This is a genomic window from Burkholderia cepacia, assembly GCF_001718835.1.
Taxonomy (GTDB): domain Bacteria; phylum Pseudomonadota; class Gammaproteobacteria; order Burkholderiales; family Burkholderiaceae; genus Burkholderia; species Burkholderia cepacia_F.
This window is the reverse complement of the sequence record NZ_CP013442.1, coordinates 57,672-115,342: the sequence shown is the minus strand read 5'-3', so window position 1 is coordinate 115,342 and position 57,671 is coordinate 57,672. Positions and strand designations below refer to the sequence as shown.

Here is a 57,671-nt window from a genome sequence, read left to right as displayed (position 1 = left end):
TGCTGCGCTGGCATCACCCGCGCGCCGGCTGGATTTCGCCGGGCCGCTTCATTCCGGTGGCCGAGCGCGGCGGCCTGATCGACCGGCTCGGCCGCTTCGTGCTCGACCATGCTTGCCGGGAGGCGGCGCGCTGGCCGGACGGCGCGCGCGTCGCCGTCAACGTGTCGGCGGCGCAACTCGGCCACGGCACGATCGTGCCGGCCTTCGCGGCGGCACTGGCCGGCGCGGGCCTCTCGCCCGACCGTCTGGAAATCGAGGTGACGGAAACCGCGCTGCTGCATGACGAGGGCAAGGCCATCGCGGACCTGCGCGCGCTGCGATCGATGGGCGTGCGCGTCGCCCTCGACGATTTCGGCACGGGCTTCTCGTCGCTCGCGCATCTGCGCGCGTTTCCGTTCGACAAGATCAAGATCGACGGCAGCTTCGTGCGCGATGCGATCTCGCGACCGGACTGCGCGGCCGTCGTGCGCGCGGTGGCCGATCTCGGCAAGCGTCTCGGCGTGACGACCGTCGCGGAAGGCGTCGAGACGGAGGAGCAGCTGGCGTGCATCACGGATGCCGGCTGCCGCGAGGTGCAGGGCTTCCTGATCGGCAAGCCCGCGCCGGGCGAGCACGATGCGCCGGCCATCCGCTGGATCGAGCGCGCCGCGCTGGCCGCGAAGAAGCGGGCCTGACCGGCGACGAAACGGCCGGAGTACTGAATGACTGCTGCGGATCGGCGGCGCATGCCCCGCACAGTGCGATAACTGACAGTTTCTCGCTGCGGGGCTCCGTCGGTTTCGCGATGGCGCTCGCGAACCAGGCGACGCTGATTCGCGCGATCGCCGCCTACGGCTACGACGCGCAGTGCGAGCGTCACCTGCCGCGGCTGATGGCGGGCGAGATCGGCGCCACCGCGATCTCCGAGAAAGGCACCGGCACCGAGGTGCGCGCGCTCGAGACACGCTTCGCGCGCGACGGCGACAGCCGCGGGTATCGGCTCGACGGCCACAAGTACAACATCAGTCGCGCGCCCGACGCCAGGCTGATGATGATCGTCGCGTCGTCCCACGTCGACGGCAAGCCGGCCACCTCACTCGTGCTGATCGATCCCGAGCGCCCCGGCGTGCGGCGCAGCCCGCCGCAGGCGACGCTCGGCGTCGCGGACCTGCCGATCGGCGACATCACGCTCGCCGGCGTGCGGGTGGCCGACGACGAGCTGCACGACGCGCGCGAAGCGCTGTACCGAGCTTGCGCCCACCGCCGGATCGATACGTCGGGCCGGTCCGTCGATCAATCGCTGGCGGCGGCGCTCGACGCGCTGGCGGCCGGATGATGGCCTCCCCTTGATTTCCGTGCGTTTTTCCGAGGCAAGGTGATCCAGCTGCGACAAGGCGTAGCGGTTGGCCCATAAAATCAGCGCGCGGTCCTGCGAATTCATGCCACGCCGGATCACCCATCTTCGTGCGTGTCCGGACACGCCCACCGACGGCGCAGCCAGTGATCCACCGACAGCACGCCGGCTCCACGGCACAGCAGCACGAGCAGCATGGCGGCCCATTGGATGTGCGTCGGCCAAGCCTGCGGATAGACGAAAATCTCGATCACGGACGTCATGGCGAGCAGCACGCATGCCGCCAGCCGCGTGCCCAATCCCAGCACGAGCAAGACGGGCATGCCCAGCTCGATCGACACGGTCAGATAGGCTGCAATCTCCGGGGGCAGCACGGGTACCCGGTATTCGTCGCGAAACAGCTCGAGCGCCGCGTCCCAGTTTGCAAGCTTGGCCATTGCCGAATTCCAGAAGATCGTCGCGACCGCAACCCTGAGTGGAATCGCGAGTAGCCAATACGGCACCTGCTCGAGCCACTGCACGACGCGCAACACGCGGGCGAGCACGGACGACGCATGGAGATCCGCTCGGGTCAGGTGACGCATGACGATGATCCTCCGTGATACGGCCAGTTGTCCGACGCCGGTACGGCCTCGACACAGCATCCGTGCGCGAGCAGCATGGCCACGAGTGCGTAGCCGTCCGCGTGCGTCGCATGAGACAGCGCGTCGCGCATCGGTTCGCCGGCAAAGAGCGCGGTCGCGATGCGGTACTCGCCGCGGCCCAGGCGGATCACGTCGACGCCTTCGGTCACGCGCTGCACGAGCAAATGAACCGGTTCGTCGTCCAGACGAATCGCCGGCATCGCCAGGGTGTCCTGCTCGAGGACGGCGCGCCAGATCTTGTCGACCGGAAAATCGCTGTGCACGAGCCGCACTGCGGGATGCGGCAAGAGCCGCAGCGTACCGAGCGTGCGGTCGTCGAGCGACGCAAGGCGGGCAACGTCGCGTACCGGCGCGTCCGGAGCATGCAGCACGGCATTGACCTGCCATTCGAGGCGCGCGACGTCGATCAAGTAAGGGATCGACGCGATGTCAGGAAGCTGCGCGAGAAACGCCGGAAACGCCGCGCCATATTCGTCCAGCCACGCACTTTGCGGCGGCGACGCCTCGATGAAGCGCCGGGCCGCCCCTTCGAAGCATTCCGCGCCGACCAGACGTTCCAGTGCCGGAAACGCGAGGCGCAGCGCGTTGACGAGGACGCTCGTCGCCGTGTTGCGATAGATCGCGAGGCGCGCGTGCGGCGACAGCCCGTCGGGCGCGATCCAGGCCGCTGCGTCATCCGCGACGCCGAGCAGGCTGAGTCGAACAGCCTGCTGCAGCTCAGCGAGCGTCGGCGAGCGCGGATTCATGTCGAATTGCCTCCAGCATCGAGTCGGCGCGCGCCGCTTCCTGCAGCAGGGTTTCGAGCGGCGGGACGTCGGTGTCCCATTCGATCAGCGTCGGCGCCGCGCCGAAGCGGCGCAGGGCGTCGTGGTACAGCGACCAGACTTCCGCGGCGACGCGCGAACCGTGATCATCGATGCGCAGCGTTCGACCGTTCTCGAGTTGTCGGACACTGTGGCCGGCCAGATGAATCTCACCGATTGCCGCCGCCGGCAACGCAGCGAGATAGGTCTGGGGATCCCAGCCGTGATTGCAGGCGCTGACATAGATATTGTTGACGTCGCAGAGCAGGCCGCAGCCGGTGCGTCGCACCATTTCCGACAGGAATTCCCACTCGGGAATGGTCGATTGGACGTAGCGCAGGTAGGTGGACGGGTTTTCGATCAGAATGCGCCGTCCGAGCGCGGCCTGGACCTGGTCGACATGCCGGCATACCACGGCGAGCGCTTCGTCGGTCATCGGCAACGGCAGCAGGTCCGCAAGATAGGTTCCGCCGACGGCACTCCACGACAGATGCTCGGAAACCAGAGCGGGCTCGAAACGCCGCACCGCCGCCCGCACGCGTGCCAGATGCGTCGCATCGAGCCCGTCCGCGCTGCCGAGGGACAGGCCCACGCCATGCAGCGACAGCGGGTAGTCGCGGCGGATGGCGTCCAGGTATTGCAGCGCCACTCCGCCCTCCATGTAGTTCTCCGTGTGCACCTCGAACCATGCGACAGCCGGCCGTTGGTCGAGCACGATCCGATGGTGCCGAAAACGCAGGCCGACGCCTGCCCGCGCCGGAGCCGGGCGCGGCGTCACGCGGAGCAACGGCGCGGACACGTTCATCGCGAGCGCGCCCTCAACCGGCCTTGAGCTTGCCGCCCGCGATCTTGCCGCAGTCGCCGGCCGGCAGCAACACGAACGACTTCGAATCACGGGCCTGCGTCGCCTGGCCGGCGCACGAATGCGCCCCCTCGGCGCAATCGTTCTTGGCCACCGCGTTCACGCCGTAGCATTTTTCGAGATGGTTTTGTGCCATCCTCGACATGTTGTCCTTCACGACCTGCGGCATATTGCTCATATCCTTCATGCCTTGTGCCGGTGCCGGGAGGGCTTGCATGGCAAGCGCCAGCCCGACGGCGGCGGACAGCGAGGAAATGGCTGAAGCGGACTGGTTCATGGTGTCTTCTCCTGGGATGGAGATCGCCGATGCGCGACCATGTCGGAAAATTCGCTGCGTTACGACCAAAGGTTACGCAGTGCGCTGGAATTTTTTCTGCACTGGGCCTTGCAGCGGGATCGATCGGATATGACTGACGAGAAAGGCCATCAGGAAAGCCGCATCCATCTGGTCCGGCCGGCGTCGGAACCGGAGCGCGGCACCGGCGGGCATGCAGCGACTCGGGAGGACGGTTCGCCCGACTGGTCGATGTTGATGGCGTGCGCGCAGATCGGGGACCGGGCCGCCTACCGGCGCTTGCTCGAGAGCGTCGCCCCGTACCTGAGGCGGCTGGTCGCCCGCCACGGCGTGCATCCCGATGCCGTCGAAGACGTGGTTCAGGACATTCTCGCAACCGTGCACCAGGTGCGTCATACGTACGCGCCCGAGCGGCCGTTCGGGCCCTGGCTGGTGTCGATCGCGAGCCGCCGCATCGTCGACGCGTTGCGCCGCCAGGGACGCGCGGCATCGCGCGAGCTGCCGTTCGATCCCGACCATGAAACCTTGCCGGGACCTGGAGCGAATCTTATGGAAGACGCGGCAGATGCGCGGGTGCTGCGCGACGCGATTGCCCAGTTGCCCCCCGGCCAGCGCGACGCGATCCAGCTGCTGAAACTCGAGGAGATGTCGTTGAAGGAGGCGGCAGTGGCGAGCGGCATGACCGTTGGCGCATTGAAGGTCGCCGTTCATCGCGGGCTCAAGGCGTTGCGCAGGTTGCTGGAAAAGCAGGAGAACGATCGATGAGGCGCTCGACATCCGAACTGATCGAATCGTTGGTGGCCGACAGCGCGCCCGTCCGTCCGCTGCGCCGACCGCTCTGGCGGGCGGCTGGATGGCTGACGTTTGCGGTATTGCTGCTCGTGTGCATCGCGACCGCTCACGGCTTGCGGCCGGACTTGCCGCTCAAGTTGCATGAGAGCGCATACGTCACAGCCATCGTGGCGGCCATTGTGACGGCTGTCCTCGCCGTCGTCGCCGCATTCATCACCAGCGTACCCGGCCGCTCGCTACGCTGGTTGCTGCTGCCGCTTCCGGCCTTGCTCGCCTGGATCTCCACGATCGGCTATGGGTGCCTGACGAACTGGGTCCAGATTGGCCCGGACGGCCTGTCGCCGGGCGAAACCGCCCGCTGCGTCGCGACGCTCGTGCTCACCGGCGTGCCGCTTTCGTCGACGTTGCTGATCATGCTGCGCCACGTTGCACGCCTCGCCCCCATGCCGGCAGCGATGGCCGGAAGCGTCGCCGTGTCGGCAATGACGGCGGTGGCGCTGTCGCTGTTCCATCCGGTCGATGCCACGGTGATGATTCTCGCCTGGAATATCGGCTTGACCGCCGTCCTGTTGATCGGCAGCGCTTGGTACGGCCCGCGACTTTTCCATTGGATCGCGTCATTTTCCTGACCATTTCGGCTTCGCTTCGATTTCGCTGCGGCTTAGGGCCTGTTCACGCTAATAACGGGCTTGCGCTGGCCGCCAGAAGGGCCGAGCGGTCGCCCCCTCAAAACAATCGTCAATGAAATCGGTCGCTTCCTGACTGAGCTCGACGCGATGCCCGATGCGGAGAACGGTTCGCCATTGGGACTCATCGGCCGGCCGTCCGCGCGCGTGACGGTGACGGCGAATGCGGGCGCGGCGAGCGCGACGCGCCGATCGTCGCAACGATCGACCGGCGCGAGCGGGCCGCGGCGGCGCGCGGCCCCTTCCAACCGCTTACTGCACGTGGAACTTCGGCGACGTCGAGACCGTGCCGCCCACCGTGCAATCCGGCGTCAGCGTGGCGTTGTTGAACGTCAGCGACGAGTTCGGATCGCTCCACGTCGTGACGACCTTGCTCGGCCCACAGGTGCCGAGCAGCGTGACGTTCACCTTAACGTTGTTGATCGACAGTTGCGTCGTGCTGTCGGCCTGCCCCGTCCACGGCGACGTGCTCGACGCGCTGCCCGAGATGAGCCCGCACGTGCCGCCGCCCGTGAACTGCGTCGACGTGATCGACACGATGCCGGTCGACGTGATCGTGCCGTTGAACGTCGCGTTGCAGTTCGCGCTGATCCCGCCCTTGCTGAGGCCCGTGATGCCCGATGCGGAGAACGGTTCGCCGTTCGGGTTCATCGGCTGGCCGTCGGCCCGCGAAACGGTGACTGCGAAAGCAGGCGCGGCGAGCGCGGATGACAATGCAAGCGCAGCAACTGCAGAAACGGCTTTGCGAATCTTCATGGTACTGGCCTCACTTGACGAATGGCGGCGAGCCGCCGAATGTACGGCGCGCGGGCCTGGCCGGCCCTTGCGCCGCGGGAATCCGGCACGGCGCCCGACGGGCGCCGTGCCGGATCAGAACTTGTAGGAAATCCCGACGAACGTGATCAGCGGATCCGCCTTCAACCGTGTGCGCGTGGTGGCGAGCGTCGAACCGTCGGCCGCCTTGATGGTCGTCGTCGCGTACGTCTTCAGCGGCATGTACGTCAGCGTCGCCGTCAGCCCCCAGTGCTTGTCGATCGCGTAGCTCGCGCCGACGTTGTAGACCGGCGTGAACGACGACGACGCCTTGCCCTCGACCGACGTCGGCCCCGGCTTGCCGGCGCCCGCCGCGAGCACGCTCCCGAGGTTTTCGTTGATGTCCTTCGCGAAGTTGCCGTTCAGTTCGATGTTGCTGAACCAGCTGTAGGCCACGCCGATCCCGACGAACGGCCTGAAGCGCGCGTTCGACGCGTTGAAGTAGTACTGCAGGATGATCGTCGGGCTCCACTGCCTTGCGTTCTTCACGGCCGGCTGGTTCGCGGCCTTGCCGAGATCGACGTTGCCGAGCGAGCCGCTCGGGCCGAACGGCCGGATCTCTCCGTGCCCGGTCAGCGTGAACTCGGGCGGCACGCCGAGCACCGACGTCACCGCGATATGGTCGGTGACGAAGTGCGTGAGCGTCAGGCCGACCGTATCGGCGTTGTTGACGGTCAGGCTCGTGCCGGGCGACGTGAACGACCCGGGCAGGCGCAGCGGCCCGTTGATCGGCGAATCCACGACGTGGGTGGTCAGCGGGCCGCCCGAGCCTTGCGGCATGATGTGCAGCCAGCCCAGCGTCGCGACGTTGTCGCCCGCCTGCTGCGCGAGCGCGAGCGCCGGAACTGCCGCGGCGACGCCGGCGAAAAACAGCTTCTTCATGGGATCTCCTCGCATGTTGCGTCCGCCGGCGTCACTGCACGAATGCGCCGACCGTGAAGTACGGATTGCTCGTGTCGTTCATGTCGAGGAACCCGAACACGCCGCCGGTGAACACGAACTTGCCGGTCGCCGGCCCCGACGCCGCATCCGCATGCACGGTCGTGACGACACCCGGCACCTTCTGCGTGAAATCGAGGTTCAGCGCGCGCGTGAGCGCGGCCTGCGACGCGTTGAACGGATCGAGCAGCGTGGCCTGCGCGCCGACGAGCGCGGTCGCGCGGTAGTTGAACGCGCTGTCGACGCCCGTGTACTCGCCGTTCTGCGAGCCTTGCGTGATCGCCGTCTGCGGGCTCAGGAACGAGATGCCCGATTCGTCGTCCGCGCTCGGCGAGCCCTGCGTGAGGTCCGCATTCGCCGCACCGGTGCGGATGAAGATCGGCACGAGCTGGTTGCGCAGCTTGCCGACGATCAGGATCCCCTTGCCGGCCTTCGCCGGATCGACCGCCGCGAGCGTCGGCGGAATCTGCGGCAGGTAGTTGAGCGACTGGAACGCCGGCGCATCCGGGCGCAGCGTGAACGGCTGGTTCACGGTCGCGCTCGACGCGAGCGGCTGCCCGCCGTTCTTCTTGCCGAAGTTGTCGGTCTCGACGTAGCTGCCGTCCGCGTTGATCGTCACCTGCTGGTCGAGCGCCACCGGCTGGAAGCTTTGCGACGGCACCTGGTGATAGCCGAGCTGGTTGTACTTGCCGGCGATCTTCGTCAGGTCGGTTTCCAGCGACGAGAAACTGATGAACGGGTAATACGGGAACGTCGTCTTCGGGATCTTGCCGACGCCGATCACGCCGTCGAACTGGATCGTCGCGCCGGGGATCGCGCCGCCCAGCACGCCTTCGCCGAGGAACAGCCGCGCGGGGCGGCTCGGGTCGAGGCTCGCGTTCTGCATCCGGAACGTGCACTGGTTCAGCTTCACCGTCGGCAGGCCCGTCTCGTCGGCCAGCGTGCCGGTCATCACGTTGTACGGCGCGACGGCGCGCGTCGGCTGAACGGTGCCGGTCGTGGTCGGCACCGGCGACGCGAGATAGGTCATCCGGTACGTCATCTTCGTCGTGTCGAGCTGCACCTTCACGAGTTCGCCCGACCCCGACCCGCCGATGAACACCGTGTTGTAGTCGATCGTCTGCGGGCAGAGGCGCACGACGGGCGCCGGCGGCGGATCGGCGTCGCCGCCGCATGCCGCGAGCACCGGCGCGCATGCGGCGGCGGCCATCCAATGGGAGATTTTCATAGGAATCCTGTTTATGTGGACGAAGGCGGCGTTGCGCGCCGCCTTGCCTGCCGGATGATTACTGGACGAACGCGCCGACCGTGAAGAACGGGTTGACCTGGCTGTTGTTGACGACCATCGCGTAGACGTTGCCGATCTTCACCGCCCAGCCGGTGTCGCCCTTGCTGATGATCGCCACGTTGCCGCTCGCGCCCTTCGCGTTGAAGTCCTGCGTGGCCGTGACCTTGATCTTGCCGGGCGTCGCCTGTGTGTAGTCGAGCCCGAACTGCGAGGTCACCGACGACGTCTGCGGATCGATGAACGCCGCGGTACCGCCCTGGAACAGCGTGGACGTATAGTTCGCCGCGATCGACGAGATCGCGCTGCCGTCCGAGCAATTGCCGGCGCCCGGTTCGAAGAAGGTGCCGTTGTAGATGCCGGGCAGGTCCGGGTGCGGCGCGTTGTGGTCGAACGCGGGCCCGTCCTGCGCGGGTGCGCCCGTCACGCCGTTGTAGGTGACGACACCGCACGCGGCGGCGCTCGTCGCGCCGATGAAGCCGCCCTGCATCGCGTTCGCCGGCATGGCCGTCGCGGGCGCCAGCACCGAGATGCCTACCTCCGGGTCCGCGACCGCGCCGGCCGGATTGCCGGGCGGCGAATACGAGTAGCCGACACGAATCACGACCGGCACCAGCACGCCGTTCAGCTTGCCGACGATCATGATGCCCTTCGCCTGCGACGGCGTGATGAACACGATCGTCTGCGACTGGCCCGCGATCGGGTAAGGCTGCCCCGTCTGCGGCAGGCTGACGAACACGTTGTCGGGCGAACCGTCCGCATTCGTGCGCAGCGTCCACGGCATGCCGGTGGTCTGGCACGAGTAGTCGCTATCCGGCGTGATCGTGCAGGACCCGTCCGCGTTGAACGTCTGGTTCCAGTTGACCACGTCGGGCTGCCAGCCTTGCGGCTGCGTGCTCTGGAACGAGCTGCCGGTCGGCTGAAGATGGATGCCGAGCTCGTTGTAGTTGCCCGCGACCTTCGTGAAGTCGGTTTCCGTTTCGATGAAACCAATGAACGGATAAAAATCGAACGTACGTGACGGCACGATGCCGAGCGTCACGCCCGGAAAGAGCTCGATGCCGGAGAACGCGATCGTCGCCCCCGGAATCCCGCCGCCCACCACGCCGTTGCCGACGAACAGCATCGGCGGATCCGCGCGGTTGATCGTCACCGAATACGCGCCGTCGCTCGTCGCGCCGCTGTCGAGCACGAACGCACAGCGGTTCTGCTCGGCGGTCGGGAGCGTGGTCGGATGATGGAACGCGCCGCTGATCGTCAGGCCCGCGCGCGTGTTGTTGACCTGCCCTGCCGATGTCGGCACCGACGATTCGATGAACTGCATCTGGTAGGTCATCTTCGTCGTATCGAACTTCACCTTCACGTACTCGCCGCTGCCTGCGCCCCCCGTGTACGTCGTCGTGTAGTCGAGCGCATCCGGGCACAGCTTCGTGACGACGGGCGGCTGCGTCGCGGGCCCGCTCGGCGGGCAACTGCTGCCCGAGCACTGCGGCACGTTGATCGGCCCCGGATCGTCGCCGCCGCCGCAACCGGCGACGAACGGCGCGGCCAGCATCGCGCAGGACAACAAGGCAGACAGCCCAGGCTTGAAACGCATCAGCCCCTCCTAATGATGAACGTGTGTCTCGTCGGCGCGGGCTCTCGGCCCGTCGCCATTGATGCCGGCCGCCGTCGACCGGGCGACGGGTCGGCGGCTGCCGGATGGCGCCCCGGCCGCCAACGGCCGTGAGCGTGCATGCGCGGCCCTCGCGCGCCGGCCGTGCGGCGGCGCGCGAAAGCGGAAATCGTGGCGGTGGAATGCGGCCGGCTAGAAACCGGCTGCGCGGGATGGCGGTGCGTTGCGTGCGCGGCCCTGTCGGGCGATCCGCGCGGAATGATGTTGCGTCGTCTGCCCCCAGCCTCGGTGTCTCATCTCGGTCTCCGTCGGTTCGCGGGGCTCGTGACGGCGCCGCGTTGTTTGCGTGAAACTATGATCCGACGAATGCGGTATGTAAATTGATACCGAATTCCAAACATTGCATCGTGCGAGAGACTGCCGGCACAAAGGGCGTTCACGATTTTTCAAACGACATACAAATGTGTATCGAGCCACCGGCAGATGTGCGTTTCCGTCGTCATGGGTGATGCGACGCGCGAACATACTCCACCGTTCGCCCCCGCATGACTTTGCATTTGATGGCAATTTCGAACATGATCCGCCGGACTGTGCATACGAACGGTTTTTCATCGAAACCCGCTGAGTCACGAAAAAACCGTTCGGGCGCACAGTTTTCAAGAATTCTGGAGCCAATCCAGTCAAAACTCGTCAATCACACAGTTTCGGCTTGCTTTTCGCGATATAGGTGCAATACTGTGTGATCGTACAGTTTCTTCTTTTTGCCGCGACGAAACGCACCGGCGCCGCGCCATCGGCCGGCCCGCCGTTTCCGTCGCTGGAGTCCGTCGACATGCGTTACACGATCGAGCACGCGTCCGACCTCGGCGGTGTGATCCGCGCCGCCCGGAAGGTGCAGAACCTGCGCCAGGACGATGCCGCCGGCAGCGTCGGCGTCAGCGAGTCGTTCATGGTCAAGGCCGAGCGCGGCGCGGACACCGTCCAGTGGGGCAAGGTGTTCCAGATCCTGCAGGGGCTCGGCGTGCGGGTCGTCGTCGACATTCCCGACGCGAACGACGAGCTCCTCCGAAACCAGTCGGCCAGGGCGAACCATCGCGCGAGCATCAGGGAACGGCGCGCCGCCGAGCGGCTGCTGCTGCGCGCCGATGCCGCTTCACTGCCCGATTCCATCGACGCGGCGCGCCTGCTGAAAGCCGCCAGGATGCTCGTCGCCGACGCGGAAACCGCGGCGGAATCCGCCGCATCGGCCGCGCGCGCGACGCGCGCATCGCAACCGCCCGTGCCGAACGCCGCGTCCCGCGCGCTGGACGTCGCCCGTCGCCTGCTGGCCGACGCGGACGCCCACGCGCACGCGCCCCGCCCGCCGCGCGGCAATCCGGCCGAACCAGGGGACGGGCAATGACCGGGCGCACCCTCGTCGCGTCGATCGACGGCCAGCGCATCGGCACGCTGCACGAGCACCAGAACCTGTGGGCGTTCGAGTATGCGCGTTCGTGGCTCGACCATCCCGCCCGCTTCGCGCTGAGCCCGCACCTGCCGCTGCAGGCGGACGTGCTGCGCGATGGCGCGACCACGCGCCCGGTGCAGTGGTATTTCGACAACCTGCTGCCCGAGGAAACCGTGCGCGCGCTGCTCGCGAGCGACGCGGGGCTGCCCGACATCGCCGACGCGTTTGCGTTGCTCGCGCACTACGGCCGCGAATCGGCCGGCTCGGTGACGCTGCGCGCGCACGACGATCACGCGGACCCGGACACGCGGCTGCGGCCGCTCGGCGACGCGGAGCTCGACGCGCGCATCCGCGCGCTGCCGACGGTCCCGCTCACGCATGACGCGCCGAAGAAAATGTCGCTCGCGGGCGCGCAGCACAAGCTTCCGGTCGTGCTGCGCGACGGGCAATTGTTCGAGCCGAGCGGGCAGGCGGTCTCGACCCACATCCTCAAGCCGAATCACCCGCACGCGCACGACTACCCGCATTCGGTCGTCAACGAATGGTTCGTGATGACGCTCGCGCGCCGCGTCGGCCTCGACGTGCCCGACATCGAGCGCCGCTACGTGCCGGCGCCCGTGTACGTGATCCGCCGCTTCGATCGCGACGTGACGGACGGCGCGGTCGAGCGGCGTCACGCGATCGACGGCTGCCAGGTGCTCAACCTGGCCGCGACGATGAAATACACGGGCTGGTCGCTCGACGCGCTCGCGGCGCTGGCGAACGCCTGCCGCGCGCCCGCGCCGGCGCGGCTGCGAATCTTTCGCTGGCTCGTGTTCTGCATCGTGGTCGGCAACGGCGATTCGCACCTGAAGAACCTGAGCTTCCTCGTTGCCGACAGCGGCCTCGCGCTGTCGCCGCACTACGATCTGCTGTGCGACGGCGTGTACGAAACCGCGACCTACAGCCCCAGGAGCCGCTGGCCGGACCTCGCCGAATTCACGCGGCCGGTCGCCGGCGTGCGGCGCTACGCGGACTTCACGCGCGACGTGCTCGAGCAGGCCGGCGCGGCGCTCGGGCTGACGCGCGCGACCGCGCTGCGCCACGTCGACGCGCTGCTGCAGCACATTCCCGCCGAGGCCGACGCGCTGCTGCGCGAAGTGGCCCGGGACAACGACGCGATGATCGCGGCGCGCCCCGAACTGACGGCGACGCTCGGCGGCGAAGTCCATCTGTTGCGCGCGATCCGCCATATCGTCATTCATGAGATGGTCGGGCGGTTGCGAAGCCGCTGACCTGCACCAACGACCAGCGCAATGCACACCTCCCCCCGCCCGCCCATCGTCGAGCAACTCGTCGCACGGCTCACCGCCGCGCCGGACCATCCGCGCTTCGTCGGCGCGCCGCTCGATCCGTCCGGTCTCGACGCGCATGCGCTCGGCGCGGTCTGGCCCGCGCTGCGCCACGCCGAGCGTGCGTGTCATGCCTACGACGATCCGCGCGCCGAATGCCTGCGCTGGCTGCACCGGCAGATCGATGCGCTCGACCTCGCGCCGCAGCTCGACGAACCCGCCGCGCTCGAGCTGTTCCGCGGCGTGCGCGCCGGCGAATGGGCGCATGCGCTGCAGGACCTGCCGTATCTCGCGCAAGCGCCTTCGCCCGCGCTGCAGGCGGAGCTGGCCCGCATCCTGAGCGCGTCGCCCGACGGCGAATGGCGCAGCACGCTGTCCTACGGGCTGGTTGCGCTGGAGCACTTCGCGGGCCGGCGCGGCCGCACGCCGTTGCGGGACCAGGTCGTCGCGTTCCACCAGGACTCGCCGTTGCGCGTGCGCGAGTGCGACGTCCTCGCCGAACTGGGGCCGGCCGCGCTGCTCGCGCTCGCCGGCACCCATGACGGCTATTTCGCGCCGAAGCGCCTGTGGTTCGATCTCGACGATCCGGCCGTCACGCTCGCGGACGAGATCGCCTACGTCGAGTTCGCGCGCGACACGCTGACGCAAGCGGCCCGGCGCGTCGCCGACATCCAGGGCGGGCAGCTTCCCTATGCCGCCGATCGTGCGTTCACGACCGACGACGCGCAGGTCGTCGCCCGGGCCGCCCGCGTGGCCGCCTATCGCGACGAAGCGTGGCTGCGCCCGCTGATCGGGCCGCTATTGACCGGCGTGTGCGTCGCGCCGACGGCCGCGAAGACCGCGCCGTCCCAGTCGCTCGCGATCGCGCTCGGCCACGCGGTCGAGACGATCCCGACCCCCGAGGGCGTGCGTGCGCTGCGCGACGCGCTGGCGGTCGTCCGGCACGCCGGCGTGCAGAAGAAGCTGGCACGCAACCTGAAGCCGGCCGAGCGCGCGCTCGGCGAGCGGCCGCACACCGCGCTGCGCATGACGCTCGACGCAAAGCCCGACAAGAAGCAGCTCGCGATGCTCGCGACCTGCATGGAAGCCGGCTTCTGGCAGGCGACGTCGCTCGCCCCGGCCGAGTGGCGGCAACGGCTGGTGGATGCGCCGGCGGGCGCGGCGTTCTCGACGCGGATGATCTGGCAGGCGTTCGGGCCGGACGGCCGGCGCCGGTCGTTCATGCCGGACGCGGCGCACGGCGCGCTCGTGCTGCGCGACGCGGCCGGCGAGCCGTGCGAGATCGACCCGCACGGCTCGATCCGTCTGTGGCATCCGCTGGCGGCCGACGCCGACGAGCGTGCCGCGTGGCAGCGCGCCGTGGTCGCGCGCAGGATTCGCCAGCCCGTGCGGCAGGCGTTCCGCGAGTTCTACGCGCCGGCCGCCGACGAAGCAACGACCGGCGAAGCCGCGCTGTTCGAAGGCCACGTGCTGTCGAGCCGGCAGCTGGTCGGCGTCGCGCGTCGCGAAGGCTGGTCGATCCGCGCGTACGACGACGGGCTCGTGCGCGAATTCGGCGACGTGCGCGCGACCTTCTTCGTCGCCGCGCAGCTGTTTCCCGGCGCGGACGGCCTCGGCACGTCAGGTCTCCTGACTTTCGAACGCAAGCGCGAGCGGCGCTGGGCAAGCGCGCCGCTCGACGAGCTGGACCCGATCGTGTTCTCGGAAGTCGCGCGCGCGGTCGATCTGCTCGTCAGCGTCGCGAGCTTCGCGCTGGACGACGCCGCGGATCACGCGAGCGCGACAGCCGCCGACGCCCATCGGCTGCGTGTCGAGCAAGGCGTGCGCGAGCATCGCCTGTACCGGCTGCTGGACATGCCGCTCGGTGCGATGGCGCGGCATCGCCGGCACGTGCTGTCGCTCGTGTTCGCCGAGCAGGTCGAACAGGGCCGGCTGTCGATCGACGAGCGCCACGTGCGCGTCGGCGATCATGCGGTGCATTGCGCGACGGCCCGCGTGACCCGCCACGGCGAACCCGTCGACGTGCCGTTCGAAACCCCGGCCGCTCCGCTGCGCGCGGTGCCGTGGCTGCCTTACGACGAAGCGCTGCTGCAGCGGATCGTCGACGTCGTCGCGAGCCTGCTGCTGAAGTAACGTGGCATCGGGGCCGCTTGCGTGTCAAACCTGAAACGTTTCTTACGTTTTGCAGATGCCTCGCTGACAGCTCGCAGAAAGAATCCCCGGAGTATCAACGATTTGAAAGCGTTGGCACGCTTGTGGCTTGCATTCGCCGTACAAGCCGCGCGTCGCGCTGTCGCGATCGCGTCGCAGCGTGCCGCTCCCCCCTTCGCGGCCAGCGTTGCGGCGCCGCCGCAGCGCGACGCCCCCGGCTTGTGCAGGAGCGCCATGCCTGATCGTCCCGGACGAAGCTTGTTGCGTACTTCACTCCGTCGAAAGCAACTCGCAGCCGCGCGCCTTCGTTCGTGCCAACCCACACGGATACCCATGGTCTTGTCCCGCCGGTTCCCCTCGCGCTCGCGCACCTGACGGCGCTCGACGTGCCAACCGGCGGCCAAGTCCCGATCGAACGCCATGTGCGTGACGTGTTCGACGCGACCCAGGCGCTGATCGCGTCGCTCGCCACGGTGCGGACTCGGATAAGGCTTGCGGGTTTTCATCCCGGCATCTTGTCTTATCAGCGGCAAAGTTCACGACACCCTCTAAACGCGGGGAGCAGGTCAAGACCGCCGAAATGCGCCAAGGTCGACATCCTTGTTTCAGAAATGGCGACGACTTCATTTTTTTGTTAATTCAGTTGTTCATTTCGCATTTTTATACAATAAATTGGTCGGCGCGCACACTCCATATGAAGAAGCGAATTTCTTATTTTTTAAAAATAAATAGTCGACCCTGAACAATTCGTTTCGGCGCGCGGATGAGGTCAGGCTGCCGACGGCACAGCGGTTTTGAAGCCAAGCAAAGCGACGAGAATCAGCGCGTAAAAAAGCCGCAGCTTGCGCAGGATCATCCGCAGGTTGTGACCGGCGCCGCACAACACCGCATGGATCGCATCGCCCAGAGCACCCTTGAGCCAATTCCGATCAAGCTTGCCGTCGGCCTTCATATGCCCGATGGCTGGCTCGATCGCGCTGCGTCGCCGGATCATCGCGCGCAGGCTGCGCGTGATGCCACGTCGCAAACCCGGGTGATAGACCTTCACCCCTTCGACGGCGACGCCCTTGTAGCCGCGGTCAACGACGGCGATCTCCGGTTGAACGTCGCTCAGGATCGCCGCCTGCTCCAACGCTTCGGCCAGCGTGTGCCCATCGTACGGATTGCCCGGCATCGAGCGCGCGCCCACGACCAAGCCTTCCTTATGCGTCGTCGTGATCGACACCTTTACGCCGAATTCGTACGGCTTGCGCGCTTTGCCCTTGGCCAGGCACTCGACTTCCGGCGCATGCAGTGCGTACAGCTTGTTCTTGTCCTTTGGCTTCTGCGACAGAATCCGCTTCGTGCGACCGATCAAGTCTTCCAGCGCGACGCGACTTTGCTGAGCGACGCAGTCGAGCTGCCGCTCGACGTCACGCATCACGCGCCCGACACGCGAACGCAACGTCCGCAGCGCTTTCTTCATCCGCTTGTACTGCTTCGCATGCGCATAGCGGCCGATCTGGCTTTCCAGGCGCGGCGCTTCGCGGTTGTAGTTCTGCCGCAGCTTCAGCCCGTGCCGGGCGGCGGCCTTCACCAGATGCTCCCGACAGCGTTCGAGCAGGCGCGAATCGGTGGGATGCGCAATGGCCTTTTCCATCACCGTCGTATCAACAATCACGCGCTTCAAACTCGCGCTCTTGATGACGTTCGCCCGTTTCGCCGCTTCGATCGTCTCCGCCAGCAGTTCCTCAACGCCGGCTTCGCCCAACCGCTTGCGCCAGCGCGTCAGGCTCGACGGATCCACCGGCAGCTTCGTCTGCAAGTACGTCTCGCCGGTGAACACCTGCCAATACGGATTCTCGAGCCATTGCCAGACCACGTCTTCGTCCGACAGGTCGAAGGCGTGCTGCAAGTACAGCAACCCCGCAATCAGGCGCGGCGAAGTCGCCGGCCGGCCTCTACTCGAAACGAAGCTCACGCTCATCGCCGTGCTCAACCGATCCCAGTCGATCAGATCGGCCAACCGCACCAGCGGATGCTTCAAGTTGATCTGCTCGCGCAGCGGTTGGCGAAAGAAATCTCCCTCCGGCACTGGCGTCTTCGGACCCATCCGTACCTCGTCGAAATTTGCAGGAAACTCGCACCAATATGCCTGTGCCTTGCAAATCCCACAACACCGTTTCGCACTCACACCCTTACTGCACATGCCTCGCAGGATTGTTCAGGGCCGACTAAATAGTTTGTAAAAAAATGTTTCTCCGATATTTGCCGGGATTGAGTATTTCTCTGGATCAATTGGGATTGATATGAATTTTTGCGAGGTGCGCCATCGTGAACACTGCTATGGTGTATCGCAGAAGTTACGTGCACGGTATGGCAAGCCTCGGGAAGCTGACGTTGTCTGAGCATCTCGATGCGCTAATGGCAATTGCCGCATCGGCAAGCCAATCTGTTCGATTGACCTTGCCTTTCCGGTGTCATTTGTCGTGACGAGTCATACACGTTATGACGCGTTACCGGACGATTTGCGCGTTCAGCTCGATCAGGCGGCACTATCCCTTCAGGTTTCAAATCCTATGAGAACCGTGTCATGAGCAACCCGATCAAGAATATCGTCATCGTGGGCGGCGGCACCGCGGGCTGGATGGCCGCTTCGTACCTCGTCCGTGCGCTCCAGCAGCACACGAGCATTACGCTCGTCGAATCCGCGGCGATCCCCCGGATCGGCGTGGGCGAGGCGACCATCCCGAGTTTGCAGAAGGTGTTCTTCGACTTCCTCGGGATACCTGAGCGGGAGTGGATGCCGCAGGTGAACGGCGCGTTCAAGGCCGCCATCAAGTTCGTGAACTGGCGGAAATCACCCGAGCGCTCGCGCGACGATCACTTCTACCATTTGTTCGGCACCGTGCCGAACTGCGACGGCGTGCCGCTTACCCACTACTGGCTGCGCAAGCGCGAACAGGGCTTCCAGCAGCCGATGGAGTACGCGTGCTACCCGCAGCCCGGGGCGCTCGACGCCAAGCTCGCACCGTGCCTGTCCGATGGCACCCGCCAGATGTCCCACGCGTGGCACTTCGACGCGCACCTGGTAGCCGACTTCCTGAAGCGCTGGGCCATCGAGCGCGGGGTGAAACAGGTGATCGACGAGGTCGAGCAGGTTCACCTGAACGAACGCGGCTACATCGCCAGCCTGTCCACCAAGGAAGGGCGCACGCTGGAGGCGGACCTGTTCATCGACTGCTCCGGCATGCGGGGGCTCCTGATCAACCAGGCGCTGAAAGAGCCCTTCATCGACATGTCCGACTACCTGCTGTGCGACAGCGCGGTCGCCAGTGCCGTGCCCAACGACGACGCGCGCGTGGGGGTCGAGCCGTACACCTCGGCGATCGCCATGAATTCGGGGTGGACCTGGAAGATTCCGATGCTGGGCCGGTTCGGCAGCGGCTACGTCTTCTCGAGCAAGTTCACGTCGCGCGACCAGGCCACCGCCGATTTCCTCGACCTGTGGGGCCTGTCGGACAAGCAGCCGCTCAACCAGATCAAGTTCCGGGTCGGGCGCAACGGGCGGGCGTGGGTCAACAACTGTGTCGCGATCGGGCTGTCTTCGTGCTTCCTGGAGCCGCTGGAATCGACGGGAATCTACTTCATCTACGCGGCGCTTTACCAGCTCGTGAAGCACTTCCCCGATACCGCGTTCGACCCGCGGCTGGCGGACGCATTCAACGCCGAGATCGTCCACATGTTCGACGACTGCCGGGATTTCGTCCAGGCGCACTATTTCACCGCGTCGCGCGACGACACGCCGTTCTGGCTCGCGAACCGGCACGACCTGCGCCTCTCGGACGCCATCAAGGAGAAGGTGCAGCGCTACAAGGCAGGACTGCCGCTGACCACCACGTCGTTCGACGATTCCACGTACTACGAAACGTTCGACTACGAATTCAGGAACTTCTGGCTGAACGGAAACTACTACTGCATCTTTGCCGGCTTGGGGCTACTGCCCGACCGGTCGCTGCCGCTCTTGCGGCACCGGCCGGAGTCGATCGACAAGGCCGAGGCGATGTTCGCCCGCATCCGGCGCGAGGCCGAGCGTCTGCGCACGAGCCTGCCGACGAACTACGACTATCTGCGGTCGCTGCGTGACGGCGTCGCGGGGCTGTCTCGCAGCCGGCCCGGGTCGACGCTCGCGGCGCCGGAAGTCCTGTAGTGGAGCGCACCCTCGACCGGGCATTCGCATTCGCGGCCACGCATGCCGCGGTGGCGGCCTGCGATCCGCTGCGGGCGCGGGCCCTCGTTCTGCAACTGCCGGGCCTGAACCGTCAAAAGGACGTGCCCGGCATCGTTGGCCTGTTGCGCGCGTTTCTCCCGGTGCGCGGCATGCCTGCCGGCTGGGGCTTCGTCGAAGCCGCCGCCGCGATGCGGGACATCGGGTTCTTCCTGGGCTCGCTCAAGCGGCACGGCCACGAGCCCGTGGACGCGGTGCCCGGGCTCGAGCCGGTGCTGCTCGACCTGGCGCGCGCGACCGGCATGCCGCCGCGCGAGACGCTGCTGCACGTGACGGTCTGGAACCCGGCGGCGGCCGACGTGCAGCGGAGCTACACCGGGCTGCGGGACGAAGCGCACCTGCTCGAGAGCGTGCGCGTCTCGATGGCGGCCCTCGAGGCGGCCATCGGGATGACCGTCGAGCTGTACGACGTGCCCCTGCGGTCGCCGTCGTTCGCCGAAGGGTGCGACGAGCTGGCGGACTATCTCCACAAGATGGTCGAATCGATCGTCTACGCCTACCGCTATATCTCGGTGCAGGTCTTCTACGACGAGCTTCGACCGTACTACGAACCGATTCGGGTCGGGGGCCTGAGCTACCTCGGCCCCGGTGCCGTGGAAATGCCCCTCTTCGTGCTGGAGCACGTGCTGTGGGGTTCGCAATCGGACCACCACGGTTATCGGGAATTCAAGGAGACGTACCTGCCCTACGTGCTTCCCGCGTTCAGGGCGGTCTACGCGCGGTTCGACGGGGAGCCGGCGCTCGTCGACCGCGTGCTCGGCGAGGTGCCGGCGGCCGGCGCGCGGGGCTGGCCCGTCGGGGCCGGGCTGGCGGCCCTCGACCGGGTCTTCGAGGTCCTGCTGCGCTTTCGCGCGCCTCACGTCAAATTGGCGGAGCGGGCGTACGAAGTCGGGCGAAGCGGCCCCACGATCGGCAGCGGGGGGTACGCGCCCAGCATGCTCGGCGATCTGCTCACGCTCACGCGTGCCGTGCGGTCCCGCCTTCGCGCCGCGCTCGACGAGCCCTGACACCGACACCCGGCGCGTGCGGCCATGTGTTCCATCTCACAAGGAGAGTGTGCCCCCATGACTCAGAAGAGCCCCGCGAACGGGCGCGACAGCAACCACTTCGACGTGGTCATCCTCGGCTCGGGCATGTCCGGCACCCAGATGGGGGCGATCCTGGCCAACCAGCAGTTTCGCGTGCTGATCATCGAGGAGTCGTCGCACCCGCGCTTCACGATCGGCGAATCGTCGATCCCCGAGACGTCCCTGATGAATCGCATCATCGCCGATCGCTACGGCATCCCGGAGCTCGACCGCATCACGTCGTTCTACGCGACGCAGCGTTACGTCGCGTCGAGCACGGGCATCAAGCGCAACTTCGGCTTCGTGTTCCACAAGCCCGGCCAGGAGCACGACCCGAAGGAATTCACGCAGTGCGTGATTCCCGAGCTGCCGTGGGGCCCGGAGAGCCACTATTACCGCCAGGACGTCGACGCCTACCTGTTGCAGGCCGCCATCAAATACGGCTGCACGGTGCGCCAGAGGACGAGCGTGACCGAATACCACGCGGACAAGGACGGCGTCGCGGTGACCACCGCCCAGGGCGAACGGTTCACCGGCCGGTACATGATCGACTGCGGCGGACCGCGCGCGCCGCTCGCGACCCGGTTCAACCTCCGCGAAGAGCCGTGCCGTTTCAAGACGCACTCGCGCAGCATTTACACGCACATGCTCGGGGTCAAGCCGTTCGACGACATCTTCAAGGTCAAGGGGCAGCGCTGGCGTTGGCACGAGGGAACCTTGCATCACATGTTCGCGGGCGGCTGGCTCTGGGTGATTCCATTCAACAACCATCCGCGATCGACCAACAACCTGGTGAGCGTCGGCCTGCAGCTCGACCCGCGTGTCTACCCGAAAACGGACATCCCCGCGCAGCAGGAATTCGACGAATTCCTCGCGCGGTTCCCGAGCATCGGCGCGCAGTTCCGGGACGCCGTGCCGGTGCGCGACTGGGTCAAGACCGACCGCCTGCAATTCTCGTCGCGTGCCTGCGTCGGCGACCGCTACTGCCTGATGCTGCATGCGAACGGGTTCATCGACCCGCTCTTCTCCCGGGGGCTCGAGAACACCGCGGTGACCATCCATGCGCTCGCGGCGCGCCTCATCAAGGCGCTGCGCGACGACGACTTCTCCCCCGAGCGCTTCGAGTACATCGAGCGCCTGCAGCAGAAGCTGCTGGACCACAACGACGACTTCGTCAGCTGCTGCTACACGGCGTTCGCGGATTTCCGCCTGTGGGACGCGTTCCACCGGCTGTGGGCGGTCGGCACGATCCTCGGGCAGTTCCGGCTCGTGCAGGCCCATGCGAGGTTCCGCGCGTCGCGCGACGAAGGCGACCTCGATCACCTCGACAACGACCCTCCGTACCTCGGGTACCTGTGCGCGGACATGGAGGGGTACTACCAGTTGTTCAACGACGCCAAGGCCGAGGTCGAGGCCGTGAGCGCCGGGCGCAAGGAGGCCGGCGAGGCCGCGGCGCGGATTCACGCCCTCATCGACGAACGCGAGTTCGCCAGGCCGATGTTCGGCTTCGGGTACTGCATCACCGGGGCCAGGCCGCAGCTCAACAACTCGAAGTACAGCCTGGTGCCGGCGTTGAAGCTGATGCACTGGACGCAAACCAGCGCGCCGGCCGAGGTGAAACGGTACTTCGACTACAACCCGATGTTCGCGCTGCTCAAGGCGTACATCACGACCCGCATCGGCCTGGCGCTGAAGTAGCCGGCCGACACCGGCAGGAAAACGATGAACGACGTTCAATTCGATCAAGCGGTCGTCACGGAGCATCCGACGGGGGCGTACGACGCGACCACGCGTGTGGCCGCGAGCTGGTACGTCGCGATGCGCTCGGACGACCTCAAGGACAAGCCGACGGCGTTGACGCTCTTCGGCCGTCCGTGCGTCGCGTGGCGCGGCGCGATGGGGCGGGCGGTGGTGATGGATCGTCACTGCGCGCACCTCGGCGCGAACCTGGCCGACGGGCGGGTCAGGGACGGATGCATCCAGTGCCCGTTTCACCACTGGCGGTACGACGAGCAGGGCCGCTGCGTTCACATCCCCGGCCATAGCGAGGCGGTGCGCCAGCTGGAGCCCGTCCCGCGCGGGGCGCGCCAGCCGACGTGGGTCACCGCCGAGCGGTACGGCTACGTGTGGGTCTGGTACGGCTCCCCGCAGCCGCTGCACCCGCTGCCCGACATCGCCGCGGCCGACGTCGACAACGGCGACTTCATGCACCTGCACTTCGCGTTCGAGACGACCACGGCGGTCTTGCGCATCGTCGAGAACTTCTACGACGCGCAGCATGCGACCCCCGTGCACGCACTCCCGATCTCGGCCTTCGAGTTGAAGCTGTTCGACGACTGGCGCCCGTGGCCCGAGGTCGAGCCGCTGGCCCGCGCGGGCGCGTGGTTCGGCGCCGGGATCGACTTCACCGTGAACCGGTATTTCGGGCCCCTCGGCATGCTGTCGCGCGCGCTCGGCCTGAACATGTCGCAGATGAACCTGCACTTCGACGGCTATCCCGGCGGATGCGTGATGACCGTCGCGCTGGACAGCGACTTCAAATACAAGCTGCTCCAGTGCGTGACGCCGGTGAGCGACGGCAAGAACGTCATGCACATGCTCATCTCGATCAAGAAGGTGGGCGGCGTGCTGCGTCGCGCGACCGACTACGTGCTGTTCGGGTTGCAGACCCGGCAGGCCGCGGGGTACGACGTCAGGATCTGGAACGGGATGAAGCCGGACGGCGGCGGTGCGTACAGCCGGTACGACAAGCTCGTGCTCAAGTACCGCGCGTTCTACCGGGGCTGGGTCGACCGCGTCGCCGAGACGGGCGCTCGACCGCACCGCCGCGAGTGAGCGGCGACGCGTGTAGGGTTCCGACATGCCAAGGAGATATCGTGCCCACCCTGGATGTAATGCTGAAGATGTCGTTTTATGTATCGCTCGTGCTGATCGTGCCGGGGCCCACGAATACGCTGCTGCTCTCGGCGGGCCTCAAGGCCGGCATTCGCGATACGTGGCCGCTGGTCGCTTCGGAGGCGGCGGGTTACGTCATTGCGATCTCGATATGGGGCTTCTTCCTGCATGCACTCGCCGCCGGCAACGGCTGGATGTTCACCGGCATCAAGCTGCTCAGTTCCGGATTCATCTTCTACCTTGCCGTGAAGATGTGGACCGAGGGCCCGAAGCTGGATGATCTCGCGCGAGGGCCGGTCAGCCGTCGCGACCTGTTCCTTGCAACGCTGATGAATCCGAAGGCGCTACTGTTCGCCAGCACGCTGTTCCCGCTCGCCGCGTTCCGCTCGGCCAGCCAGTTCGCCATCGCCATCGGCGTGTTCCTCGTGGTCCTGGTGCCGATCGGCGTCGGCTGGTCCAGCCTCGGCGGCCTGCTGACCTCGAATCGCAACTGGGCCGACCGCGCCTCGACGCTGCTGCGCTGCGCGTCGATCGTGCTGCTGATGTTCTCCGGCACGCTCGTGTATTCGGCATTCAATCGTTGACATCCTGATGTGAACACGCGGAAGGTGTTGCCGGCAAAGCGCAGCGCGTCGCCTTCACCGCGCGGCTCTGTTTGCCAAGGAGTCCGTTGAGCGACTTCACCCGGTGGCGGTGGACAAGGGCCGTGCCGGCCAACCATGACATCCGCGGCCGCTTCAGTGCGACAGCCTCGCCTGCCTGAACCGCGTCCCCTTTTTCTACGACATACATCCACGCGGCCGCGTGTTTAACTCTCGCCACAAGCCCGATTCTCTCCAGGTGTAGGTTGCCGACGCATCACCATGGAAACAACGACCGGAACTTCAATGGTGAAAAACGCCGAACCCGCGAATTCCCGCAGCACGATCTCCGGTGGACCGGCAGCAAGCGAGCCGCTCGAGCACCCGTTCGCATGCGCCTGATCTGTTTCCCCTACGCGGGCGGCTCGGCCGCCGCTTATCGCGATCTGCAAGCCTTGTTGCCCGGGATCGAGGTGCGCCGTCATGAGCTTGCCGGCCGAGGCAGCCGCCGCTCCGAGCCTCCCGCGCGAGACATGGCGACGTTGATCGACACGTTGCTGCACGACCTGGGCAGCTGCTTCGATCGTCCCTTCGCCCTGCTCGGACACAGCATGGGCGCGGCTATCGCCGTCGAACTGGCGCTGCGGCTTCCGGCCCACGCGCAGCCGAACCTCCGGCATCTGTTCGTGAGCGGGCGCGCCGCACCGGGCAAAGAGCAGCATCTCCGCCCCCTGCAGGCGCTGGACGACCACGCCTTCGTCGCGGCGCTGCGCGAACTGGGCGGCACGCCGAAGCCGGTGCTGGACAACAGCGAACTGATGGCGCTGCTGATGCCGGTGCTGCGTGCGGATTTCACGATGATCGAAAACTACCGGCCCGTGCCAGGGCGCAGGCTGGCGGTCGACATCACCGCGTTCGCCGGCCGGGCGGACGAACAGGTCCCCGTCGATTCCGTTTCCGGCTGGGGCGCCGCGACGACCGGGAACTTCGATTTTCACGTCATCGAAGGCGATCATTTCTTTCTGAGGAACGAAATGCCGGCGATGGCCAGCATCATCGCGGCGCACTTGCGGCGCGCGGAACACGTCGCCTCGAGTGTGCTGCAAGCATGACGGGCATGGAGAACGCATGGATCCGCCCCGTCGCGGCCCGGGCGTCGCTGCCGGCCGACACTGTGATTGTCGACCTGGAGCACCGCGCGCGCCCTCTCGGCTTCCAAGCCCGAACCGCGGTCCGATCGAACAGGCCCGGAGGCTGCGCGTCACCTGCCTCCGCGCCATACCTGGAGTGCAATTGTGCAACTTGATCGAAAGCGAATCCTCGTAACAGGCGGCGCCGGCTTTCTCGGTTCGCATCTGTGCGAGCGCCTGGTCGAACTCGGTCACGACGTCTTGTGCGTCGACAACTATTTCACCGGCACCAAGCAGAACGTGGCCGCGCTGCTCGGCAACCCGCGCTTCGAGGCGCTGCGCCACGACGTGACGTTTCCGCTTTACGTGGAAGTCGACGAGATCTACAACCTCGCATGCCCCGCGTCGCCCGTCCATTACCAGCGCGATCCCGTGCAGACGACCAAGACCAGCGTGCACGGCGCGATCAACATGCTGGGGCTCGCCAGGCGCACGCACGCGCGCGTGCTGCAAACCTCCACGAGCGAGGTCTACGGCGACCCCGACGTCCATCCGCAGCCGGAGAGTTACCGGGGCAACGTCAACCCGCTCGGGCCGCGGGCCTGCTACGACGAAGGCAAGCGCTGCGCGGAAACGCTGTTCATGGACTATCACCGCCAGCAAAACGTGCGAATCAAGGTGGTGCGCATCTTCAACACGTACGGGCCGCGCATGCATCCCAACGACGGTCGCGTGGTGTCCAACTTCATCGTGCAGGCGCTGCGCGGCGAGGACATCACGCTGTACGGCGACGGCAGCCAGACCCGGGCGTTCTGCTACGTCGACGACATGGTCGAAGGTCTGATCCGGATGATGGCCACGCCCGCCGACGTCACCGGCCCGATCAATCTCGGCAATCCGCATGAGATCGCGGTCAGCGAGCTTGCGCAGATCATCCTGCGCCTGACCGGCTCGAAGTCGCGAATCGTCTTCCACCCGCTGCCGAAAGACGATCCGACGCAACGCTGCCCCGACATCGGCCTCGCACGCGCGCAGCTCGACTGGAAGCCGACGGTCGGGCTCGAAGCGGGGCTGCGGCGGACCATCGACTATTTCCGCTCGACGATGGCGACGTGACTTTGCATCGCACATGTCCCATTTTCCCGTGACAGACGCGACACGGCGTCCATGCTTCAATCTGGCCATACCGGTACACCATTGGCCGACATGAAGCTGCTCTCGTGTGCCACTGTCCATCAATCCGCCTTGCAAGCCGGATCACCGCGCATGGAACAACTCGAGTATCTGAAGCACGTCGAATCGAAGGCCCGAACCTACGCGACTTCTTTCCCCCGGCTGTTTACGCATGCCAAGGGCGTACGCATACGCGACGCCGAGGGTCGGGAATACATCGACTGCCTGTCCAATGCAGGGACGCTCGCGCTCGGGCACAACCACCCGGAAGTCAATGAAGCCGTGATGCGGTTTCTGACCTCCGATCAAATGCAGCAGGCACTCGACCTGGCGACGCCGGCGAAGCACGCGTTCGTCGAACAGCTTTTCTCGCTCCTGCCCAGGAGAATCGCCGAGACCGCCAGGATCCAGTTTTGCAGCCCGAGCGGATCGGACGGCAACGAAGCGGCCGTCAAGCTGGCCAGGCACTATACGGGCCGCTCGACGATCATGGCGTTCCACGGCGCCTACCACGGCATGACGGCCGGCGCGCTCGCCGCATCGGGAAATCTCATGCCCAAATCGGCCGGCGGCAGCGGGCACGGCGTTCATTTCCTGCCTTACCCGTATGCGTTTCGCTGCCCGTTCGGCACCGACGGCTCGGCGACCGATCAGCTCAGCATCAACTACATTCGGACCGTGCTGTCCGATCCCGAGAGCGGGATCACGAAACCGGCGGCGATCATCGTCGAAGTCGTGCAAGGCGAAGGCGGCTGCATCCCTGCTTCCGACGCCTGGCTGATCGAGTTGCGCGAACTGACGCTGCGGCACGAAATCCCGCTGATCGTCGATGAAGTGCAGACCGGCCTCGGCCGAACCGGCGCCCTGTTCGCGATAGAGCATTCCGGCATCCGGCCGGACGTGCTGGTGTTGTCGAAGGCGATCGGCGGCGGCTATCCGATATCGGTGGTGGTCTACGACGAGCGCCTGGACACCTGGCCGCCCGGCTCGCACGCCGGCACCTTCCGGGGCAACCAGATTGCGATGGTGGCCGGCTTGTCGACCATGCGCATCATCGAGCGAGACGGTCTGCCGGCGCACGCGGGCCGGGTCGGCACACTGCTGGTGGCGGGCCTCGAGCGTATCGCCGAACGGTTCCCTTGCCTGGGCCAGATACGCGGCAAGGGCCTGATGATCGGCGTTGAAGTCGTCCGGCCCGGCACGCATGGCCAAACCGGCCCGACCGATGGGGCACTGGCAAAGGCCATCAAGCTGAATTGCCTGCACAACGGACTCGTCATCGAAACCGGCGGCCGCAACGGCGCGGTACTCCGGTTCCTTCCGCCGCTGATCGTGTCGGAAGCCGACATCCACGAGATTCTCAACCGCTTCGAGCAAGCCGTGGAAACGGCCTGCCGCGCGTAGGCGCACCGCGGCGCGACCCGTGAACACCAACCGGATCGGGCTTCGCCGCGATCCACGTTCAGATTCAGAAAAGGAACATCGACCATGCTGGGCATGACGGAACGCAAGCTGCTTGCCGAGGGGGCCTCGCCGTGGCTGCTGGAGCCGGCATCGAACGAGCGCGATATCGTGCAGTCGGTGAACGACAATCGAGCGGAGCTGGACGCCCGGCTGCTGGAGCATGGGGCGCTGCTGTTTCGCGGCTTCGACGTGTCATCCGTGGACGGATTCGAAGCGTTTGCGAACGCGATTTCGGCGCATAAGTCCGACTACGTCTATCGCTCCACGCCGCGCACGTCGATCGGCAACGGCATCTTCACCGCAACCGAGTATCCGCCGAGCGAGACGATATCGCTTCATTGCGAAAACGCGTATCAACGCAACTGGCCGCTGAGAGTCGCATTCTGTTGCCTGACCGCGCCCACGGCCGGCGGCGAAACGCCGATCGCCGACATGCGCGAGGTGAGCCGCAGGATCGGGCCGCGCATCCTGGACGACTTCGAGGCGAAACAGGTCCGCTACGTCCGGCACTACCGGCGGCACGTCGACATTCCGTGGGAAACGGTCTTTCAAACCAGCGATCGCGGCCAGCTCGCGGCCTTCTGCGCGGACAACGACATCGAGCACGCATGGCTCGACGACGACACGCTACGCACCGCACAGATCAACCAGGGCGTCGCTTACCATCCGGTCACCCGCGACCGGGTGTTCTTCAATCAGGCCCATCTGTTCCACATCTCGAACCTGGACGCGTCGCTCGCGAGCTCGATCGTCAGCCTGTTCGGCAACGATCGGCTGCCGCGCAACGCATTCTACGGCGACGGGAGTCCACTCGATCTCGCCGACATCGAGCAGATTCGCAACGCCTTCCGCGAATGCGCGATCGCATTTCCATGGCAACGCGGCGACGTGCTGCTCGTCGACAACATGCGATTCGCGCATGGCCGCAATCCGTTCGAAGGCGAGCGCAAGGTCGTCGTGTCGCTGCTGGACCCATACTCCCCTGCATAGAACAATTTCGCGAAACGTCTTGTCCGGCATTTACGGGGCAGACATCGGGTTCTTGCGGTGCTCTAATTTCCACAGGCGACACACACTGACGTTCAATCATTCAATCGAGACGGAGGCGATGCTTTATCTCGTTCGCCACGCCGGATCTCAATCTGCTTCGCGCAGGACAGCCTGCCGTTGCCCATCGGAATGAACGCTAACCGGCCCCAAGGTGGCGTGCATCCAAATCAATGCTCTGCAGACAACGAAGGTTTCGTATGCTTCCCGAAATGAAATTCAGGACTGTTACGGAATTATTGCAATTTCGCGGCCATGACACGCCGGAGAAAACGGCATTCATTTTTCTCGACAACGGCGAAGCGGAGCTGACCCGGCTGACGTTCGGCGACCTGGACCAGCGGGCCCGCGGCATCGCCGCCAGATTGCAGGGCATGGCGCAACCGGGCGATCGCGTGCTGCTGGTCTATCCGCCCGGGCTGGAATTCATCAGCGCATGGGCGGGATGCCTGTACGCCGGCCTGATCGGCGTGCCGGCCTATCCTCCGCGCAGGCATCGTCCGGCCGATCGTCTCAAGTCGATCGTCGCCGACGCCGGGCCGGTCGTCGCGCTGACCGACGCCGCCACGCTCGACGGCATCGCGCATCACGAGGATGGCTATTCCGACACACTGGAACTGAAGATCCTTGCGACGGATCAGGGGTTCGACGCGCCGGCCGGGCAATGGCGCGCGCCGGACATCACGCCGCAGACGCTCGCGCTTCTGCAATACACGTCGGGCTCCACCGGCACGCCCAAAGGCGTGATGATCAGCCACGCGAACATCCTGAGCAACATGGCGGTCATCGCCGAGGCGAGCAATGCCGACGCGTCGACCGTGTTCGTCAGCTGGCTCCCCGTGTTTCACGACATGGGGTTCTTCGGGAAAGTGCTGCTGCCGATCCATCTCGGCGTGCTGTCGGTGCTGATGGCGCCGGCGGCTTTCGTGCAGAAGCCCATCCGCTGGCTGCAGGCGATCACGAAGTATCGCGGCACGCATTGCGCCGCGCCGGACTTTGCCTATGACCTGTGCGCGCGCAAGATTTCCGACGATGCCAAGGCGCAGCTCGATCTGAGCAGCTGGCAGGTTGCCTTCAACGGCGCGGAGCCGGTGCGTGCCGACACGGTGGCGCGTTTCTCGCGCGCATTCGCGTCGTGCGGCTTCCACGCGCATACGATGCGCCCGGTCTACGGCATGGCCGAGGCGACGCTGTTCATCACCGGCCAGCCGGCACGCTCGCTGCCGCTCGTGGCCGACTTCGACGCCGACGGGCTGGCGCAAGGCGTGGCGACGAAAAGCGCGGGCGGCAAGCCCCATGCGCTCGTCTCGTGCGGCCGGGCCTGGGCGGAGCACCGCCTGCGGATCGTGAACGCGGAGACCGGCCAGCCGTGCCCGCCGGGCCGGATCGGCGAAATCTGGGTGACCGGCCCGAGCGTCGGCGTCGGCTACTGGAACCGCCCCGAGGAAACGGAGCGCACCTTTCACGCGAGGCTGGACGGTGACGACGCGCGTTACCTGCGCACGGGCGATCTCGGCTTCGTCGACGGCGACGACCTCTTCGTCACCGGCCGCCTGAAAGACCTCATCATCATCGCCGGCCGCAATCACTACCCTCAGGATCTCGAACAATCCGCCGAGGGAAGCCACCCGGCGCTGGCGCCCAACGCGTCGGCGGCCTTCTCGATCACCGTCGACGACGTGGAGCGGGTCGTCATCGCATGCGAAGTGCGCCGCGAAGCGCTCAACACGCTGAACGCCGAAGCCGTCGCCGCGGAGATCCGGCGCACGCTCGCCGAAGCGCATGACGTCGACCTGTATGCGGCGATCCTGCTGAAGCCCGCCACGATCCCGCGCACGTCCAGCGGAAAAATCCAGCGGAGCCGAACCCGGCAGGCATTCCTGAACGGACAGGGGCTCGCGATCGCGGGCGAGTGGCGGCGTGCGGTCTCCGCGGAATACGCGCCCGTCGCGACCGCTGCCGCACGCGGCACGCAGGCGCTGGTGCAATGGTTCGTCGAGCATGTCGCGCGTCTGTCGGGCATCGCGCCCGGCGATCTCGACCCCGACGCGCCGTTCAGCGCCTACGGGCTCGACTCGAAAGACGCCATCATGCTCACGGGCGAGTTGCAGGACTGGCTTGGGCAGCCGGTTTCCCCTACGGTCGTCTACGATTTTCCGAGTATTTCCCTGCTGGCGCGCCATCTGAGCGGCGCCGCGAATGCGCGCTCGGAAACGGCGCGCGCTTGCGCCGAAGCGCGCGCGGATATCGCCATCGTCGGCATCGGATGCCGCTTCCCCGGCGCCGATCATCCCGACGCGTTCTGGCAGCTTCTGCTGCAAGGCCGCGACGCGGTCGGCGCGTCGAACCCGCGCGCCGCCAACCTTCCGGCCACCGGACTGCTCGAGCAGGTCGACCAGTTCGATGCGGACTTCTTCGGCATCAGCGCCCGCGAAGCCGAGGCGATGGACCCGCAACAGCGCCTGCTGCTCGAGGTCGCCTGGGAGACGTTCGAGCACGCGGGCATCGCACCACGGCGTCTCGCCGGCGGACGCACCGCGGTCATCGTCGGCATCAGCAATGCGGACTACGTCCGTCTGGCGCAGGAAGAAGCCGCGGACGTCGGCCCCTATGTCGCGACCGGCAATGCGCTGAGCGTCGCCGCCAACCGCATTTCCTACACGCTCGACCTGCGCGGCCCGAGCTGGGCGGTCGACACCGCGTGCTCGTCGTCGCTCGTCGCGGCTCATCAGGCGTGCCGCGCGCTGCAGCGCGGCGAGTGCGATGCGGCGCTCGCCGGCGGCGCCAACCTGATCCTGGCGCCGCAGTTGAGCGCCTCCTTCACGCAATCAGGCATGCTGTCGTCGGACGGCCGATGCAAGGCGTTCGACGCGGCAGCCAACGGCTATGTGCGCGGCGAAGGCGTGGGCATGGTGCTGCTCAAGCGTCTCGACGATGCCGTCAAGGACGGCGACACCGTGTTCGCGGTGATCCGCGGCTCGGCGGTGAACCAGGACGGCCGCAGCAACGGCCTGACCGCGCCCAATGGTCCGGCCCAGCAGGCCGTGATCGACAGTGCGCTGCGCGATGCCGGCGTGCGGGCGCAGGACGTCGGCTTCGTCGAGGCGCACGGGACGGGAACGCCGCTTGGCGACCCCATCGAATTGAATTCGCTGACGGCGGTCCTGGGCGGATCGCGTCGCCCGGAAGATCTCTGCTGGATCGGTTCGGTCAAGACCAACATCGGCCATCTGGAATCGGCGGCGGGCATCGCCAGCCTGATCAAGACCGCGCTGGCGCTGCACCATCGCGCCATTCCGCCGAACCTCCATTTCCGGTCGCTCAACCCTCATATCGCGCTCGACGGCACGCCCTTCCGTATTCCGCAGCAGGTCACGCCCTGGCATGCGGAGCACGGGCCGCGCATGGCCGGCGTGAGTTCGTTCGGCTTCGGCGGCACCAACGCGCACATGATCCTGTCCGAAGCGCCGCCGCGGCCCGGGGAGATCGAAGCCGATCCGGCGGCGCTCACGGCACCTGCGGCGCGCGTCGTGACGCTCTCCGCGCGCACGCCCGAAGCGTTGCAGGCCCTGGCGACGTCCTATGCGGCGTATCTCGACGCCCATCCCGAGGTCCGTTTGCCGGACGTCGCGTTCACGGCGAACACCGGGCGCACCCATTTCTCGCGGCGCGCCGCCGTCGTCGCGTCGAGTCTCGATTCGTTGCGTTCGCAACTGCATGCCGTCTCGGCCGGCGCGAGCGCCGAAACGCCGCCCACGGTGACTTTCCACTTTTGCGCGGACGATGGCGGCAGCGCCGAGGCCGAGCGCCAATTGCGCGCGGCCAGCCCCGCTTTCCGCACACTGATGGACCGGCAACGCGAAGCGTCCGGGCTCGACGCTTCCGAAGCACGGTTCACGGCATTCCAGTGCGCGCTCGCGCAGCTATGGACGTCCTTCGGCATCACGCCGCAAGCGGTTCGCAGCACCGGCGACGGGCATCGCGCCGCGGCCTCGTTTGCGGACGTGCCGCCGGCGCCGGACGGCGATGCGGCCGGAAGCATCGTGATCGAGATCGGCGCGCGCACGGCCGCGTGGGACACGATCCTGCACACGCTCGCCGAGCTCTATGTACGTGGCGCATCCATCGACTGGCATGCGGTCGAGCAGGACGGCCCGCACCGGCGGCTCACGCTGCCGACCTACCCGTTCGAGCGTCGCGGCTTCTGGATACCCGCGCGCGAGCCCCGGCATCCGCTGCTCGGGCGCCTCAAGGAGCAGCACGCGCACACGCCCGGCACGTGGATCTGGGAGTCGCGCCTCGACGCGCCGGCCACCGCGTTTCTCGGCGGGCATCGCGTCAAGGGCGCGCCCGTGCTGCCCTATTCCGCCTATGTGGAAATGGCGCTGGCGGCCGCGTCGCAGATCGGTTCCGCCGGCCATGCCACGTTGAAGGACCTCGCGCTGCATGCGCCGTTGCCGCTGCATCCGCATGAATCGCGCACCGTGCAGACCGTGCTGAGCCGTCAGTCCGGGGGACCGTTTTCGTTTGCCGTCTATCACCGGATCGAGGACACGAGCGCCGCCGCGACATGGCAGATGTGCGCCAGTGCCGAAATTCACGAATCGGATTGGAGTCACGCATGAAGTTCGGCCTGATGTTCTTCGCCAGCAGTGAAGAGGCGTTGTCCGGCAACAAGTACCGGCTCGTGATGGAAAGCGCCCGCTTCGCCGATGCGAACGGGTTTTCCAGCGTCTGGGTGCCGGAGCGCCATTTCACCGAATTCGGCTCGCTGTACCCCAATCCCGCCGTGCTGCACGCCGCGCTCGCCGCGTCCACCCAACGCGTGAGGCTGCTCGCGGGCAGCGTGGTCGGCGCGCTGCACAACCCGATCCGCATCGCGGAAGAGTGGTCGATGGTGGACAACCTGTCGAACGGCCGCGTGGGCGTTTCGTTCGCGTCCGGATGGAATCCTGACGATTTCGTGTTCGCCCCGGAAAAGTACGCGACGCGGCAGGACGAGATGCTGACCGCGATGCGCGCCGTTCAGCATCTGTGGCGCGGCGGCACGCTGGATGCGCGCAACGGCGTCGGCAAGCCGGTGCAGCTGCGCATCTACCCGACGCCGGTGCAGCCGGAGCTGCCCGTCTGGGTGACCGCCGCCAGCAACCCGCAGACCTTCGTCCTCGCCGGGGAAGTCGGCGCCAACCTGCTGACCCACGTGCTCGACCAGGATCGGGATCAGCTCGCCCACAAGATCGCGCTCTACCGCGACGCGCGCGCGAAGCACGGCTTCGATCCGGCGGCGGGCACCGTCTCCGTGATGCTGCACACGTTCGTCGGCGCGGACCCGGCGCAGGTGCGCGAGCAGGCGCGCGCGCCGTTCTGCAACTACATCCGCAGCAATATCGGCCTGCTGAACGGGCTGGCGCAAAGCCGCGGCCAGTCGGTGGACGTGCGCGCGATGGGCGCGCGCGAGCTGGACGAGTTCGTCGAGTTTCTCTATGAACGCTTCGCGCAATCGCGCGGCCTCATCGGCACCCCGGAAACCTGCGTCGAGCTGGTGCGGGACCTGGAATCGATCGGCGTGGATGAAGTGGCCTGCCTGCTCGATTTCGGTCCGCCGGTCGAGCTGATCCTCGGCAATCTGCCGCAATTGCGCCGGCTGCGGGAGATGTGCGCATCCACGCCGTCCGCCGCGCCACGGCGATTCGATGCCGCTTCGGTGCAGGCCCGCTGCACCGAAACGGCATCGGGCGCGGACTTCAATGGCGAAATCCGCCAACACGGCGTTCAGATCGACGGCGTGTTCGACGCGATCCGGCAGATCTGGCGCACCGCCGGCGAGGCGCTGGGGAAAATCAGCCTGCCTGCCGATGCGCTGGCGTCGTCGCAATACCACGTGCATCCCGCGTTCCTCGACGCGTGCAGCCGCGTGCTCGCCGCCGCGATCGACGCGGATGCGCTGAACGACGGCGGCATGTACCTGCCCAGTTCGATCGGCGCGGTGCGCGTGCATCAGCCGCCGTCGTCGGCCGATGCGTGGAGTCATGCCACGCTGCGCAAGCCGGTCGGGCAAGATGCGCTGGAGGGCGATATCCGCGTCTATGACCTCGCCGGACGACTGCTGATCGAGATCGACGCGCTGCGGCTGCAGCACGTGCGTTCCGCGCAAACCGTCGGACGGCAAGAGGTCGCCGCGCTGCTGTATCAGCGCGTCTGGCGACCGTCGAGCGGCGACGCGGCAACCGGCGGCTCGGCGCATGGCGAGTGGCTGATTCTCGCGGACCGCGGCGGCGTCGGCGCGCAAGTGGCGGCGCTGCTGGAAAGCGCGGGCGATACGTGCGCGCTGTACTTCGCGGACGCGACGCCGCACCTGCCCGCGCTCGACCGGCCGCTGAAGGGCGTCATCCACCTGTGGAGCCTCGATCTCGATCCGTCCGACATCGCGGCGAGACGGCATGCCAGCACGAGCGTGCTGCAACTGCTCAGGACGCTTGCGTCACGCGCCGCGTCGGCCGGGCAGGCGCGTCTGTGGCTGGTGACGTCGGGCGCGATGAACGTGCTGGAAGGCGAATCGACGGCCGTCGCGCAGGCGCCCTTGTGGGGACTGGGCCGCGCGATCGCCGTCGAGCATGCCGCGCTGTGGGGCGGGCTCGTCGACCTCGATCCCGCGCAGCCGTCCGCGGCGCACGTCGTGCAAGCGGTTCGGGCCGGCGGCCGCGAAGACATGATCGCGTATCGCCGCGAACAGCGTTACGTCGCGCGCATCGCCCGCGACAATCGCGAATTCGTCAGTCACCGCCCGATCAGGTTCCACGGCGACTCGACCTATCTGGTGACCGGCGGGCTCGGCGGGCTCGGCCTGCGGCTCGCGTCCTGGCTCGCCGCCAACGGCGCCGGCAAGATCGCGCTGCTCGGGCGCGGCGAGCCGTCCCCCGCGGCCGAAAAAATCCTGCGCACGCTCGACGCTAGGGTCATTCGCGCCGATCTGTCGCGTCGTGAGGACGTCGCCGCAGCGATCAGCGAAATCGCACGCTCGATGCCGCCGCTCAAGGGCGTTTTCCACCTCGCCGGCACGCTCGACGATGCGCTGCTGATGCGCCAGGACGACGATGCCTTCCATCGCGCCGGCAGCGGCAAGGCCGACGGGGCCTGGTATCTGCACGAGCTGACGGCCGACCTGCCGCTCGACCATTTCGTGCTGTTCTCGTCGATGGCCGCGCTGCTCACCATGCCGGGCCAGGGCAACTACGCCGCGGCGAACGGCTTCCTCGACGCCCTCGCGCATCATCGGCGCGCGCAGGGAAAACCGGGCCTCAGCGTCAATTGGGGGCCGTGGGCGGAGATCGGCCACGCCGCCACCGACTATGGGCGGCGCGCCCACGAGCAACTGGCCGGGCTCGGCGTCGGCACGCTGTCGCCCGAACTGGCGATCGCGGCGCTGGAGCGGCTGATGGCGTCCGGCGTCGTCCAGTCCGGGGTGGCCCGGATCGACTGGCCGACCTTGTTCCGGGTCGATGCGCCGGCCGCCGGGTCGGCGCTGTTTTCCGAACTGGCGCAACCGGCCGCCCAGCCGGCGCAGCAAGAGACCGAACTGCTGCGCCAGCTCCGTTCGTGCGCGCCGCGCGAGCGGATCGAGCTCGTCACCGGCACGCTCGCGCAGATGCTGGCCAAGACCCTTCGCCTCTCCGGCGCCGACGCCATCGCGCCCGAGCAATCGCTGTTCGATCTCGGCCTGAATTCGCTGATCGCGCTCGAACTGACCGACAGCCTCACCAAGGTGTTCGGGAAACCGTTTCGCGCCACGCTGCTGTTTTCCTATCCGAACCTGCAGACGCTCGCCCAATACGTGCTCAACGAACTGTCGCCGTCGCTTCCTGCGCCCGTCGTCGACGAAGCATCCGACGACCTCGACGAGGACGACCTTTCCGAACTGATCGCCCAGGAGATCGGCGCACAATGAACGCCAAGGCCACTCAAGCACTGAAAGCCGCGCTCGACGAACTGCGCCTGCGGCGCGCGGAAATCGCGGCGCTGCGTTCGGACCGCAACGAGCCGATCGCCGTCATCGGCATGGCTTGCCGCTTTCCCGGCAGCAGCGATACGCCGGCCGCGTTCTGGCAGCTGCTCGACCACGCGCGCGACGCCGTCACCGAAGTGCCGCGCGAACGCTGGGACATCGACCGCTATTACGACCCGGACCCGGCCGCGCCCGGCAAGATGGCGACCCGCCACGGCGCCTTCATCGAGCGCGTGGATCAATTCGACGCGGCGTTCTTCGGGATCGCGCCGCGCGAGGCCACCTACCTCGATCCGCAGCAAAGGCTCCTGCTCGAAGTGGCCTGGGAGGCGCTCGAAAACGCCCATCTCGCGCCCGAGCGCTTCAGGCAGTCCGCCACGGGCGTGTACGTCGGCATCACCTGCTTCGACCATGCCATTCAGGTGTCCAATGCGTCGACGCCGTCGAGCAGCTACGCCGGCACCGGCAGCGCGCTGAACATGGCCGCGGGCCGGTTGTCGTTCGTGCTGGGCCTCACCGGCCCGAGCATGGCGATCGACACCGCCTGCTCGTCGTCGCTGGTCTGCCTGCACCTCGCCTGCGAAAGCCTGCGCTCGCGCGAAACCAGCATGGCGCTCGCGGGCGGCGTCAATCTCATGCTCTCGCCCGAGGTCATGGTCAGCTTCTCGCAGGCGCGCATGCTGTCGCCGGACGGGCGCTGCAAGACCTTCGACGCGGCGGCGGACGGCTACGTGCGCGGCGAAGGCTGCGGCATGGTGGTGCTCAAGCGCCTCGCCGACGCGCTCGCCGACGGCGACCGGGTGCTCGGCATCGTGCGCGGCACGGCGGTCGACCAGGGCGGCGCGGGCGGCGGGCTGACCGTGCCGAGCCGCGATTCGCAGGAGCGCGTGATCCGCCGCGCGCTGAACCAGGCCGGCCTCGCGCCCGGCGACGTCTCGTATGTCGAGGCCCACGGCACCGGGACCTCCCTCGGCGACCCGATCGAGGTCGAGGCGCTGGCCGGCGTCTATGGCCCCGGGCGCGCGGCCTCCGAGCCGCTCGTGATCGGCTCGGTCAAGACCAACATCGGGCATCTGGAGTCGGCCTCCGGCATCGCCGGGCTGATCAAGGTGCTGCTGTCGTTCGAGCACGACAGGATTCCTGCGCATCTGCATTTCACGCAACCCAATCCGCATACGCCGTGGCAGGACATCCCGATCCGCGTCGCGGCCGATCCGGTCGCGTGGCCGCGCGGGGAACGCAGGCGCGTCGCCGGGTTGAGCGCGTTCGGCTTCAGCGGCACCAATGCCCACGCGATCGTCGAGGAACCGCCGGTCGCGCCGGCGCACGATGCGCAGCGTTCGCTGCTGCTGCTGTCGGCCCGGTCCGAAGCGGCGCTGACGGCGCTCGCGCAACGCTACGAGCGCGCGATCGCCGGCGCGCCGCCGCACGAGCTGGCCGCGATCTGCCGCGCCGCCGCCGTGGGACGGAGCCACTATCCGTTTCGCGCCGCCTATGTGTCGGGCATGCGGGAACCGGCGACGACTTCGGCGCGCGCGGGCAAGGCCACGCGCATGGGCTTCATGTTCGCGTCGCTGGACACCGGCGTCGCGCGCGAACTGCACGCGTCGGAACCGCATTTCCGCGCAGCCTTCGAGCGTTGCTCGGTGCCGCTGTCGGCGCTCGATACCGATGCGGGCCGCTTCGCGATCCACTTCGCGTGGGCGGAACTGTGGAACGCATGGGGCATCCGTCCCTCCGTCGTGTCGGGCCATGGCATCGGCGAATATGTCGCGGCCTGCGTAGCGGGTGTCGTGAGCCTGGCCGACGCGCTGCGCCTCGTGGCCGCCCGGTCCGATTCCGACGCGTTGCGCGCCGCGCTGCAGGACATGGCGCTCGCACGGCCGTCAGTCCGCCTGATTTCCGGCAGTGTCGGCACCGAGGTGACCGACGAGGTCACGCATCCGCAGTACTGGCTGCAGTTGGCCGGGCGGCCGGATCAGGCCGACGCGCCGCGCACGCCGGACGGGCTCGCCGACGGCTGGCTGCCGCCGCCATGCGCCGGCCACGCACTGGAGCGCGCGCTCGCGGCCCTGTATGTGCAGGGCTGGCAGTTCGACTGGAACGCGTTGTTCTCGGCGCCCGCCCAGCCCGCCACGACCTTGCCGAACTACCCGTTCGAGCGCCAGCGCTTCAGTCTGGAAAAGAACCGCTCGCCCGTCGTCGGCATGGATGCCGGCAGCATCGAGGAAGCGTCCCGGCGTCTCAAGACGTCCGGCAAGTATTCGGAAGAGGTGCTGAACGCATTCCCGGAACTGCTTCAGACTGCGTTCGCCCCCGCCGAAACCGCCGCCCCGGACGCAAACCCGCTCTATCACGTGGTGTGGGAGCAGCAAGCCGCGTTGCCGGCGGCCCGGTTCGCCGCCGACGCGTCGCCGTGGCTGATCTTCGCGGACGAGAGCGGCGCAGGCGACCGGTTCGCGGCGCTGCTGCGCGCGCGCGGCGCATCCTGCGCGCTGGTCCGCGCCGGCCGCGACTATCGCGCCCCCGCGGAAGCAGACGCAGCCTGGCAAGTCGCGCCCGAGCAGCCGGACCATTTCGTCCGCTTGCTGCAGGAGGCCGCCGCTCCCGGGCAGCGCATCGTCTTCTTGTGGGCGCTGGACGAAACCGTCGGCGCGTCGCGCATGTCCACGGCGCTGCTGCATCTCGTGCGCGCGCTGGGCAGCGACGAGCGCGAGTGGGCGGCGTCGGCCCGGCCCAGGATCTGGGTGGTCACGCGCGACGCGGTGGAGGCCGGCGAAACGCCCCGTGTGTCGGGACTCGCGCAGGCTGCGCTGGCGGGCCTGGCGCGGGGCGCGATGATCGAGCATCCGGAATGGTTCGGCACCGCGATCGATCTCGATCCGGCCGCGCCGGAGGACGAGACGCAGGCGCTGCTTCACGAGGTGCTCGGCGAGAGCCGCGAAGAACAGGTGGCCTTGCGGCAAGGCGCGCGCTACGTCGCGCGCCTGAGCCCGCTCGCGCCAGCCGAAACGGCCGCGCTGCGGGTCGACCCGGAAGCGGCCTACCTGATCACCGGCGGGTTCGGCGCGCTCGGGCTGCACACCGCCAGGTGGCTGGCGGCGCACGGCGCAGGCACGCTGATCCTGGTCGGCCGGCAAGGGGCCGCGAGCGACGAGAGCCAGCGGGCGATCGCCGAGCTGCGCGACCGGAACGTGACCGTCCGTTGCGAGCGCCTCGACATCACCGACCCGGCGGCCGTCACGGATTGCTTCGCCACGCTCCGGCGCGAACGCGTGCCGCTGCGGGGCATCGTGCATGCGGCCGGCATCGTCGGCTACAAGCCGATCATGCAGGTCGAGCGCGAGGAACTGGAAGCCGTCCTGCAACCGAAGGTCGCCGGCGCATGGCTGCTCCATCAGCACAGCGAACCGTTCCCGCTCGACTTCTTCATCCTGTTTTCGTCGATCGCGTCCGCGTGGGGCTCGCGCGACCAGGCGCACTACAGCGCCGCGAACCGCTTCCTCGACGCGCTCGCGCATCATCGCCGCCATCTGGGCCTGCCGGCCTCGAGCGTGAACTGGGGGCCGTGGGCGCAGGGCGGCATGACGTTCCCGGAGGCCGAGGCGCTGCTGCGACGCGTCGGCATCAAGTCGCTGGCGGCGGATCGCGCGCTCGACGTGCTCGATCATCTCCCCGCCGTGCCCCAGGTGGCGGTCGTCGACATCGACCTCGCGCTGTTCCAGGGCTCCTACGAGGCGCGCGGACCGAAGCCCTTCCTCGACCGCGTGCGGGTCGACGCAACCCCGCCGAGCGCGCCGGCGATGCCCGCGCTGAGCGACAAATCCCCCCGCGAGCGCAAGCGCCTGCTGGCGGACGCCATCGACCGCGCGGTTGCGCAGGTGCTCGGCTTCGGCTCGGCGACGCCGGACCGCGACCGCGGGTTCTTCGAGATGGGCATGGATTCGCTGATGGCGGTGGACCTGCGCGCGCACCTCGAAAAAGCGCTCGGCGCGCCGTTGCCGGTCGCGCTGCTGTTCGATCATCCGACGGTCAACGCGCTCGCGGATTTCCTGGCGGAGCAGTCGTCCGCCACCGCGCCGGACGCGCCCGCCGCGCCGACGGCGTCGGCGCAAGCCGTATCGCCGCGGCCTGCAGCGCCCGCCGTTGCGACGCGCGAGGCCGGCACGCCGGAGCCGATCGCGATCGTCGGCATGAGCTGCCGCTTTCCGGGCGCCGCGCACGATCTCGACGCCTATTGGCAGTTGCTGAACGACGGCGTGGACGCGATTTCCGAAGTGCCGCGCGAGCGCTGGGACATCGACGCGTACTACGATCCCGATCCCGAAGCGCCGGGCCGCATGTATTGCCGCTTCGGCGGTTTTCTCGACGGCGTCGACCAGTTCGATCCGGCGTTTTTCCGCATCACGCCGCGCGAGGCGGCCGCGATGGACCCGCAGCAGCGCCTGCTGCTCGAAGTCAGCCACGAAGCGCTGGAGCATGCCGGCATTCCCGTCGACAGCCTGAAGGGCAGCCGCACCGGCGTGTTCGTCGGCATCACCACCAACGATTACGCGAATCTGCAGCTTCGCAACGGCGGCGGCAGCGGCATCGACGGCTATTTCTTCACCGGCAATCCGCTCAACACGGCGGCCGGCCGCATCTCCTACGGGCTGGGCCTGCAAGGCCCGAGCATGGCGATCGACACCGCCTGCTCGTCGTCGCTCACCGCGATCCATACCGCGAGCCAGAACCTGCGCACCGGCGAGTGCGATCTCGCCATCGCGGGCGGCGTCAACCTGATTCTTTCGCCGGACAACTCGATCGCCGTGTCGCGCACGCGGGCGCTGGCCCCGGACGGCCGCTGCAAGACCTTCGACGCGGCGGCGGACGGCTTCGTGCGCAGCGAAGGCTGCGGCGCGCTCGTGCTCAAGCGCCTGTCCGATGCGCTCGCCGCGGGCGATCGCGTGCTGGCCGTGCTGCGCGGTTCGGCCGTCAACCACGACGGTGCGTCGAGCGGCTTTACCGCGCCGAACGGGCGCGCGCAGGAAGAAGTGATCCGCAAGGCGCTGGGCGGGATTCCCGCCGCGTCCGTCGATTACGTGGAAGCGCACGGCACCGGCACCGCGCTCGGCGATCCGATCGAGGTGCAGGCGCTCGCGACGGTGTTCGGCGCCGGCCGCGACGCGGGCAGGCCGCTGCGCGTCGGCTCGGTGAAAACCAACATCGGCCACACGGAATCCGCCGCCGGCATCGCGGGGGTCATCAAGGTCGTGCTGTCGCTCAACCACGAGCGCATCCCCGCCCATCTGCATTTCCGCCACCCGAGCCCGCTGGTGCGCTGGGACGCGCTGCCGATCGAGGTCTGCGCCGAGGCGAGCGCGTGGCCGCGCGGCGCGCAGCCACGGCGAGCCGGCGTCAGCGCGTTCGGCGCGAGCGGCACCAACGCGCACCTGGTGCTGGAGGAAGCGCCCGCGCCGGCGCGGCAGGCGACGCCGTCGAGGCACAACGTGCATCCGCTGGTCCTGTCGGCCAAGACGCCGGCGGCATTGCGCGAGCTTGCCGCGCGCTATCAGCGGCGGCTCGAAGCCGAACCCGGTCTCGATATCGCGGCCGTGGCGTATTCGGCGTCGACCGGCCGCTCGCATTTCGCGCATCGGCTGGCGCTGCCGGTGTCGTCGCTCGAGGACGCCGTCGAAAAGCTGCGCGCGTTCCAGGCGAAAGAACCCGCCGCCGCGACGCAGCCCGCGCCCCGGGTGAAGATGGCGTTCCTGTTCACCGGCCAGGGTTCGCAATACGCCGGCATGGGCCGCCGCCTGTACGACGCGTATCCGGTGTTCCGCGACGCGATCGACCGCTGCCGCGCGGTGGCCGACCCGCTGCTCGACAAGCCGTTGCTCGAGGTGCTGTCCGCCCGCAACGAGGACATTCACCAGACCGGCTATAGCCAGCCGGCGCTGTTCTCGCTGCAGTACGCGCTCACCACGTTGCTGGCGTCGTTCGGCGTGACGCCCGACGCCGTGATGGGACACAGCGTCGGCGAGTACGCGGCCGCCTGCGCGGCCGGCATCTTCTCGCCGGAAGACGGCCTGCGGCTGATCGCCGAACGCGGCCGGCTGATGCAGGCGCTGCCCCGCGACGGCGAGATGGCGGCCATCTTCGCGGACCTCGCCACGGTCGAGCGCGCAATCGACGCCTATCCGCACGAGGTGGCGGTGGCTGCCGTCAACGGCCCGGCCAGCATCGTGATCTCCGGCAAGCGCGAGCGCATCGCGATGCTGGTCGACGCGTTCGCCGCGCAAGACATCCGGTCCGTGCCGCTCAATACGTCGCACGCGTTCCACTCGCCGCTGCTCGAGCCGATGCTGGACGAGTTCCAGGCCGCGGCGAAAGCGGTGCGCGTCGCGCGCCCGGCGATCCCGTTCTATTCCAATCTCACGGGCGCCGTGATGGACGAGGCGCCCACCGACGAATACTGGCGCCGTCACTGCCGGGAGCCGGTGCAGTTCGCGAGCAGCGTCGAGCGCCTTGTCGAAGCCGGATTCAACCTGCTGGTCGAAATCGGCCCCAAGCCGGTGCTCGTCAACCTGGCGCGCGCCTGCTGCGCGCCGGACGCCGGCATCCAGTTCCTCGGCTTGCAGCGGCCGCAAGTGGAGCAGCAAGCCCTGGTCGAAGCGCTGTCGAGTCTTTACGCCCACGGCGTCGACGTCGATTGGGCCTCAACCGAAACACCCGCGCTCACGCGCGTCGCATTGCCGTCCTATCCCTTCCAACGCAGTCGTACCTGGTTCCAGAAAGCGGACACGTCCATGACCCAGACAAGCGCACTTCCCATCGCCGCAACGCCGACGCTCAACCGTATCGGCGAGGTTCTCGAATGGCTTCGCGGCAAGATCGGCGAATTGATCCAGGCCGATCCCTCCACCATCAACATCGACCTGCCCTTCCTGGAAATGGGCGCCGACTCGATCGTGCTGATCGAGGCGATCCGGCACATCGAGAAGCAGTACGGCGTGAAGCTGGTGATGCGCCGCTTCTTCGAAGACCTGGCGACGGTGCAGGCGCTGGCCGAGTACGTCGCCGACAACCTGCCGGCGGAGGACGCGCCGCCCGCGGCAGCGGCCGAACCGTCCGCAACGGCCGCCGCGCCGCTCCTTGCGGCGGTGCCTGCGCCGCTCGCCGCCGCCCCGGCGGCCCCGGTGGAATGGGTCGCGGCCGAAGGCGGCTCCACGGTCGAGCGGGTGTTGCGCGAACAGAATCAACTGCTGTCCCACGTCATGAGCCAGCAAATGGAGCTGCTGCGCACGTCGCTGACCGGCCATGCCGACGTTCGGCCGACGGTCGCCGCGCAAGCCGTCGCGAGCGTCGCGCCGAAGGCCGCCGTTGCGGTCCATGCCGTTGCGCCCGCAACGAAACCCGCGCCTGCGGTCGCGGCTCCGGCTGCGCCTGCCTCGGACAATCAGCCCCGCAAGCCCATGATGCCGTGGGGCAGCCCGGTCGAACAACGGGCGCGCGGCCTGACCGCCGTGCAGCAGGAGCATCTCGAAGCGCTGATCGTGCGCTACACCACGCGCACCCGGAAATCGAAGGACTCGGTGCAGGCGTCCCGCTCGGTGCTGGCCGACAGCCGCGCCACGGTTGGCTTCCGCTTCTCGACCAAGGAGATGCTGTATCCGATCGTCGGCGATCGCGCGGCCGGTTCGCGGCTGTGGGATATCGACGGCAACGAGTACATCGATTTCACGATGGGCTTCGGCGTGCATCTGTTCGGCCACACGCCGGAATTCATCCAGCAGCAGGTCACCCGCGAATGGCAGCGTCCGCTCGAACTGGGCGCGCGCTCCAGCCTCGTCGGCGAAGTGGCCGCGCGCTTCGCCCGCGTCACCGGCCTCGATCGCGTCGCCTTCTCGAACACCGGCACCGAGGCGGTGATGACCGCCATGCGGCTCGCGCGCGCCGTGACCGGGCGCGACAAGATCGTGATGTTCACGCATTCGTATCACGGCCATGCGGACGGCACGCTCGCCGCGGCGAACGCGGAAGGCGTGACGGAAGCCATGGCCCCCGGCGTGCCGTTCGGCTCGGTCGAGAACATGGTCCTGCTCGACTACGGCAGCGACGCCGCGCTCGAGACCATCCGCGGCATGGCGTCGACGATCGCCGCCGTGCTGGTGGAGCCGGTGCAGAGCCGCAACCCGTCGCTGCAGCCCGTCGCATTCCTCAAGGAGCTGCGCCGCATCACCGAGGAGGCCGGGGCCGCGCTGATCTTCGACGAAATGATCACCGGCTTCCGCGTCCATCCGGGCGGCTCGCAGGCCATGTTCGGCATTCGGGCCGATCTCGCGACCTACGGCAAGATCATCGGCGGCGGCCTGCCGCTGGGCGTCATCGCCGGCTCCCGACGCTTCATGGACGCGATCGACGGCGGCATGTGGACCTACGGCGACCACTCGTTCCCCGCCGCGGACCGCACGGCGTTCGGCGGCACCTTCTGCCAGTATCCGCTCGCCATGTCGGCCGCGCTGGCCGTGCTGGAGAAGATCGAGCAGGAAGGTCCGGCGCTGCAGGCCACGCTCAACGAACGGACCGCGCAAATCGCCGCCACGCTGAACGCGTTCTTCGCGGAGGCCGAGGCGCCGATCAAGGTCACGTGGTTCGGCTCGATGTTCCGCTTCGAATTCACCGAGAACCTCGACCTGTTCTTCTATCACATGCTCGAAAAGGGCATCTACATCTGGGAATGGCGCACCTGCTTCCTGTCCACCGCGCATACGGACGCCGATGTCGACCGCTTCATCCGCGCGGTGAAGGACAGCGTCGCCGACCTGCGCCGGGGCGGCTTCATCCGGCCTCATTCGAAGCACGGCACGGTTGCCGCGCTGAGCGAAGCGCAGCGGCAGTTGTGGGTCCTGTCGGAAGTCGATCCCGAAGGATCGCTGGCCTACAACGTCAACACCACCCTCGAGCTGAACGGCCGGCTCGACGAGGCCGCGATGCGCGCGGCCGTCCAGGGCCTGGTCGACCGGCACGAGGCGCTGCGCACCACGCTGACGCCGGACGGGTCGGGCCAGATCGTGCATCCGTCGCTGACGCTCCAGATTCCGTTGATCGACACGGACCAGGACGCGTGGCGGGATCAGGAAAGCCGCCAGCCGTTCGACCTGGTGAACGGCCCGCTCTTTCGCGCCGCGCTCGTGCGCCTGAGCAGCGAGCGTCACCTGCTGGTGATGACGGCCCATCACATCATCTGCGACGGCTCCACGTTCGGCATCCTGCTCGAGGATCTGGCGCGGGCTTATGCCGGCGCGGCGCCGGCCGCGGCGCCGCTGCAGTTCCGCGAGTACCTGAAGCAGATCGACGGCCAGCGCCACAGTCCGGAAGCGAAGGCGAACCGCGAGTACTGGCTGGCGCAATGCGCGGGCCACGCCGAACCGCTGAATCTTCCGGTGGACTACCCCCGGCCCGCGGTGAAGACGTTTCACGGCGAGCGCGTGTCCCTGCATCTGGATGCGGAGGAGGCCGCGTCGCTGCGCGCCGCCGCCCGTCAGAACGGCTGCACGCTCTACATGATGCTGCTCGCGGGCTTCAATCTGTTCCTGCACCGCATCGCCGGCCAGCAGGAGATCGTCACCGGCATCCCCGTGACCGGCCGCTCCGTGGCCGGCAGCGACCGCCTCGCCGGCTACTGCACGCATCTGCTGCCGCTGCGCTCCACGCTGCCGGACGCGGCCACCGTGGCGAGCTTCCTGTCCGGCACGCGCCAGAACCTGCTCGACGCGCTCGAGCATCAGGATTTCCCGTTCGCCGAGCTGGTCCGCGAAATCGGTGCGCAGCGTGATCTGAACGCCGCCCCGCTGGTATCGGCGGTCTTCAATCTGGAACCCGTGTCGGCGCTGCCCGAACTGCCCGGCCTGAAGGTCGGCCTGGTCGCCCCGCTGATCCGTCATACCGCGTTCGACCTGAACGTCAACGTGCTCGACGCGGGGCAGGAACTCCTGATCGATTGCGACTACAACACCGATCTGTTCGAACAGAGCACGGTGCAGCGTTTCCTCGGGATCTACCGGAAACTGCTGACGAGTCTCGCGGGCGATGCGTCGGCCGCCGTTGCCCGGCTGCCGCTGCTGAGCGATGCGGAACGGAACACGCTGACCGTCGAGTGGAACCGGACCGACACGGATTTCGGCGCTGCCGCCGAACAACCGCTGCACCGGCTGTTCGAGCAGCAGGCCGAGCGCACCCCCGACGCCGTCGCCGCCGTTCATGACGACGCGTCGCTCACCTACGCCGAACTCAACCTGCGCGCCAACCGCCTCGCCCATCACCTCATCGCGCTCGGCGTCGCCCCCGACTCCCTCGTCGGCGTCGCCATGGAGCGCTCGCTCGACATGATCGTCGCGCTGCTCGCCATCCTCAAGGCCGGCGGCGCTTACGTCCCCGTCGATCCCGACTACCCCGCCGAGCGCGTGCGCTTCATGATCGACAACGCCCAGCTGCGCTGGCTCCTCACCCAGCAGCATCTGCTGCCCGCGCTGCCCGACACCGACGCCCGCCTGATCGTCGTCGATCGCGACGCGCACGAGTTCGCCGCCGCGCCCGCGGCCAACCCCGCGCCCGCGCTGAGCGGCGACAACCTCGCCTACATGATCTACACCTCCGGCTCGACCGGCAGGCCCAAGGGCGCGCTCAATACCCATCGCGCCGTCACCAACCGCATCCTCTGGATGCAGCACGCGTACGCGCTCGGCGCCGACGATGCCGTGCTGCAGAAGACCCCGTTCAGCTTCGACGTCTCGGTCTGGGAATTCTTCTGGCCGCTCGTCACCGGCGCGCGCCTCGTGTTCGCCCGGCCCGGCGGCCAGCGCGAGACCGACTACCTCGTCGATCTCATTGCACGCGAAGGGATCACCACCGTCCATTTCGTGCCGTCCATGCTGCGCGCCTTCCTCGACCATCCGGACCTCGACGCGCACTGCGCGTCGCTGCGTCGCGTCGTGTGCAGCGGCGAGGCGCTGCCCTACGACCTGCAGCAGCGCTTCTTCGAGCGCCTGGACGCCAGGCTGTACAACCTCTATGGCCCGACCGAGGCCGCCGTCGACGTGACCGCCTGGGAATGCCGGCGCGACGACGCGCACCGCAACGTCCCGATCGGCCGGCCGATCGCCAATACCCGCGTCTATATCGTCGACGCGCAGATGCAGCCCGTGCCGGTCGGCGTGGCGGGCGAGCTGCTGATCGGCGGCACGCCGGTCGGGCGCGGCTATCATGGCGAGCCCGAACTGAGCGCCGCGAAGTTCATCGCCGATCCATTCTCCGCCGACCCGCACGCGCGCCTCTATCGCACCGGCGATCTCGCGCGCTACCGTGCCGACGGCAACATCGAATTCCTCGGCCGCATCGACCATCAGGTCAAGCTGCGCGGCCTGCGCATCGAACTCGGTGAAATCGAGGCGACGCTGGCATCGCACCCGTGGGTCGACGCAGCCGTCGTGGCGCTGCGCGGCGCGGACGACGGCGCGAGACTCGTCGCGTGGCTGCTTTCGTCGCACCCCGAAGCCGAACTGATCGAGGCGGTGCGCGGGCACCTTCAGCAGCGGCTGCCGGATTACATGGTGCCGTCCGCGTTCGTCGTCGTGACCGCGTTCGCGCATCTGCCCAACGGCAAGCTCGATCGCGCCAGCCTGCCCGAACCCGGCGACGGCGTGGACCACGTCGAGCCCGGCAACGCGCTCGAAGCGCAGCTGGCGGCAATCTGGCAAGAAGTGCTCGGCAAGAACCGGATCAGCACGACCGCCAATTTCTTCGAGCTGGGCGGCAATTCGCTCTCCGCGACGAAGGTCGCCGCGCGCATCCGCCGCGACCTGCAGGTGAAGCTGGAAATCCGCAGCCTGTTCTCGCACCCCACCATTTCCAGCCTCGCGAAGCGCATCGCCGATACGCAGCCCATCGATTACACGCCGGTGACGCCGCTGCCCGCGCAGCCGCAATACGAACTCTCGCCCGCGCAGACGCGGCTCTGGGTCCAGGATCGCCTCAATGCGGCGCAAGCCGGCGGGCCGCTGCCCACGTCGCTGCTGTTCGAGGGCGTGCTGGACGTGGACGCGCTCGTGCGCGCGTTCCGGGCGTTGAGTGAACGTCACGAGATCCTGCGCACGCGTTTCGTGCTGGTCGGCAATCAACCGTTCCAGCAAGTGCTGCCTGCCGGCGAAGCCGCGTTCCCGGTCGAGGTCGTGGATTTGCAGGATGCCGAGGACCGCGATGCGCAGGCCGCGTCGATCGAAGCCCGCGAACGGCTCGCGCCGATGGATCTCGCCGCCGGCCCGCTGTTCCGCGTCAAGCTGCTCAGGCTCTCCGAAGTCCGTCACGTCTGCATCTGCACGATGCATCACATCGTGACCGACGGCTGGTCCACGGAGGTGCTGCTCGACGACCTGTCGCAGATCTATAACGCGTTCGTCGAGCGCCGGGACAATCCGCTGCCCGCGCTCGCCATCCAGTACAAGGACTACGCGGGCTGGCTGAACCGCCTGCTCGCGGGGCCGGAAGGCGCTCGCATGAAGGATTATTGGCTGAACAAGCTGGGCGGCGACCTGCGCGCGCTGGCACTGCCGGGCGACGTCGAGCAGCCTGCCGCACCGAGCTGGAAAACCTGGCGCTTCGAACTGCCGGCCGCCGCGACGACGGCGCTGGAATCGCTCGGCAAGCGCCATGGCGCGACCTTGTTCATCGCGCTGCTGTCTGCGATCAAGGCGCTGTTCTACCGCCGCTCCGGCCAGGAGGACATCGTCGTCGGCACGCCGGTCGCGGGCCGCGAGCTTCCCGAGCTCGAGTCGCAGGTCGGCCCCTATCTGAACGTGCTGGCGCTGCGCGATCGCGTCGCCGGCGACGATCGCTTCGACACGCTGCTGACCCGGGTGCGGGACACCACCATCGAAGCGTTCTCCCACCCGCTTTATCCGCTGGATCGCCTGCTCGACGAGCTGCACGTCAAGCGCGTTCCGGGACGCAATCCGCTCTTCGACATCGGCCTGACGCTGCAGAACCAGCGGCAAGGCGCCGTCGATCGCTATGCGGGGCAAGTGCGCATTTCCGAGTTGCCGGACCACAACCAGCAAGGCGCGGACACGGAAGCCGCGACCGACTTCTGGTTCCTGGCCGAGCCGCGCGACGAGGGTCTCGCGATCAGCGTCGTCTATCACGCCGGGCGCTTCAGCGAAGCGCTGGTGCGAGGCCTCGCCGACGAGCTGACGTCCGTGATCGGCGAGATTCTGGCCAACCCGGGCGTACGCATCCGGAACCTGACGCTGGGACAGCGCGCGCTGCGCGCCGACACCCGCCAGAGCGCCGTCGAACTCAGCGCATTCTAAGGAGAACTCGTTGAATATCTCGTCCAGCACGCAAGTCTACCTGCGGCAAAACATCCAGTTCGAACCGCTGATCAACGGCTGGTATGCGTGGTTTCACACGCTTCCGCCGTTGACCGCCGCGCTCAACGTGGCCGAGCGGTTCCTGCCGATCATGAAGTCCTATGCCGCATCGCCGATGATGCATGTGGCCGCATGCAACGACCCGGCGATGCGCGGCGGCCCGTTCATCGACCTGGGCGGCCAGCGCGTCGACGAAATCCGCGCGCTGATCGCGCAGACCACCGCGCGCGCCACCCGGCAACTGGAACTGGCGAAGGCTTACAAGGCGTTCTCCACGCTGCTGCTGGAACAGGCGAAGGGGATGGCCTCGGACCCGATCTACGCCGAGATTCCGGAGGTGCTGAAAGGCTATGTCGAGATCTATTACGACCTGAATCACAACCCGTCCTTCCGGGTCTTCGAGAGCCTGCTGTACGCGAGCCCGTTCTATGCGCGCGACGCGCAGAGCATCGCGCTGTCGGCGATCGACGAGAACACGCCGCGGCCGTTCATTCTCAGCACGCCCCGGCTCAAGGACGAGCGCACGCTGTTCAGCAACATGGCCTTCGACGAGCCCGCGCTCGACACGCTGTTCCGCATGCGCGACACGCCCGGCAGCTACGCGAAAATCGTCGACCTGATGCGCGTGGAGGAGAAGGACGAGCCGCTGTTCCGCTCGTTCTTCGTCGAGGGGGCGCCGGAGCCGAAACCGGATCGTTCGTTCGATGGCGACGATATCCGCATCCGCTATTTCGGCCATGCGTGCCTGCTGATCCAGAGCCGGGGCGTGAGCATCCTGCTCGATCCGCTGATCAGCTACGGCTACGACACCCGCCTGCCGCGCTATACCTTCGCCGACCTGCCGGACCAGATCGACTACGTGCTGCTCACGCACAGCCATCACGACCACATCGTCCTCGAAACGCTGCTGCAGCTTCGCCACAAGATCAAGACCGTGGTGGTGGGCCGGAATTTCGACGGTTTCCCGCAAGACCCGTCGCTGGAACTGGCGTTGCGCAAGCTCGGCTTCGACGACGTGCTGGAAGTCCGGGATGCGCAGGAAATCAAGCTGCCCAACGGGGCCATCACCGCGATCCCGTTCCTCGGCGAGCACAACGACCTGGCGATCCAGAGCAAGCAGTCCTTCATGATCCGCTTCGGCAATCGTTCGGTGCTGAGCATCGCCGATTCGTGCAACCTGGACCCCGTCCTCTACGAGCACGTCTTCCGCCTCGCCGGCAAGCCGGACACCCTGTTCGTCGGGATGGAGACCGAGGGCGCGCCGCCGTCGTGGGTGTATGGCCCGCTGTTTCCCAAGGCGCTGCCGCGCGACATCGACCAGTCGCGCCGCGCGCGCGGCTGCAAGATCGACGAGGCCGCCGCGCTGGTGGATGGCTTCGCGTTCAACGCGGCGTATGTCTATGCGATGGGTCAGGAGCCGTGGCTGAACCACCTGCTCGACAACACCTTCGACGAAAACTCGCCGAGCCACATCCAGTCCACCCAGTTTGTCGCGCACTGCAAGGCCAAGGGCATCGCTTCCGAAGTGCTGTACGCGACGAAGGAGATCGTGCTTTGTCAGAACTGAATCTGAACGCGCTCTCGACCAGCGGCCAATACCAGGAGCATCTGGCGTTCTGGAACGACGCGCTCGGTCGCATCGACGAAGACTTCCGCCTTCAGCAGGCGTGGCAGGCGTATGCGCTGCCGCTCGGCCCCGCGCCGGTGCACGCGTTCGAGCTCGACGGCGACGCGGCGCGGGTGCTGGAAAAGCTCGCCGCCGGCAACGAGCTGGGCGCGTTCGTCGTGCTGCTGGCGGCCCTGTTCCGGGTCCTCGGGCGCTACGACGCCACGGCCGGGCTGTTCGTGGATTCGCCGCGCCTGATCGCCGAATCCGCGGACGGTCCCGCCGGCCCCGTCCCGCTCATCGACGCCGCCCGGCCCGGCGCAACGGTTCGCGAGTACCTGAACCAGGTTCGCGACACGGTGCAGCGAAGCTACACGTACCAGGACTTTCCGATCGCCGCCCTCGCGCACAAGCTGCACGGCGAAACCCGCGCGACCAACGTGGCCGTGCGCTTCGACGGGCTTCACGAAGCGTGGGCGTCGGCGGACTACGACCTGTCGATCGAGATCCGGCATCGCGCGCGCTACGAGATCGTGCTGACGGGCCGGCCGACGGTCTTCACGCTGCACTATCTGCAGCATGTCGCGCGGCACCTGCGCAACGTCCTGGCCGGCTTCGACGCGCTGGAAGCGCCGCTCGACACGGTCTCGCTGCTCGACGACGACGAACGCGCGCGCCTTCGCTCGCAAGCCGAGCCCGTTGCGGTGCAGGGCACGTTCCTGGAGCAGTTCGCGCAGCGGGCGGCGTCCGCGCCGGACAGCATCGCCGTGGCGACCGCCGAAGCCTCGCTGACCTATGCCGAACTGGACGACCAGTCGTCCCGGCTCGCGAGCTTCCTGCTCGCGGAATACGCGATCGAACGCGGCGACGTGGTCGGCGTGGTGGCCGACCGTTCCGAGCGCTGGATCGTCGGCATGCTCGGCGTGCTCAAGGCCGGCGCGGTGTATCTGCCGCTCGACCCGGAGTTTCCGCAGGAGCGCCTGCGCTTCATGATCGAGGACGCGAAAGTCAAGGCGCTGCTGACGCACTCGGAGCACCTGCCGCTGCTCGCCGATTTCTGGGCGATCCCGATGTTCGCCCTCGACTTCCAGCTCGACACGCTGGAGCCCGCATCCGCGTCGGCGCAGGTCGAGGTCCGGCCGGACGACGCCGCGTACATCATCTACACGTCCGGCTCCACGGGCGCGCCGAAGGGCGTCGTGCTCGAGCACGCGGGCCTGCTGAACATGGCGCAGTATCACGTGGACGCGTTCGGTTTCGATGCCGACGACCGCTTCGTGCAGTTCTACTCCCCGGGCTTCGACGGCTCGATCATGGAGATTTTCGTCACGCTGCTCGCAGGCGCGCGCCTCGTGCTGGCGAAAACATCGGTGATCCGCGACGCGCCGCGTTTCGTCGAATACATCGCGCAGCAGGGCGTCACCACCATCAACGCGACGCCGGCCTATCTCGCTGCGCTCGACTGGAGCGCGCTCGGCGCCGTGAAACGGGTCATCAGCGCGGGCGACAACGCCCGCGTGGCGGATCTCTGCGAGCTGGCGCGGACGCGCTCGTGCCACAACTCGTATGGCCCCACCGAGGCAACCGTCTGCATCACCGACTACGTGGTCGACGCCGCAACCGCCTACGGCGCCCGCCTGCCGGTCGGCCGCCCGATCCGCAATGCGCACCTGTACCTGCTCGACGAGCACGGGGCCCTGGCGCCCGAGGGCTGCACGGGCGAGATCTGCGTGTCCGGCATCGCACTCGCTCGCGGTTACGTCGGCCGCGACGACCTGACCGCCGCCGCGTTCGTCGCCCACCCGTTCGAGCCGGGCGAGCGCCTCTACCGCACCGGCGACCTCGGCGTCTGGCTGCCGGACGGCAATCTGGAAATCACCGGGCGCCGCGACACGCAGGTGAAGATTCGCGGCTATCGGATCGAGACGGGGGAAATCGAGGCGGCGCTCCGGCAGCACGCCGGCGTCGCCGACGCGCTCGTGTTCGTGCGCGAAGATGCGTCGAAGCACAAGCATCTGGTGGCCTGTGTGGAGACAGCGACGGCCAGCGTCGCCAGCCTGCGCGAACACCTGCAGGCACGCCTGCCCGAGTTCATGGTGCCGGCGTCGATCGTGACGCTCGAACGCATGCCGCTGACGCCCAACGGCAAGCCCGACCGCAAGGCGCTCGCCGCGCTGGAGCTGGCGCCGGCCCCGAGCGAAACCGTGTACAGCGCGCCGACCAACGACGTCGAGGCGCGCCTCGGCAAGATCTGGTGCGAGGTGCTGGGCCGCGAGCAGATCGGCATTCGCGACAACTTCTTCGAACTGGGCGGCGACTCGATCCTGCTCATCCAGGTGATGTCGCTCGCGCAGCAAGCCGGCCTCAAGTTCACCGCCGATCAGTTCTTCGCCCATCCGACCATCGCCGAGCTCGCCCGGGTTGCCGTCGATGCGCCGTCGATGACGATCCCGCAGGAGCCGGTGGTCGGGCCCGCCCCGCTGACGCCGATCCAGCACTGGTTCTTCGCGCAAGACGTCGCGGACCCGCACCACTACAACCAGTCGACGATGATCGAGGTGCCCGCGTCGCTGCGGCCGGACGTGATCGAGCAGGCGCTGTCGGCCGTCGCGACGCATCACGACGCGCTGCGGCTGGGTTTCGAGCGCGTCGCCGGCGCGTGGCGGCAATCGCATGCGGCGCCGCCGCTGGCGATTCCGCTCGGCGTCACGTCGCTGGCCGGCGAGGCGCCCGCCGCCGGCCAAGCCGCGATGCTCGCGACCGCCACCCGCATGCAGGAAAGCTTCACGTTGTCCGAGGCGCCGCTGCTGCGCGCCCACCTGTTCCAGTTCGGCCCCGACGCGCCGCAGCGCCTGCTCGTGGTCGCGCATCATCTGGTGATCGACGGCGTCTCGTGGCGCATCCTGTTCGAAGACCTGTACACCGCGTGCCGCCAGCTCGAAGCGGGCGAAGCGGTGCGGCTCCCGGCCCGAACGACCGCGTGGCGCGACTGGGCGAACCGCCTGGCCGAACTCGGCGCGACCAGGCTCGACGGCCTGGACTATTGGCTCCAGGGGAACGCCGAAGCGCAGGCGTGCTTCGACGACATGCCGGTCGGCACCGTCGCCGAAGCCGGGTCGACGGTCGTCGAGTTCGACGCGCAGCAGACGCAAGCGCTGCTGCAGGACGTGCCGCGCGCGTTCAATACGCAGATCAACGAAGTCCTGCTGACGGCCTTGCTGCTCGCGTTCGGCGACTGGACCGGCAACGCGTCGCTGGTCGTCGATCTCGAAGGCCACGGCCGCGAGGACATCTTCGACGGCGTCGATACGTCACGCACCATCGGCTGGTTCACGTCGCACTATCCGGTGTTCCTGAATGCCGGCGACGCCGCCGTGGCGGCCGACGCGCTGCGCAACGTCAAGGAGCAGTTGCGCGCGGTGCCGATGCGCGGGCTCGGCTACGGCATCGCCCGCTACCTCGGCAAGGACGCCCGCATCGCGGCGGCGCTGGAACGTCAGCCGCCGGCGCCGGTGCGCTTCAACTATCTCGGCCAGATCGATCGCGTGCTGGCCGACGACACGGGCTGGAAGCCGGTGCTCGACTTCCAGAGTCCCGAGCACAGTCCGCGCGCGCGGCGCGGCCATCTCTTCGAGATCGACGGGGTGGTGTTCGACGGCCGTCTGCGCCTCACCTGGCACTACAACCGCGAAGCCTGCGCACCGGGCGTCATCGAGCGGCTGACGCAGTGCTACCGCAGCCGTCTGCTGTCGATCGTCGCGGCCAGCGGCGACGGCCAGCCGGGGCTGAGCCCGTCGGACTTTCCGGCTGCGCGCATCAGCCAGGAAGCGCTGGACGCCCTCGTCTCAAGGATCAAATCGTGACATCCGCCACCATTGCCGATATCTACGAGCTCTCCCCGATGCAGGAGGCGATGCTCTTTCATGCCGTGCACTCGCCCGGCGCGAGAAGCAGCTTCAACCAGCTCAGTTGCCGGATCGCCGGCAGCCTCGATCCCGCGCTGTTTCATGCCGCATGGCAGCAGCTCGTCGATCGGCATCCGGTGATGCGCACGTCGTTCCATTGGGAGGCGTTCGACAAGCCGATGCAGGTCGTGCACGCGCACGCCACGCTGCCGTGGGTGCAGGACGACTGGCGCGACCTGCCGGAAGACCAGCAGCGCGCGCGGTGGAGCGCGCATCTCGAAAGCGATCTGGCCGAGGGCTTCGCGCTCGATCGCGCGCCGCTCGTGCGCTGCCGCCTGGTGCGCGTCGCCGAGGACGCGTACCTGTTCAGCTGGAGCCACCATCACATCCTTGCCGATGGCTGGTGCCTGTCGCTCGTGATCGAGGAAATCTTCCAGGTCTACGGCGCGCTCACGCGCGGCCTGCCGCCGGCGCTGCCGCCGGTGCGCCCCTATCGCGACTACATCCAGTGGCTGCAGCAGCACGAACCGCAAGCCGCGCGGCAATACTGGACGCGTTATCTCGAAGGCTTCCGCACGCCGACCCCGCTGCCCACGGCGGCACGCGCGCAAGCGGGCGAGCGCTTCGGCGAGGGCCTCGCGCAAGTCCAGGCCGACCTGTCGGCCGACCTCAGCGCGCGCCTGCGGCAATTCGCGGCCCGGCACCACGTCACCCTCAACACCCTCGCGCAAGCGGCCTGGGCGCTCGTGCTGTCGCGCTACAGCGGGGAAACCGACGTGGTGTTCGGCGCCGTCGTCTCCGGACGGGGCGCCAACCTGCCGGGGATCGAAACCATGCTCGGCCTGTTCATCAATACGGTTCCGGTGCGGGTGCGGGTCGACCCGCGGCAGCCGCTCGCGCCGTGGCTGAAGATGATCCAGGCGCGCGTGGCCGCACGCGCGCCGTTCGAGCACACCCCGTTGCCCGACATCCAGCGCTGCAGCGAAGTCCCGCTGACGACGCCGCTGTTCGAAAGCAACATCACGTTCATGAATTACCCGCTGGACGAGTCGCTGACGCACGGCGCGCACGGCCTGGCGGTCGACGAGGTGCAGCTCTACAACCGCGCCGACATCCCGCTCGAATTCGTCGTGACGGCGCGCGACGACTGGAAGATGGAGCTGTCGTTCGACCCGCGGCGCTTCGATGAAGACGCGATGCAGCGCATGCTCGGCCACGTGGCCGCGACGCTCGACGCATTCACGGCCGATCCGAACCGGCTGCTCGGACGCATGCCGATTCTCCCCGAGGCCGAACGTCGTCAGTTGCTGGACACCTTCAACGACACCGCCGTGCCGTTCGACGCCGCGCTCACCGTCGTGCATCGCCTGGAGCAGGCCGCCGCGGACCACCCCGAACGGCCGGCGGTCGAGTACCGGGATGTCGTCCTGAGCGCAGGCGAGCTGAATGCCCGCGCGAACCGCACCGCTCACCGCCTGCTGGCCGCCGTCGAGCTGAAGCCGGACGCGCTGGTCGCGATCTGCATGCACCGGTCGGAGCGCCTGATGGAGGCGATCCTCGCCGTCTGGAAGTGCGGCGCCGCCTATATCCCGATCGATCCCAACTTTCCGGCGGCCCGCATCCGCACCATTCTCGAGGATTCCGGCGCCGACCTCGTCATGACCTGCGACGGCCTCCTGCCCGCCGAGCTGGCCGCGCTCGCGCCGGTCGTGTCGCTCGATGCCGCCACCGATATCGTCGACGACGCCAATCCCGGCCGCCCCGTGTCGCCCGACAGCCTCGCGTACGTGATCTACACGTCCGGCTCGACCGGCAAGCCCAAGGGGGCGATGGTCGAGCACGCGGGCATGCTGAATCACATGCTCGCCGAGATCGACGAGTTTTCGATCTCGGCGTCGTCGGTGATCGCGCAGACCGCGCCGCATTGCTTCGATATTTCGGTCTGGCAATTTTTCACGGCGCCGCTCGTCGGCGGCAAGACCGTGATCGTCGACGACGAACGGATTCGCGATCCCGCGTGCTTCCTGGAGTACCTGGAATCCGCCCGGATCAGCATCCTCGAACTGGTGCCGTCCTATCTGTCCGCGCTGCTCGACCGCGCGTCGGAACGGCCGGCGCTGATGCGGCACCTG

General features: G+C 67.7%; 32 protein-coding genes (2 of these 32 cut by a window edge). 23 read left to right on the top strand and 9 right to left on the bottom strand.

Features of this window, described 5'->3' with window-relative positions:
• Positions 1-674: the 3' portion of a putative bifunctional diguanylate cyclase/phosphodiesterase gene (locus WT26_RS00345; protein WP_069271954.1), read on the top strand. It extends 1,657 nt beyond the left edge of the window; 674 of the gene's 2,331 nt are visible here — the last part of the coding sequence; its start codon lies beyond the left edge, outside the window; the stop codon is at positions 672-674.
• Positions 675-784: 110 nt separating this feature from the next.
• Positions 785-1,315 carry an acyl-CoA dehydrogenase family protein gene (locus tag WT26_RS00340; protein WP_230461540.1) on the top strand — a complete coding sequence of 177 codons (531 nt, stop codon included), beginning with the start codon at positions 785-787 and terminating at the stop codon, positions 1,313-1,315.
• A gap of 116 nt (positions 1,316-1,431) precedes the next feature.
• Here WT26_RS00340 and WT26_RS00335 read toward each other — a convergent pair whose 3' ends face one another.
• The 4 genes from WT26_RS00335 to WT26_RS00320 are packed head-to-tail and all read right to left on the bottom strand — an operon-like array spanning position 1,432 to position 3,919.
• On the bottom strand, positions 1,432-1,917 hold the full coding sequence (locus WT26_RS00335; protein ID WP_060155125.1) for a DoxX family protein: 486 nt from the start codon (positions 1,915-1,917) through the stop codon (positions 1,432-1,434).
• A complete protein-coding gene (locus WT26_RS00330) occupies positions 1,905-2,723 on the bottom strand; it encodes a DNA-binding domain-containing protein (RefSeq protein ID WP_060155127.1) in 819 nt (272 codons plus the stop codon). The genes WT26_RS00335 and WT26_RS00330 overlap by 13 nt, the downstream gene beginning before the upstream one ends.
• Positions 2,695-3,585 (bottom strand): DUF692 domain-containing protein, encoded by an 891-nt coding sequence (locus WT26_RS00325; protein WP_059956775.1) that lies wholly within the window; start codon positions 3,583-3,585, stop codon positions 2,695-2,697. Before WT26_RS00325 ends, WT26_RS00330 begins: the two co-directional genes overlap by 29 nt.
• Before the next feature lie 13 nt (positions 3,586-3,598).
• Positions 3,599-3,919 (bottom strand): DUF2282 domain-containing protein, encoded by a 321-nt coding sequence (locus tag WT26_RS00320; protein ID WP_045565614.1) that lies wholly within the window; start codon positions 3,917-3,919, stop codon positions 3,599-3,601.
• 129 nt (positions 3,920-4,048) lie between these two features.
• Here WT26_RS00320 and WT26_RS00315 point away from each other — a divergent pair, with 129 nt between their 5' ends.
• Together WT26_RS00315 and WT26_RS00310 are read left to right on the top strand one after the other, a co-directional pair.
• Positions 4,049-4,702 carry a sigma-70 family RNA polymerase sigma factor gene (locus tag WT26_RS00315; RefSeq protein WP_060228107.1) on the top strand — a complete coding sequence of 218 codons (654 nt, stop codon included), beginning with the start codon at positions 4,049-4,051 and terminating at the stop codon, positions 4,700-4,702.
• A complete protein-coding gene (locus WT26_RS00310; protein WP_059956773.1) occupies positions 4,699-5,358 on the top strand; it encodes an NrsF family protein in 660 nt (219 codons plus the stop codon). The genes WT26_RS00315 and WT26_RS00310 overlap by 4 nt, the downstream gene beginning before the upstream one ends.
• Positions 5,359-5,667: 309 nt before the next feature.
• On the opposite strand, the gene WT26_RS00305 is transcribed toward WT26_RS00310, so the two are convergent.
• The 4 genes from WT26_RS00305 to WT26_RS00290 form a co-directional block, all read right to left on the bottom strand.
• Positions 5,668-6,171 carry an activator protein gene (locus WT26_RS00305; protein WP_069271953.1) on the bottom strand — a complete coding sequence of 168 codons (504 nt, stop codon included), beginning with the start codon at positions 6,169-6,171 and terminating at the stop codon, positions 5,668-5,670.
• Between the two features lie 114 nt (positions 6,172-6,285).
• On the bottom strand, positions 6,286-7,110 hold the full coding sequence (locus WT26_RS00300; RefSeq protein ID WP_069271952.1) for an OmpW/AlkL family protein: 825 nt from the start codon (positions 7,108-7,110) through the stop codon (positions 6,286-6,288).
• A gap of 31 nt (positions 7,111-7,141) precedes the next feature.
• A complete protein-coding gene (locus WT26_RS00295; protein ID WP_069271951.1) occupies positions 7,142-8,395 on the bottom strand; it encodes a DUF2957 domain-containing protein in 1,254 nt (417 codons plus the stop codon).
• A gap of 58 nt (positions 8,396-8,453) precedes the next feature.
• Complete coding sequence (locus WT26_RS00290; protein WP_069271950.1) at positions 8,454-10,049, bottom strand: DUF2957 domain-containing protein; 1,596 nt, start codon at positions 10,047-10,049, stop codon at positions 8,454-8,456.
• 850 nt (positions 10,050-10,899) lie between these two features.
• On the opposite strand from WT26_RS00290, the gene WT26_RS00285 reads away from it, so the two are divergent.
• From WT26_RS00285 to WT26_RS38250, 4 genes are all read left to right on the top strand, one after another.
• Positions 10,900-11,469: a helix-turn-helix domain-containing protein gene (locus WT26_RS00285; RefSeq protein ID WP_069269696.1), complete on the top strand. Its 570-nt coding sequence runs from the start codon at positions 10,900-10,902 to the stop codon at positions 11,467-11,469.
• Complete coding sequence (locus tag WT26_RS00280) at positions 11,466-12,788, top strand: HipA domain-containing protein (protein ID WP_069269448.1); 1,323 nt, start codon at positions 11,466-11,468, stop codon at positions 12,786-12,788. The genes WT26_RS00285 and WT26_RS00280 overlap by 4 nt, the downstream gene beginning before the upstream one ends.
• Positions 12,789-12,809: 21 nt before the next feature.
• Entirely contained in the window at positions 12,810-14,978 is a 2,169-nt protein-coding gene (locus tag WT26_RS00275) for a DUF4132 domain-containing protein (RefSeq protein ID WP_069271949.1), read from the top strand.
• A gap of 329 nt (positions 14,979-15,307) precedes the next feature.
• Entirely contained in the window at positions 15,308-15,634 is a 327-nt protein-coding gene (locus WT26_RS38250; RefSeq protein ID WP_080485587.1) for a hypothetical protein, read from the top strand.
• Between the two features lie 131 nt (positions 15,635-15,765).
• On the opposite strand, the gene WT26_RS00270 is transcribed toward WT26_RS38250, so the two are convergent.
• A complete protein-coding gene (locus WT26_RS00270) occupies positions 15,766-17,088 on the bottom strand; it encodes an IS5 family transposase (RefSeq protein ID WP_059591749.1) in 1,323 nt (440 codons plus the stop codon).
• Between the two features lie 480 nt (positions 17,089-17,568).
• On the opposite strand from WT26_RS00270, the gene WT26_RS00265 reads away from it, so the two are divergent.
• The 15 genes from WT26_RS00265 to WT26_RS00195 form a co-directional block, all read left to right on the top strand.
• Entirely contained in the window at positions 17,569-19,185 is a 1,617-nt protein-coding gene (locus WT26_RS00265) for a tryptophan halogenase family protein (protein ID WP_069271948.1), read from the top strand.
• Complete coding sequence (locus WT26_RS00260; RefSeq protein WP_069271947.1) at positions 19,185-20,270, top strand: monodechloroaminopyrrolnitrin synthase PrnB family protein; 1,086 nt, start codon at positions 19,185-19,187, stop codon at positions 20,268-20,270. The genes WT26_RS00265 and WT26_RS00260 overlap by 1 nt, the downstream gene beginning before the upstream one ends.
• Before the next feature lie 57 nt (positions 20,271-20,327).
• Positions 20,328-22,028: an NAD(P)/FAD-dependent oxidoreductase gene (locus tag WT26_RS00255; protein ID WP_069271946.1), complete on the top strand. Its 1,701-nt coding sequence runs from the start codon at positions 20,328-20,330 to the stop codon at positions 22,026-22,028.
• A 24-nt stretch (positions 22,029-22,052) separates the two neighbouring features.
• Positions 22,053-23,165: a Rieske 2Fe-2S domain-containing protein gene (locus tag WT26_RS00250; RefSeq protein WP_069271945.1), complete on the top strand. Its 1,113-nt coding sequence runs from the start codon at positions 22,053-22,055 to the stop codon at positions 23,163-23,165.
• Positions 23,166-23,224: 59 nt separating this feature from the next.
• Complete coding sequence (locus WT26_RS00245; RefSeq protein WP_059956595.1) at positions 23,225-23,809, top strand: LysE family translocator; 585 nt, start codon at positions 23,225-23,227, stop codon at positions 23,807-23,809.
• 389 nt (positions 23,810-24,198) lie between these two features.
• Positions 24,199-24,918, top strand: coding sequence for a thioesterase II family protein (locus WT26_RS00240; RefSeq protein WP_069269442.1), 720 nt, complete (start codon positions 24,199-24,201; stop codon positions 24,916-24,918).
• Positions 24,919-25,101: 183 nt separating this feature from the next.
• Positions 25,102-26,052: a UDP-glucuronic acid decarboxylase family protein gene (locus tag WT26_RS00235; protein ID WP_069271944.1), complete on the top strand. Its 951-nt coding sequence runs from the start codon at positions 25,102-25,104 to the stop codon at positions 26,050-26,052.
• 150 nt (positions 26,053-26,202) lie between these two features.
• Complete coding sequence (locus tag WT26_RS00230; RefSeq protein WP_069269441.1) at positions 26,203-27,513, top strand: diaminobutyrate--2-oxoglutarate transaminase family protein; 1,311 nt, start codon at positions 26,203-26,205, stop codon at positions 27,511-27,513.
• Between the two features lie 84 nt (positions 27,514-27,597).
• A complete protein-coding gene (locus WT26_RS00225) occupies positions 27,598-28,563 on the top strand; it encodes a TauD/TfdA family dioxygenase (RefSeq protein ID WP_069269440.1) in 966 nt (321 codons plus the stop codon).
• Positions 28,564-28,820: 257 nt separating this feature from the next.
• A complete protein-coding gene (locus WT26_RS00220) occupies positions 28,821-33,245 on the top strand; it encodes a beta-ketoacyl synthase N-terminal-like domain-containing protein (protein ID WP_069269439.1) in 4,425 nt (1,474 codons plus the stop codon).
• Positions 33,242-36,565 (top strand): type I polyketide synthase, encoded by a 3,324-nt coding sequence (locus tag WT26_RS00215; protein ID WP_069269438.1) that lies wholly within the window; start codon positions 33,242-33,244, stop codon positions 36,563-36,565. The genes WT26_RS00220 and WT26_RS00215 overlap by 4 nt, the downstream gene beginning before the upstream one ends.
• Positions 36,562-49,968, top strand: coding sequence for a hybrid non-ribosomal peptide synthetase/type I polyketide synthase (locus WT26_RS00210; RefSeq protein WP_069269437.1), 13,407 nt, complete (start codon positions 36,562-36,564; stop codon positions 49,966-49,968). Before WT26_RS00215 ends, WT26_RS00210 begins: the two co-directional genes overlap by 4 nt.
• Positions 49,969-49,978: 10 nt before the next feature.
• Positions 49,979-51,595: an MBL fold metallo-hydrolase gene (locus tag WT26_RS00205; protein ID WP_059955532.1), complete on the top strand. Its 1,617-nt coding sequence runs from the start codon at positions 49,979-49,981 to the stop codon at positions 51,593-51,595.
• Positions 51,583-55,497, top strand: coding sequence for a non-ribosomal peptide synthetase (locus WT26_RS00200; RefSeq protein WP_069269436.1), 3,915 nt, complete (start codon positions 51,583-51,585; stop codon positions 55,495-55,497). Before WT26_RS00205 ends, WT26_RS00200 begins: the two co-directional genes overlap by 13 nt.
• A 38-nt stretch (positions 55,498-55,535) precedes the next feature.
• A protein-coding gene (locus tag WT26_RS00195) for a non-ribosomal peptide synthetase (protein ID WP_069269435.1) crosses the window boundary here: on the top strand, positions 55,536-57,671 show its start. Its footprint extends 6,897 nt past the window's final position; the window shows 2,136 of its 9,033 coding nt (coding positions 1-2,136); its start codon is at positions 55,536-55,538; its stop codon lies beyond the right edge, outside the window.

Excerpts from the sequence above, each read along its gene's own strand:
- WT26_RS00275 (WP_069271949.1), top strand. The coding sequence starts at position 12,810 with ATGCACACCTCCCCCCGCCCGCCCATCGTCGAGCAACTCGTCGCACGG.
- WT26_RS00325 (WP_059956775.1), bottom strand. The coding sequence starts at position 3,585 with ATGAACGTGTCCGCGCCGTTGCTCCGCGTGACGCCGCGCCCGGCTCCG.
- WT26_RS00315 (WP_060228107.1), top strand. The coding sequence starts at position 4,049 with ATGACTGACGAGAAAGGCCATCAGGAAAGCCGCATCCATCTGGTCCGG.
- WT26_RS00250 (WP_069271945.1), top strand. The coding sequence starts at position 22,053 with ATGAACGACGTTCAATTCGATCAAGCGGTCGTCACGGAGCATCCGACG.
- WT26_RS00335 (WP_060155125.1), bottom strand. The coding sequence starts at position 1,917 with ATGCGTCACCTGACCCGAGCGGATCTCCATGCGTCGTCCGTGCTCGCC.
- WT26_RS00265 (WP_069271948.1), top strand. The coding sequence starts at position 17,569 with ATGAGCAACCCGATCAAGAATATCGTCATCGTGGGCGGCGGCACCGCG.
- WT26_RS00210 (WP_069269437.1), top strand. The coding sequence starts at position 36,562 with ATGAACGCCAAGGCCACTCAAGCACTGAAAGCCGCGCTCGACGAACTG.
- WT26_RS00230 (WP_069269441.1), top strand. The coding sequence starts at position 26,203 with ATGGAACAACTCGAGTATCTGAAGCACGTCGAATCGAAGGCCCGAACC.
- WT26_RS00215 (WP_069269438.1), top strand. The coding sequence starts at position 33,242 with ATGAAGTTCGGCCTGATGTTCTTCGCCAGCAGTGAAGAGGCGTTGTCC.
- WT26_RS00270 (WP_059591749.1), bottom strand. The coding sequence starts at position 17,088 with ATGGGTCCGAAGACGCCAGTGCCGGAGGGAGATTTCTTTCGCCAACCG.
- WT26_RS00245 (WP_059956595.1), top strand. The coding sequence starts at position 23,225 with ATGCTGAAGATGTCGTTTTATGTATCGCTCGTGCTGATCGTGCCGGGG.
- WT26_RS00290 (WP_069271950.1), bottom strand. The coding sequence starts at position 10,049 with ATGCGTTTCAAGCCTGGGCTGTCTGCCTTGTTGTCCTGCGCGATGCTG.
- WT26_RS00240 (WP_069269442.1), top strand. The coding sequence starts at position 24,199 with ATGCGCCTGATCTGTTTCCCCTACGCGGGCGGCTCGGCCGCCGCTTAT.
- WT26_RS00300 (WP_069271952.1), bottom strand. The coding sequence starts at position 7,110 with ATGAAGAAGCTGTTTTTCGCCGGCGTCGCCGCGGCAGTTCCGGCGCTC.
- WT26_RS00220 (WP_069269439.1), top strand. The coding sequence starts at position 28,821 with ATGCTTCCCGAAATGAAATTCAGGACTGTTACGGAATTATTGCAATTT.
- WT26_RS00305 (WP_069271953.1), bottom strand. The coding sequence starts at position 6,171 with ATGAAGATTCGCAAAGCCGTTTCTGCAGTTGCTGCGCTTGCATTGTCA.
- WT26_RS00295 (WP_069271951.1), bottom strand. The coding sequence starts at position 8,395 with ATGAAAATCTCCCATTGGATGGCCGCCGCCGCATGCGCGCCGGTGCTC.
- WT26_RS00280 (WP_069269448.1), top strand. The coding sequence starts at position 11,466 with ATGACCGGGCGCACCCTCGTCGCGTCGATCGACGGCCAGCGCATCGGC.
- WT26_RS00330 (WP_060155127.1), bottom strand. The coding sequence starts at position 2,723 with ATGAATCCGCGCTCGCCGACGCTCGCTGAGCTGCAGCAGGCTGTTCGA.
- WT26_RS00340 (WP_230461540.1), top strand. The coding sequence starts at position 785 with ATGGCGCTCGCGAACCAGGCGACGCTGATTCGCGCGATCGCCGCCTAC.
- WT26_RS00310 (WP_059956773.1), top strand. The coding sequence starts at position 4,699 with ATGAGGCGCTCGACATCCGAACTGATCGAATCGTTGGTGGCCGACAGC.
- WT26_RS00320 (WP_045565614.1), bottom strand. The coding sequence starts at position 3,919 with ATGAACCAGTCCGCTTCAGCCATTTCCTCGCTGTCCGCCGCCGTCGGG.
- WT26_RS00285 (WP_069269696.1), top strand. The coding sequence starts at position 10,900 with ATGCGTTACACGATCGAGCACGCGTCCGACCTCGGCGGTGTGATCCGC.
- WT26_RS00225 (WP_069269440.1), top strand. The coding sequence starts at position 27,598 with ATGCTGGGCATGACGGAACGCAAGCTGCTTGCCGAGGGGGCCTCGCCG.
- WT26_RS00255 (WP_069271946.1), top strand. The coding sequence starts at position 20,328 with ATGACTCAGAAGAGCCCCGCGAACGGGCGCGACAGCAACCACTTCGAC.